Below are 57671 nucleotides of genomic sequence, written 5' to 3' on the forward strand. Positions count from 1 at the left end.
ACCAGGCCCGGGGGGCGCTCCGGCGGCTGCGCGGTGAGCTCACCGCGCTGGCCGACGCGCAGGTGCCGGCGTGATCTCCCGGCACGCCGCGACCGGTGGGGTGCCGGGGTGAGCGAGTCGACGGGTCTGGACGACCTGTTCCGCTTCGAGGAGGACGCCCCGGCCCGTCCCGGGGCCGCCCGGGGCGGACGCGTCCGCTGGCTGTTCCGGCTGCTGCTGACGGCCGCCGGGGTGACCGCCGTGATCCTGGTCGGCCTGCGGGCGGTCGGCCTGCAACTGTCCCTCGGGATCGTGGTGGCCGGGGTGCTGGCGGTGCTCGCCGTCCGTCGGGTGACCGCCGCGCTGGCCCCGCCGCCCCCGCCGCGCAGCGGCGCCCGGACCCCCTCCGGTGAGGAACCGGGGGCCTACAACTGGGCCGCCCGGGACGCGCTGCGGGCCGCCATCAACGGCTGGGAGCGTCCGCTGGACTGGGCCGCGGGCGACCCGGACCGCTTCGCCAACCGGATCCTGCCCCGGCTCGGCGAACTGGCCGACGAGCGGTTGCGCCAACGCCACGGCCTGACCCGGGAAGCCGATCCGGCCCGGGCCCGCGCCCTGCTCGGGGAGCCGCTGTGGAGTTTCCTCGACGCCCCGTCCCGCCGTACCCCGTCGCCGCGCGACCTCGCGGTGATCGTCGCCGAACTGGAGAAGATCTGATGAACGACGTGGACCGCAGCATTCCCGCCACGGAGGTCGGCCACCTGGCCCGGGCGGTGCTGGACGCGGTCGGCACGGTCGTGGTCGGCAAGCGGGAGGCCCTGGAACTGGTGCTCGCCGGCATCCTGGCCGGCGGGCACGTGCTGCTGGAGGACCTGCCGGGGTTGGGCAAGACGCTGACCGCGCGGTCCTTCGCCCAGGCTCTCGGGCTGGACTTCCGCCGGCTCCAGTTCACCCCCGACCTGCTCCCCGCCGACGTCACCGGTTCGTTCCTCTACGACCAGCGCAGCGGCGACTTCTCCTTCCGGGCCGGCCCGCTCTTCACCAACCTGCTGCTGGCCGACGAGATCAACCGGACGCCGCCGAAGACCCAGTCGGCGCTGCTGGAGGCGATGCAGGAGAAGCAGGTCTCCGTCGAGGGCGTCACCTACCGGCTGGACGCGCCGTTCCACGTGCTGGCCACCGCCAACCCGATCGAGTACGAGGGGACGTACCCGCTGCCCGAGGCGCAGCTCGACCGGTTCCTGCTGCGGGTGTCGTTCGGCTACCCGCAGCGTGACGAGGAGTGGGAGGTGCTGCGCCGACGGATGGACCGTCGCCGCGAGGAGGCGCAGATCGAGCCGGTGGTCGACGCCGCCACCCTGCTGGCCATGCAGGCCGCGTTGGAGGACGTGGTGGTGGAGGACTCCGTCGGCAAGTACATCGTGGACCTCACCGCGGCCACCCGGGAGCACCCGTCGGTGCTGGTCGGGGCGTCTCCCCGCGGATCACTGGCGCTGCTGCTGCTGGCCCGGGTCCGGGCCGTCTTCGCCGGCCGCGACTACGTGGTGCCGGAGGACGTCAAGGAGGTGGCCGCCCCCGCGCTGGCCCACCGGGTCACCCTACGCCCGGAGATGTGGCTGCGCCGGGTGGACCCGTCGTTCGTGGTCGGCGAGGTGTTGGAGCAGACCCCGGCCCCGGCCAGTGGCGCGCTGCCCAGCTACGCGGCCGGCCGGGCCGGGCGCTGATCGTCGTGCCTGACCGTCAGGAGGCGACGGTGGGCTGGTCGCCCACCTGGGCGCTCGGCCGGGCGGTGCTGCTCACCGGGCTGCTGCTGATCGCCGCCGTGCTGCTCGGCCGGGTCGACCTCGTGGTGCTGGCGACCCCGTTCGCGCTCGGCACCGCGTACGCGTTGCGCCGCCGGCCGGTCGCCGCCCCGGAGCTGGAGATCACCGCTGCGGACGGCCAACTGGTCGAGGGGGGCGAGCTGGCCGGCGCGGTGGCGGTGGGCAACCCGGACGTGGTGTCGTACGACGTGGTGGTGGTCCGGACCCGGATCTCGCCGTGGTTGCGGGTGCGGCGGGCCGGCTTCGGCGGCCTCGGGCTGGACGTCAGCCGGTCCGGCGGCGCGGACCGGCCCTTCGTCACCACGCTGGCCACCGGCACCGCCGTCGACCTGGAGCTGTCCGGCACCGCGCTGCGCTGGGGCCGGCATCCGATCGGTCCGGCGGGCGCCCGGGCCGCCGCCGCCGACGGGCTGCTGGTGTCCCGGGCGGTGCTCACCGACCCGCTACGGATGCGGGTGTACCCGAAGACCGAGCCGTTCGAGGCGGTGGAGGCGATGCCCCGGGCCGCCGGGCTGGTCGGCGCGCACCGTTCGCGGCGGCCGGGGGAGGGCGGTGAGCTGGCCGGGGTGCGGGTCTTCGGGCCGGGGGACCGGCTGCGCCGGATCGACTGGCGGGTGTCGCTGCGCACCCGGCAGCTGCACGTGGCGTCGACCCTGTCCGACCGGGACGCCGAGGTGGTCGTCCTGCTCGACGTGCTGGCCGAGGCGGGCCGCTCCGGCGGGGTGGACGGCGCGGCGTCGGTGCTGGACACCACGGTCCGGGCGGCCGCCGCGATCGCCGAGCACTACCTGCACCGGGGCGACCGGGTGGCCCTGCTGGAGTACGGTCCGGCGGCCCGCCGGCTGCGTCCGGCCACCGGCCGCCGGCAGTACCTGACCGTCCTGGAGTGGCTGCTCGACGTGCACGCCGAGTCGTCCCCGCACGATTCGTACGACCAGGTCTTCGGCCCGCAGGTGCTCTCCGCCGACGCGCTGGTGGTGGTGCTCACCCCGCTGCTCGACGAGCGGTCCGCGCAGATGTTGGCCCGGTTGGCCCGGGGTGGTCGCTTCGTGGTGGCGGTGGACACCCTGCCGACCGACCTGGCCCCGCCCGGGGACCGGGGTTGGGCGCCGGTGGCGTACCGGTTGTGGCGGCTGGACCGGGACACGATGATCGCCCAGCTCCGGGAGCACGGCGTGCCGGTGGTGGGGTGGGCCGGGGCCGGCAGCCTGGACCAGGTGCTGCGGGACGTCGCCCGGTTGGCGACCGCCCCCCGGGTCGGTGGCCGGTGAACCCGGTGGCGGCGGCGCGGGAGCGGGTCCGGGCGGCGCGCACGGTGGCCCGCCGGGTGGCGTTGCTGCCGTTGCTGGTCCGCGGTGCCGTCTTCCTGGTCGGGCTCGCCGGCCTGCTCCTGGCGTACCCGGTGGAGTTGTTCAACGCCCGGTCGGTGCTGGCGCTGACGGTGGTGGCGGTGCTGCCGGCGGTAGCGCCGCGTCGGGTGTGGCCGACCTTCGCCGCGCTGGTCACGGTGGCCGGCTGGGTGTTCGCCTCGGCCGGCTACGACCGGCCGATCGCGCTGTGGCGGTTGTTGGCGGTGACGGCCCTGCTCTACCTCGGGCACACCCTCTGCGCCCTGGTGGCCGTGCTGCCGTACGACGGGTCGATCGACCCGAACGTCGTGCTGCGCTGGCTCGGCCGGGCCGGCGCGGTGGTGCTGGCCTCCGCGGTGGTCGGGGTGCTGCTGGCCGGGTCGGGTCAGCTCGGCCCGGACGACGGTTTCCAGGCCGTCACGGTGGTCGGGTTGCTGGTGGCGGTGGGTACGAGCGGGCTGCTGGGCTGGTTGCTGCGCCGTCGGTAGCGGGACGTCACGCAGCTCACAGGTGTTGTGCTCCGTCACAGAAGGGGGTCTCGAACGGTATTTCCGCCGCCGCCCGGGGAAAGATGGATGACGTGAATCCGAAGCGGATCCTTGTCGTGGGTGCCGGGCACGTGGGCCTGTACGCCGCTCTGCGCCTGTCCAAGAAGCTGAGCTCCCGTGAGGCCGAGGTCGTCGTGGTCGACCCGCAGCCGCACATGACGTACCAGCCGTTCCTCCCGGAGGCGGCGGCCGGCAACATCTCGCCCCGGCACTCCGTGGTGCCGCTGCGACGGGAGTTGCGCAAGTGCAAGATCGTCGCCGGCGCGGTGACCCGGATCGACCACAGCCGCAAGACCGCGGTGGTGCAGCCGATCGTCGGCCCGACCCGGGAGATCCCGTACGACCACGTGGTGGTCGCCCCCGGCTCGGTGTCCCGCACCCTGCCGATCCCGGGCCTGCACGAGCACGGGATCGGTTTCAAGACCATCGGTGAGGCCATCTACCTGCGCAACCACGTGCTGGACCGGCTCGACGTGGCCGCCGCCACGCCGGACCCCGACGTCCGCCGCTCCGCGCTGACCTTCACCTTCGTCGGCGGCGGCTACGCCGGCATCGAGGCGCTGGCCGAGATGGAGGACATGGCCCGGGACGCGCTGCGCTACTACCCGGAGCTGGAGCCGGGCGACATGCGCTGGGTGCTGGTCGAGGCGACCCAGCGGGTGCTGCCCGAGGTCGACCGGGACATGGGCGCCTACACGGTGCAGCAGCTGCTCAAGCGGAACATGGACATCCGGCTGGACACCCGGCTGGAGTCCTGCGTCGACGGGGTGGTGAAGCTCTCCGACGGCGACAGCTTCCGCTCCGACACCATCGTCTGGACGGCCGGGGTCAAGCCGTCGCCGATGCTGGACCGGACGGACTTCCCGCGCGACGAGCGGCGGCGGATCACCTGCCTGCCCACCCTCCAGGTCGTCGACGGTGACCGGGCGGTCGAGGGCGCGTGGAGCGCCGGTGACTGCGCCGCGGTGCCGGACCTGACCAAGGAGCCGGGCAACTACTGCTCGCCCAGCGCCCAGCACGCGGTGCGCCAGGCCGCCCGGATGGCCGACAACATCGCGCTGGTGGTGCGGGGCCGGGAGCCGGTCGACTACAAGCACAAGCACGCCGGCAGCGTGGCCAGCCTCGGCCTGCACAAGGGCGTGGCCCAGGTGTACGGCATCAAGATGAAGGGCTGGCCGGCCTGGTTCATGCACCGGACGTACCACATGAGCCGGATCCCGTCGTTCAACCGCAAGGTCCGGGTCGTGGTCGACTGGTCGTTGGCCTTCTTCCTCAAGCGTGAGGTGGTCGCCCTCGGGCAGCTGCACGACCCGCGTGAGGAGTTCGCGGAGGCGTCGCAGCCGATCCCGGTGACCAGCCGGGCCGCCTGACCGTCGGGTACGCCCCCACGCCCCTCCCGGTCGCGGGCAGGGGCGTGCGGGCGTCGTCGCGGTGCCCCCGGGGGTACGCCGGGCCGGCGCGGAACCGTTACCGTGACACTGCACCGTCGCGCGTCGGCGTGGCCCCGCCCGGGTGGTGGAACGGCAGACACGGCCGCCTTAAAAGCGGCTGCCGCAAGGCGTGCGGGTTCGAGACCCGCCCCGGGCACCACACTCTCAGCTTTCCCACAGCGTCCCGGCGGGCGTGCCGGGGTACCGGCCGTTTACCCTGGGAGTGCACGTTTGCGTGCGACTGACCCCCTGAGGGAGGCCTGAGACAGTGAAGACCTCGAACCCGGTGCTCGCCCGGCTCGGCCAGGCGGCCGAGCGGGAGCGGTCCGCCGGGTACGCCCAACCCGGGCCGTACGGTTACGGACAGCCCGGCATTCCCCAGCAGTACCCGGGTCAACCGGGCTCCCCGGTCGCCCCGAAGGTGTCCGGCACGATGACCCTTGACGACGTCGTCGTCAAGACCGTCACCCTCCTGGCCATCCTCGGCGTCGCCGCCGCGGCGGCCTGGATCATGGTGCCGGATTCGTTGCTCGGTGTCGCCTGGATCGGGGCGGCGATGGTCGGCCTGGTGCTCGGCCTGATCATCTCGTTCTCCCGGGTGGCCAACCCGGCGCTGGTCGTCGCGTACGCCGTCGTCGAGGGCGCGTTCGTCGGCCTGGTCAGCAAGTTCTACGAGACGGCCTACGAGGGCATCGTGCTCCAGGCCGTGGTCGCCACCTTCGGCGTCTTCTTCGTGATGACCATGCTCTACAAGGCGCGCGTCATCCGGGCCACCCCGAAGTTCGTCAAGGGCATGATCGCCGTGATGGCGGGCCTCTTCGCCGTCATGCTGATCAACTTCGTGCTGGCCCTGTTCGGTGTCAACACCGGCCTGCGCGACGGCAGCCCGCTGGCCATCGGGTTCAGCCTGGTCTGCATCGTGGTCGCCTCGCTGAGCTTCGTGCTCAGCTTCAAGGAGGTCGAGGACGGCGTCCGGATGGGGCTGCCGGCCCGCTACTCCTGGACGGCCGCGTTCGGCATCGTGGTCAGCCTGGTCTGGCTCTACCTGGAGATGCTGCGCCTGATCAGCTATTTCCAGGGCGACGACTGACGGTTCCGCACCCGACGCCCGCCACCGCGATCCCTGCGGTGGCGGGCGTCGTCGTCGGCGCGACCGGTCCGGTGTCCGTCGGCGTTGCGTAGACTCGCCGACGATGAGCGCAGTGGAGTTGGACCGGGCGGTGGCGCTGCTGGTCCGTCAGGTGGGGCACTGGGAGCAGCCGCGCTGGGCGGCGGTCGCCGGGGGCGGCGACGTCACCCGGGCCGATCTGGTGCACAGGCTGGTGCAGGACGTCGCCGACCTGGCCGCCGACGCGGAGGGCGGGCCGCGTCGGGAGGTACCCCGGTTGGCGCAGCCGATGGCCCTGCCCGACCAGCTCCGGGTGGTCGCGGCGGACCTGGTCGCCGCCGGCCCGCCGGAGGAGGTGCTGGCCGGGGCCGCCGCCACGGTGACGGCGACCCGCGACGCGCTGTAGGGCTCAGCTCAGCCGTTCGAGCACCATCGCCATGCCCTGACCGCCGCCGACGCACATGGTCTCCAGGCCGATGGTCCGGTCGTGCCACTGGAGGGCGTTGAGCAGGGTACCGGTGATCCGGGCGCCGGTCATCCCGAACGGGTGGCCGACGGCGATCGCCCCGCCCATCACGTTGACCTTCTCCTCCGGGATGCCGAGCTGCCGGTAGGACGGGATCACCTGGGCGGCGAACGCCTCGTTGATCTCGACCAGGTCCACGTCGTCGACGGTCATCCCGGCCCGGCGCAGCGCCTGCCGGGACGCCTCGACCGGGCCGAGGCCCATGATCTCCGGCGACAGGGCGGTGACGCCCGTGGAGACGATCCGGGCCAGCGGGGTGAGCCCCAGGTCGGCGGCCCGCTGGGCGCTCATCACCACGACGGCGGCGGCGCCGTCGTTGAGCGGGCAGCAGTTGCCGGCGGTGATCCGGCCGTCCGGGCGGAAGACCGGCTTCAGTCCGGCCACCGCCTCCGGGGTGACCCCGGCGCGCGGGCCGTCGTCGGTGTCGACCACGCTGCCGTCCGGGGTGGTCACCGGGGTGATCTCGCGGGCCCAGAAGCCATCGGCGATGGCCTTCTCGGCGAGGTTCTGGCTGCGGACGCCGAACGCGTCCATGTCCTCCCGGGTGATGTCGTGCACCTGGGCCAGGTTCTCGGCCGTCTGCCCCATGGCGAGGTAGACGTCGGGCAGTTGGCCGGCGTCGCGGGGGTCGGTCCACACCTCGGCGCCGCCCTGGGCGCGGGCCACCGACCGCTGCCGGGCCGCGGCGAAGCGTGGGTTCTCCCAGCCGCCGCCGACCAGCGCCTTGGCCTCGGGGGGCAGGGTGTCGGAGTTGCCCCGGGCGTACCGGGAGACCATCTCGACCCCCGCGGAGACGAAGACGTCGCCCTCACCGGCCCGGATCGCGTGCATCGCCATCCGGGTGGTCTGCAACGACGACGCGCAGTAGCGGGTCACCGTGGCCCCGGGCAGGCCGTCCAGACCCATCAGGGTGGCGACCACCCGGGCCAGGTTGAAGCCCTGCTCGCCGCCGGGCAGCCCGCAGCCGACGTAGAGGTCGTCGATGGTGGTGGGGTCGAGGCCGGGGACCTTGTCCAGCGCGGCCTGGACGATGGTGGCGGCGAGGTCGTCCGGGCGGACGTCGCGCAGCGAACCCTTGAAGGCGCGGCCGATGGGGGACCGGGCGGTGGCGACGATGACGGCGTCGCGGGACGACTCAGTCGGCATGAACCAACGTTAACGTGACGGTAATCTGACGCGGAAGCAGCTCCACCGGCGGGAAATGTCACCCCGGGAATTGTCCCGGCGCGGTAGACCCCACCGGGACGGTGACCGGAGTCAGGCCCGGTCAGTGCCGGGACGCGACGTTGGCGGCCGCCACCACCGCCGGCAACAGGGCGTGCGCCCACACCCGGTATCCGTCGGCGGACGGGTGGAAACCGTCGTGGCACAGCGTCCCCGCGTCGGCCCGGAACACCGGCCCGGTCTCCGTGCCGAGGTCGACGACCGTGCCCCCGGCGTCGAGCACGGCGGTGGTCTGGGCGCGGGCCACCCGCCGGCCCGACCAGCCGATCACCTGCCGCAGCGGCGGGGACACCGCCCGCACCGCGCCCAGGTCCGGGCAGGTCCCGACGACGACCTCGACCCCGGCCTCCCGCAGCCGGCGCACGGTCGAGGCGAGATGCGCCCCGGCCTCGACCGGGCTGCGCATGGCCGTGGCGTCATTCGCCCCGATCAACACCACCGCGACGTCCGGCCGGTCGCCGAGCAGCGCCCGTGCCACCTGGGTCGCCAGGTCGGTGGAGCGGGATCCGGAGACCCCCACGCTGGACAGGTGCACCCGGCGACCGGTCGGTCCCTCGGCGAGCAGATGGGCGAGCTGACCGCCGACCGTGTCGTCGAACCGGGCCACCCCGACGCCGAGCGCCGAGGAGTCGCCGAGCAGCACCAACCGCAGCGGCGGGGCACCGGCCCGGCCGACGGTCGCCCGCAGCGCCAGGCCCAGCTCGGGCTGGGCGTAGTCGCGGTTACGGGCCGCCACCGCCTGACCGGCGAGCACCGCCGCCCCGCCGATCGTCCCGGCGATCAGGGAGACCGCCGCGGCCTTGCCGAGCCGTACGGCCAACTCGCCGCCGAGGGACCGGCCGGTCACCGTGTCACCGCCCGGAGGGTGGCCCCGGCGGTGACCGGCCCGGTGTGACCTGCGGTGGTCCGCTCGCTGTGCTCGCTCATGCCAGTCCCTCCAGTTGGGGTGAGTCGGCGGTGACGCCGGACTGTGGCGTCGGTGCGACACCGAAGAAGGCCCGCCGCCGTAGCTGCGCCCAGCGCCCGGCCGGGCCGTGGTCCCGGCCCCGGACCTGGGCGCCGCTGACCTCCGTGCCGGCGTGCCGGGCCGCCTCGTGGGCGGCCCGGGGCAGCGACCGCACGCCCTCGCCCATGGCCAGCACCGGCTGACGCTCCCCGCCCCCGAGGGCCGACAGCACGGTCGGCAGGAGCGCGGCGGCGGCCATCGCGTACCCCTCGGCGGAGGGATGGAACCGGTCCCAGGCGAACATCCGGGTGGGCTCGGCGGCGAACCGGGGACCGAGCAGGTCGCCGAGGGAGACCGTCCAGCCGCCCGCCTCGACCACCGCCACCGTCTGGGCGGTGGCGAGCTGCCGGCTCCACCGCCGGGCGAGCCAGCGCAGCGGGGGCTGGATCGGCTGGATCGCCCCCAGGTCGGGGCAGGTGCCGACGACCACCTCGCAGCCGGCGGAGCGCAGCGCCCGGACCGCGTCGACCAGGTGGCGGACCGCCACGGAGTACGGCGTGCGGTTGGTGACGTCGTTACCGCCGACCAGGATCACCGCGACGTCCGGCGTGCAGTCCATGGCCGCCTCGACCTGCGGTCGCAGCCCGGAGGAGAGGGCGCCGACCACGGCGAAGCGGTGCACCCGCACCGCCCGGTGCAGCCGCCGGGACAGCCCGGTGGCCAGCAGCGAACCCAGGGTCTCCCGCCGCCGCAGCACGCCGTAGCTGGCGGCGGAGGAGTCGCCGAGGATCACCATGGTCAGCGGCGGTCCGGGGAGCTTGACGCCGTAGACACCGTCGCAGCGCGGCGGCGGGGCCTCCGCCATCGGGATGGTGCGCCGGGCCTGCCGGGCCTGACCGAGCAGCACCCCGCCGGTCGCGGCGACGGCAGCCACCGCGGCACCCGTGCCGATCGCGGCCAGCCGGACCACCTGCCAGGCGCGGTGCCAGCGCGGATCCACCGTCACGACGGAACCAGCCACCCCCATACAGCGACATTATCGCGCCGCAACGGCACCCCGCCCCCGTCAGGACGGGTGGTTCAGGGCTGAGCGACGCCGGTTCTGGGTACCTGATCCGGTGGCGGGCACCGGCGGACGGCCGTCCCGCCGCAGGTGACGCCGGGTTGCGCCGGGCAGTCACGCTGGTCGGTGGAGAGGGGCTGGATGAGATGGGTAGGACATTGAAGCGGACCGCGGCCTTCACCGCACTGGCCCGGTCACTGGCGGCCGGGGCACGGGGCGGCCCGTCGCTGGGCACCCGGCTGGCGGCGCTGCCCCGGATGATCCGGGCCACCACCCGGGGCGACTACGACGGAGGGCTCCGGCTGGCCCTGATGACGGCGGCGGCGGTCTACGTGGTGTCGCCGGTCGACGTGGTGCCGGAGCTGTTCCTGACCGTCCTCGGCCTGGTCGACGACGCCGTGATGGTCACCTGGCTGGCCGGCAGCGTGCTGTCGGAGACCGAGCGCTTCCTGGAGTGGGAGGCGCGTCAGGGCGTGGTCATCCCCGGTCACGTGACCCTCTGACAACCCGTACCCTGACCGACGAAGGACCGTCTGCCAGGCCGCCGTTCCCGGCGCCGCAACGAAGGGCACAACGAGGTGCAGTACTACGACAACGTCGTCGACATGATCGGTAACACCCCGCTGGTGCGGCTGCGCAACGTCACCGAGGGTATCCGGGCGACCGTGCTGGCGAAGGTGGAGTACCTCAACCCGGGCGGTTCGGTGAAGGACCGGATCGCGCTGCGGATGGTGGAGGACGCCGAGGCCGCCGGAATCCTCCGGCCCGGGGGGACGATCGTCGAGCCGACCAGCGGCAACACCGGTGTCGGGCTGGCCCTGGTGGCGCAGCTCAAGGGCTACCACTGCGTCTTCGTCTGCCCCGACAAGGTCAGCCAGGACAAGCAGGACGTGCTGCGTGCGTACGGCGCCGAGGTGGTGGTCTGCCCGACCGCCGTCGCCCCGGAGGACCCGCGTTCCTACTACAACGTCTCCGACCGGCTGGCCCGGGAGATCCCCGGCGCGTGGAAGCCCGACCAGTACAGCAACCCGGCCAACCCGCGTTCGCACTACGAGACCACCGGTCCGGAGCTGTGGAAGCAGACCGAGGGTGGGCTCACCCACTTCGTCACCGGGGTCGGCACCGGCGGCACCATCTCCGGCATCGGGCGCTACCTCAAGGAGGCCTCCGAGGGGCGGGTGCAGGTGATCGGGGCGGACCCGGAGGGCTCGGTCTACTCCGGCGGCACCGGTCGGCCGTACCTGGTCGAGGGGGTCGGCGAGGACTTCTGGCCCGAGACGTACGACCGGGACATCGCCGACCAGATCGTCGAGGTCTCCGACAAGGCGTCCTTCGAGATGACCCGGCGGCTGGCCCGGGAGGAGGGTCTGCTGGTCGGCGGCTCCTGCGGGATGGCCGTGGTGGCGGCGCTGGAGGTGGCCCGGGCCGCCGGCCCGGACGACGTGATCGTGGTGCTGCTGCCGGACAGCGGCAAGGGCTACCTGTCCAAGATCTTCAATGACCGTTGGATGGCCCGGTACGGCTTCCTGGACCACTCGGGCACCGAGCCGACCGTCGCCGACGCGCTGGCGGGCAAGCCGGGCGGGCTGCCCGAGCTGGTGCACGTCCACCCGACCGAGACGGTCCGCGACGCCATCGACTACATGCGCGAGTACGGCGTCTCCCAGCTCCCGGTGCTCAAGGCCGAGCCGCCGGTGGTGACCGGTGAGGTGGCCGGCTCGATCGCCGAACGGGACCTGCTGGACGCCCTGTTCACCGGTCAGGCGCACCTGCACGACACCATCGAGCGGCACATGGGTGACCCGCTGCCGATGATCGGCGGCGGTCAGCCGGTCAGCGAGGCGGTGGGCATGCTGGAGAAGTCCGACGCGGCGCTGGTGCTGGTCGACGGCAAGCCCAAGGGCGTACTGACCCGTCAGGACCTGCTCGCCCACCTCGGCGCGCACTGACCCGACGCACCTGCGGGGCGTCTCCGGACGGAGGCGCCCCGCCGGCACGTCCGGGCGGGTCGACATTCACAGCAGGCGGACAGCAGCGGCACAGAGGACGCCCGTGCCGCCTCCCTACCGTCGGGACCAGCCGAGAGGCACCGACCCACGGGAGGAACGACATGCGTCACGACCTTGACCACCACGAGGGGCAGCGGGTCAGCCGTCGCCGGCTGATCGCGGGAGTCGGCTCGATCGGGCTGGCCGGTCTGCTCGCCGCCTGCGGCCGGGACGGCGGCACGGTCACCACGTCGACCGGGGAGACGGTGTCCCCACAGGCCACCACCGGCACGTCCGCCGACCTGACCGCGCTCTTCGGCGCGGCGAACACCTGCACGCTGACCGCGAGCACCACCCAGGGCCCGTACTACTTCGACGCCGACAAGATCCGCAGCGACATCCGGGAGGACCGGGAGGGCACCCGGCTGCGGGTGGCGATCCGGGTCCAGGACAGCGAGCAGTGCGGGCCGCTGGCCGACGCCGTCGTGGAGATCTGGCACTGTGACGCGGCGGGCCTCTACTCGGGGGCCGAGGCCCAGTCCTCCGGCGCGTCCGGTGGCGGCGCCCCGCCCGGTGGCGCACCCTCCGGCAACCCGCCGGGCGGCGCACCCTCCGGTAACCCGCCGGGCGGCGCGACCGGCGGCGGCCCGGCCGGCGGTGCCGAGGGGGCTTCGGCGGACCTGACGCCGACCGACGACAAGCGGTACCTGCGCGGGGCGCAGGTCACCAACGCCGACGGGATCGTCGAGTTCACCACCGTCTGGCCGGGCTGGTACCGGGGCCGCACCACGCACATCCACGCGATGGTGCACGTGGGCGACAACCGGGTGCTCACCACCCAGATGATGTTCGACGAGGCCCTCAACAGCAGGGTGTACGCCGCAGCGCCGTACGCCGCGCACACCGGGCGGGACACGTTCAACGACAACGACACCATCTACGCCGAGACGATGTTGATGAAGGTCGTCGAGGACGGCGACGGCTACCTCTCAGTGATCAACTTCTCGGTCGACGCGGACCGGGACGGCACCTGACGTCAGCGGCCCGGTAGCTGCCGGGCGTAGCGGAGCTGCGGGGTGGGGATGCGCCCGATCCGCTCGTCCCGGGTCTGGCCGGTCCAGGTCCAGCCGCCGTGCTCGTAGAAGCCCCGGGCACCGGTGTTGCGCTCCAGCACCCAGAGCGCCGCCCGACGCCAGCCCCGGCCGCGCATGGTGTCCAGCGCGTCGGCCATCAGCGCCCGCCCGGTGCCCCGGCCCCGCTCGGCCGGATCGAGGTGGATGGCGTTGAGCAGGCCGGTGGCCGGGTCACCCGCGTCGTCCGGGCCGAGGTAGCTGAACCCGACCAGCCGGCAGTCCCGCTCGGCCACGGTCATCAGGTGCTCGTCGCGCTCCCACGTCCACCGCTCGACCCAGTAGGTGCCCATCGCCTCGGGCGTCGGGTCGGCCAACGCCGCAGGCGGCAGGAACGACGAGTAGGTGGCGACCCGGGACCGCTGGTGCAGGGCGCCCACCGGCATCAGATCGTCGGCGACGGCGGGGCGGAGCGTGACGGTCACCCCGGCGAGGCTACCCGCCGGGGCGGCACCGGCACGACGGTCAGGTCCTCGGCGACGACCAGCTCCCCGGCGAAGTGTTCGCGGGCCTCGTCGTGGAAGCGGCGCGGGTCGGCGTACCGCTGGGAGAAGTGGGTGAGCACCAGCGTGCGTACCCCCGACTCGGTGGCGACCCGGGCGGCCTGGCCGGCGGTCAGGTGGCCGACCTCGGCGGCGAGCGCGGCCTCCGACGCCAGGAACGTCGACTCGATGACCAGCAGGTCGGCGTGTTCGGCGAGGGCGTACACCCCGTCGCAGAGGCCGGTGTCCATCACGAAGGCGAACCGCTGCCCCGGCCGGGCCACGCTCACCTCGTCCCGGGTGACGCGGCGTCCGCCGACGTCCAGGTGGCCGACGCGGAGCAGCTCACCGACGGCCGGCCCCCCGATGCCGTACGCGGACAGCCGTTCCGGGAGCATCCGGCAGCCGTCCGGCTCGACCAGCCGGTACCCGTACGTCTCGATCGGGTGCCGGAGCCGGCGGGCCTCGAGCGTGCCGACGCCCAGGGTGATCCGCTGCCCGTCGGCGGTGATCGGCTCGACGGCCAGCTCGGCGGTCTCGTGGAAGCTGCTGGCGTGCCGCAGCCGGGCGAAGTACTCCGCGCCACCGGCCGGGAAGTGCACCGCCACCGGGCGCGGCACCCGGTCCAGGGAGAGCCGCTGGATGGTGCCGGGCAGGCCGAGGCAGTGGTCGCCGTGGAAGTGGGTGACGCAGATCCGGGTCAGGTCGGTGGCGGTGACCCCGGTGTGCAGGAGTTGCCGCTGGCTGCCCTCGCCGGGGTCGAAGAGGATCACCTCGTCGTCCCAGCGCAGCACGTAGCCGTTGTGGTTGCGCAGCCGGGTGGGGGTCTGGCTGGCCGTGCCGAGGACCACCAACTCGCGCATGGACACGGCGGCCTCCCCGACCTGGACTGTCGGCCCGGTCGTGCCGCCCGCCGGGCCGGGAACGGAGCGACCCCCGGGGCTTCCGCGCTGCGCGCGGGCCGACTGGACTGGGTCGGCACCCCGGGGGTCGGGTGGCTGTCGTGGTTTCGCCGCACCGCTGCCACACGGTCTCGACGATCGAGCTGGTGTTTCACTGTCGAGGACAGCGGCTAGCGGACAGCCACCTCACGAGTCCGATTGCTATACAAGTCTGGACCACCTCCTTTCCCGTGTACCGCCACGCTACCCACCCGACGCCCGGTGCCGGTAGTGATTTTCGGCGAACTTTCGCGGGGGGCCGGGACGGGCCGGGACCGCTGCCGTCCGCGCCACCCGGGCCGACTTTTGTCCAACCGATCGAAAGTTCGTGCTCATCTGGCCTATCTTTCGCCCGAAGTGAGCATTACTCTCTGCCCCACGACAGCCACCGCAGTCGATCCCGAGCAGCGCATCTCGCCACCACCCGTCCGAGCCGTCCCCTCGGTCGACCCCTTCGTGAGGTGAACCGTGCCCGTTCCGTCCCCCACCCCCACCCGCCGGTCGCTGATGGCGTTCGGCCTGGCCGGCGTCCTCGCCGTCGCCGCCGGTCCGGCCGCCCCGGCGGCCGCGGCCGAGGCGGCCGCTCCCCGGCCGTCCACCGCCACCGGTGAGCGGGTGGCGAACCCGGTGGTCGCCGGGCCGATCGCCCGGACCACCCCGGTCGGCGACCCCCGCCACGGCTACCCGTTCCTCGCCACCGACGTCGACCTCGCCGCCGCCGGCTACGTCGAGGAGGAGTTCTTCCTCTTCGGCACCGCCACCCGGTACGCGGTGCAGGGCACCCAGAATGCCACGACCATCGCCACCGACCAGCCGTACGGCACCCGGCTGGTGGTCCGGCGGCCGGCCAACACCAAGAAGTTCAACGGCGTCGTGATCGCCGAGTGGAACAACGTCAGCAACCAGTGGGACCAGGAGGTCGACTGGTTCCAGTCACACGAGCACCTGATCCGCTCCGGGTATGCCTGGGTCGGGGTGTCCGCCCAGCGGGCCGGGCTGCACTCGGCCACCGGCCTCAAGACGTGGAGCCCGGGCCGGTACGGCGCGCTGGACGTCACCGTCGGCGGCGCGGTCACCGACGACAGCCTCTCGTACGACATCTTCAGCCAGGCGGTGAAGGCGGTCCGCAACCCGACCGGGGTCGACCCGCTGGGCAAGCTGCCCGCCCCGCAGTACGTGATCGCCACCGGCCACTCGCAGTCGGCCGGCCGGCTCGCCAACTACTACAACGGCGTCCAGCAGTCGGCGAACGTGCTCGACGCGGTCGTCCTGCACGGTGGCGGCGGCGTGCTCCGCACCGACCTGGCGACGCCGGTGTTCCGGATCAACTCCGAGGGGGACGTGGCCAGCGGCATCCTGCCCGCGGCGGCCCGCGCCCAGGCCGACTCGCCCGTCCTGCGCTCCTGGGAGGTCGCCGGCGCCTCGCACGGCGACTGGAAGCTGATCACCGACTACGGTCCGCTGCGCAAGCGCGACATTGGCAGCTACCCGGGCGGCTACCCGGGTGAGCCGCAGACCTGCACGCTGCCCTCGCTGTCGCGGATCCCGCAGCACATGGTGCAGAACGCGGTGTACGACCACACCGTCGCCTGGGTCGCCCAGGGGGTGGCCCCGCCGACCGCACCGCTGATCCAGACGACCACCACGACACCACCGGCCATCGCCCGCGACGAGCTGGGACTCGCCCTCGGCGGCATCCGGCTCGCCCAGCACCAGGTGCCGCTGCGGGTCAACAGCGGCAGCAACGCCGGACCCGGCTTCTGCTTCCTCGACGGCAGTTCGGTGCCGCTGACCGACGCGCAACTCGCCACCCGCTACCCGACCGTCGGGTCGTACGTGGACGCCAGCGTCGCGGCCACCCTCGCCGCCGCCGGGGCCGGCTACCTGCCCGCGTCGTTCACCCGCGACCCCGCCTGGTACTCCGACCTGCGTGACCTCATCACCGAGTACGTCGCCGCCGGCCGGATCACCGAGTACGTGGCGGCCCGGCTGACCGACCGGCTCCAGCGGGCCGAGCAGGCCGGCACCGCCGGCAACGCGGCCCGGGCCAGCGAGCTGCTGACGCAGTTGGCCGACCGGGCGGAGCAGCGGATCACCCGCGACCCGGCGGCCCGGGACGCGGTGCTCCGGATGACCGAGGCGTTGATCGCGCTCCTCGACGCGGCGGCCGACCGCGACCGGTGACCCGCACCGGGGGCCGGCACGACGGTGCCGGCTCCCCGGAGGGGAGCAACCGACCCGGCCGGTGGGCGGCGGGTCCGACGCCCGGCGTCGGACCCGCCGCCCACCGGCGACGTGACCGCTGCCCCGGGCCGCTGGGCACGGGGCCGTGCGGTGCCGGTCAGTCGATGCCGATCGGACCCTCGCGTGGGCCGTCCCCGCCGGCCGGCTGAACCGCCAGGGACGGGAAGTCCGCCAGGTCGCCCGCCGGTTCGGCGTCCCACTCGGGGAAGACCAGGTCGCTCTGGAGATAGAGGCACAGCAACTGGGCCAGGTGACGCAGCCCCTCCAGGTGGGTGCGCTCGTGGCCGTGGGTGGCGTCCACCCCGAAGCCGAGCAGCGCGACCCGGGCGTGCGCGCCCGCCTCGACCGCCGCCGCCACGTCCGAGCGGTAGTAGTCGAAGACGTCGCGGACCAGGTCGACGCCGTGTTCCCGGGCGATCGTGGCGAGGTTGCGGGTCAGGTGGTAGTCGAACGGGCCGACCCCGTCGCCCATCGCCAGGGTCGCCGCGTCCTCCCGGGACTGCTGGCCCGGCGCGACCACCGCCGCGTCCACCGAGACGATCTCGGCGACGTCCGGATCCAGGCCGTGGCTGGCCCCGTGGCCGATCTCCTCGGTGACGGTGACCAGCAGGTGGGCGGTGACCGTGGGGGTGATACCGGCGTCCACCACCGCCTTGAACGCGGTCAGCACCGCCGCCACCCCGGCCTTGTCGTCCAGGTGCCGGGACTTGACGAAACCCGAGGGGGTGATCATCGGGTTCGGCAGGAACGCCACGAAGTCGCCCGCGTCGACACCGAGCGCCCGGAGGCCGGCGATGTCCTCGACCGGCTCGTCGACCCGGACCTCGACGTGCTCCCAGCCGACGCCCTGCAGGTCGACGTCGTCGTTGTAGCGGTGCCCGCTGGCCTTCAGCGGCAGCACCTGGCCGGTGATCACCCGGTCCAGGTCGTCGGTGAAGATCCGCACGTGCGCGCCCTCGGCGAACCGGGCCGAGTGGGTGCCGATGGTCTTCAGCTCCAGCCGGCCGTTCTCCTTGAGCCGCTTGACCATCCCGCCGATGGTGTCGGTGTGCACCACGATCGCCCGGTCGGCGCCGGTCTGCCGGGGGCCGGGCAGGCAGGCGCTGAGCGCCCCCCGCCGGGTCAGCGTGGACGGGATGCCCAGCGCGGAGAGCCGTTCGCCGACGTACTGCTGCACGTGGTCGGTACGCCCCGACGGGCTCGGGATGTCGAGCAGTTCCAGCAACACCTGGCGCAGGTAGTCCAGATCGATCTCCAGGGGCTTGAGGCTCACGCGACCCCTCCGGGCCCGGCCGGGCTCCAGAGGCGCTGCGGTGCCCGGGTGCCCGGGAAGAGCAGGTCCACGAAGCGCTCGGCGGTCGGCTGGGGCTCGTGGTTGGCCAGCCCTGGCCGCTCGTTCGCCTCGATGAACACGTGCTCGGGCTGGTCGGGGGCGGGGACCAGCAGGTCCAGCCCGGTCACCGGGATGTCCAGGGCCCGGCTCGCCGCCACACAGGCGGTGGCGATCGTCGGGTGCAGTTCGGCCGTCACGTCGTGGATTGTGCCACCGGTGTGGAGGTTCGCCGTCCGACGCACCGCCAGCACCTGCCCCTCGGGCAGCACGTCGTGCATCCGGTGCCCGGCCTCGGCCACCACCTCGCGGGTCATCTCGTCGACCGGGATGCGGGACTCGCCGCCGGTGGCGGCGGCCCGCCGTCGGCTCTGCCGTGCGATCAGCTCGGTGATGTCGTGCACGCCGTCCCCGGTGATCTGCGCCGGTCGGCGTACCGCGGCGGCCACCACCTCGTGGTCGATGACGATCACCCGCAGGTCCTCGCCCGCGCGCAGCTCCTCGATCAGCACGTCGGGGCAGAACCGGCGGGCCAGCTCGACGGCGGCGGTCAGCGCCTCGGCGGTGCGCACCCCGACGGTGATGCCGTTGCCCTGTTCGCCACGGGCCGGCTTGACCACCACCGGCCCGAAGTCGGCGAGGAAGGCCACGTCGTCGGGGTCGCCGGTGGCGGTCCGGCCGCGCGGCACCGACAGGCCCGCTTCGGTGAGGATGCGCCGGGTGACCCGCTTGTCGTCGCAGCGGCTCATCGCCACCGCCGAGGTCAGCTCGGACAGCGACTCGCGGGTGACGATCGTCCGGCCGCCGTTGGTCAGCCGCAGCTCACCCCAGTGCGCGTCGGTGACCTCCACCCGGATGCCGCGCCGCATCGCCTCGTCGGCGACGATCTTCGCGTACGGGTTCAGCTCGTCGTAGCCCGCCGGGGCGGACGGCAGGAAGAGCCGTTCGTTGATCGGGTTCTTCCGTTTCACGCAGAGTGTGCCGGTGCGGTGGAAGCCCAACCGCTCGTACAGCCGGATCGCGCCGGAGTTCTCGGCCAGCACCGACAGGTCGACGAAGGCGCGTCCGCGGTCGTCCAGCCGGTCGGCCAGCTCGGTGAGCAGGGCCTGGCCGGTGCCGGGCGGGGCGGTGTTGAAGTCCACGGTCAGGCACCACAGGCTCGCGCCGTTCTCCCGGTCGCCGAAGACCGCCACGTGGTCCACGCCGGTGATGGTGCCGACGACCTCCCCGGTGCTCGCCTCGGCCACCAGATGCAGGAACCGGTCGGTGCCGGCGTTGTCGACCAGCACCTCCACCGGCGCGGTGACCATGCCGTTGCGGGCGTAGATCCGGTTCACCGCGTCGGCGTCGTCGGCGTCCCGCAGCGGCCGGACGACCAGCCCCGGGATCTCCATCCGTCCGGTGGCCTCCGGGCGGCGCTCGCCCAGCGGCAGCCGGTAGGTCAGCGACGGGTCGATGAACAACTCGTCGGGCAGCCGGGACACCAGCACGTGCGGATCCCGCAGGTAGATGCAGATGTCCCGGGAGCCGGCCGCCTCGGACCGCAGCACATGGGCCACCGCGACCTGCTCGTGGAAGGTCTGGCCGAAGACCAGCCGTCCCCAGCCGCAGTCGAGGACCACGTCGGACGGCCCGGCCGGCTCCCGGCGCGGCTGCTCCCCGACGGTGCCCGGCGCGACCGGATCGCCGCCGGGGCCGGTCCGTTCCCGGCGGCGGCCGAGCACCCGCTCCCGGTCGGTCCGGGCCGTGCCGGTGGCGAGGGTCTCGTTCACGGTCAGTCGATTCCGTGGCTCTGGAGCCACATTTCCAGAAGTCCCAGTTGCCACAGTTTGTTTCCGTTCAACGGGGTCAGTTCGGCGTTCGGTTCGGCGAGCAGCGCAGTGACGTAGTCGGCACGGAACAGGTCGCGGCGACGGGCCTGCGGCGCGGTGAGCGCGTCGCGGACCCGGTCGAGGAGCTTGCCCTCCAGGTGGGTCAGGCCCGGCACCGGGAAGTAGCCCTTGGGGCGGTCGATCACCTCGTGCGGCAGGACCCGGCGGCCGATCTCCTTGAGCACGCCCTTGCCGCCCTGGGCCAGCTTCAGCTCGGGCGGGCAGCTCGCCGCCAGCTCCACGAACTCGTGGTCGAGGAACGGCACCCGGGCCTCCAGCCCGTGCGCCATGGTCATGTTGTCCACCCGCTTCACCGGGTCGTCGGTGAGCATGATCTGGGTGTCGATCCGTAGGCCGGCGTCGACGGCGGTCTGCGCCCCGGCCCGGCCCAGGTGGGCGGCCACGAACTCGCGTGCCGGGTCGCCGTCGGCCAGCCACGCCGGGTTGAGCACCCGGGCCAGCCCGGCCGCGTCCCGGTCGAAGAACGCCTGCGCGTACGTGTCGAGGGCCTGCTCCCGGTCGACGCCGGCCAGCGGCGGGTACCAGTGGTAGCCGCCGAGGATCTCGTCCGCGCCCTGGCCGGACTGGACCACCTTGACGTGCCGGGACACCTCCTGGCTGAGCAGGTAGAAGGCGACGCAGTCGTGGCTGACCATCGGCTCGCTCATCGCGGCCACCGCCGCCTCCAGCGGTGGCACCAGGTCACCGGCGGCCACCTTGAGCTGGTGGTGGTCGGTGCCGAAGGTCTTCGCCACCAGGTCGGAGTAGACGAACTCGTCGCCCTCCCGTCCGCCGACGGCGTCGAAGCCGATCGAGAAGGTGGACAGCCCGGAGCGGGTCTGCCCCTCGCCGGCCAGCAGCGCCACCACCAGGCTGGAGTCCAGGCCGCCGGAGAGCAGCACGCCCACCGGCACGTCGGCGACCATCCGTCGGCGGACCGCGGTGGTCAGCGACGCCAGCAGGGCGTCCTCCCAGTCCCGCGCCGACCAGTCGGCGTGCGACGCGTCCCGGGTGAACGACGGATCCCAGTAGACCCGCTCATGGGTGCGGCCGTCGGGCTCGTAGACCCGCACGGTGGCCGGGGGGAGCTTGGCGACCCCGCGCAGGATGGTGCGCGGCGGCGGCACGATGCTGTGGAAGCTCAGATAGTGGGCCAGCGCCACCGGGTCGATGGTGGTGTCGACCCCACCGCCGGCCAGCAGGGCGGGCAGGGTGCTGGCGAAGCGCACCACCCCCGGCGTCTCGGCCAGGTAGAGCGGCTTGATGCCGAGCCGGTCGCGGGCCAGCACCAGGCGGCCGGTGTCCCGCTCGGTGATCGCGACGGCGAACATCCCGATCAGGTGGTCGACGAAGTCGAGCCCCCACTCGGCGTACGCCTTGACCACCACCTCGCTGTCGCCGGAGGAGAAGAAACGGTGCCCCCTGTCCTGCAACTCCTGGCGCAGCTCGCGGTAGTTGTAGACGCAGCCGTTGAACACGCCGGTGAGCCCGGCGGCCGGGTCGACGATCGGTTGCCCGCTGGCGGCGGAAAGGTCGATGATCTTCAGTCGGCGGTGCCCGAGGGCGGTCGCGCCCTGGGACCAGACCCCACTGTCGTCGGGCCCCCGGTCACTCATCGTGGCCGCCATGCGCTCCACCGCCGACACGTCGGCGCGTGAGCCGTCACGGCGGAACTCTCCCGCAAGTCCGCACATGCCAGCCAATGCTGCCAGAGCTTGTTGCCGTTCGCCTGTTGAGCTGATGTCGGCCCTGTTACGGAATTGCTAGGATGTGCGCCACTCAGCGTGACGGCCCCGCGTGGGCCGACGTTCCTCCCCGGGGCCGGCGGGTGCCCGATTCGCCCCGGGCACCTGATGTGACAAACACCGCAGACCCGCAAAACGGCCGTCGGGCGGATCGCCCGGCGGCCGGTGGGTGTCCGGCCCGGTCAGCCGGCGGTACGGGCCACCCCGACCGGGCAGCTCAGTCCGTTCGGGTTCTTGATCCCCTGGCGGACGATGCCCATCTGGTTCCCGCCTCCTGTCACCGCGACCGGTAAGCGTCGGCCCGGTGTTCGACTGCCGTCACGGTCACGACGCGGTCGTCCTCGTCGATCTCGTAGAGGACGCGGTACATGCCGCGCCTGGCCGACCAGGTGCCTTCGAACGGCGGCAGAAGGAGTCGTTTGCCGACACGATGCGGATTGTCGAGGAGGGCGGTGGTGATGAACTCGTAGACGGCCGCGGATATCTTCTCTGGCAGCCGTCCGGCCAGGGCACGTGCGGCCGGGCCGGTGACCTGGAGCCGGTAGCGGCCGGGGTCCGGACCGGTCACCTCGCCCGCTTCGATCGCTTCGCCATCAGTGCTGCGAGTTCGTCGGCGTCGAGGACGTCACCGGCTTCGACGGCGGCCTTGGATTCGCCGAGTTGCCGCATGGCCTCGGCGCTGGAGAGAACCTCCAGGGTCTCTTCCAGGATGGCGAGGTCGTCGGCGGAGATGAGCACCGCGGCGGCGTGGCCGTGCCTGGTGATCTCTATCCGCTCATGGGTCGAGGCCACCTCGTCGATGAGTTCCGAGAGGCGGTTGCGGGCATCAGTGAACGGCACCACGGTCATGCTCGAAGTATAGGCAGATTCTGGCGTGAAGTCTGCACCAATTCCAGCCGAGGGCCACCGGGCCGTAAGCCCGGTGGCCTGCGGTTCTAGGCCGTCCTGGCCACCCCGACCGGGCAGCTCAGCCCGTTCGGGCCATGGTTGCAGTAGCCGTTCGGGTTCTTCGTCGGGGCCAGGTACTGCTGGTGGTAGTCCTCCGCGAAGAAGTAGTCGCCCAGCGGGGCGATCTCGGTGGTGATCTCACCCTTGCCGGCCCGCGCCACGATCGGCGCGAACGCGTCCCGGGACGCCTGTGCGGTGGCCAGCTGCGCGTCCGAGGTGGTGTAGATCGTCGAGCGGTACTGGCTGCCGACGTCGTTGCCCTGCCGCATGCCCTGGGTCGGGTCGTGGTTCTCCCAGAACACCTTGAGCAGGTCCTCATAGCTGATCACGGTCGGGTCGTAGACCACCTGGACCACCTCGGCGTGCCCCGTCATCCCCGAACACACCTCCTCGTACGTCGGGTTGGTGGTGTAGCCGCCCGCGTAGCCGGCCGACGTGGTGAGCACCCCCGGAAGCGTCCAGAACAGTCGCTCGGCACCCCAGAAACAGCCCATCCCGAACACGGCGACCTGCGAGCCCTCCGGGAACGGACCCTTCAGCGACGACGGCAGCACCTCGTGCCGGTCCCCGACCGGCATCGCGATCGGGCGGCCGGGCAGGGCCTGGTCGGGACTGATCATCTCGGCCTTCATGCGGCGAAGGAACACGGTGGAACTCCTCTCGTACCTCTCCCCGCGTGCAACGCCGGCGGGCACCGCTTCCTTACCCGCTGGACGGCGCCTCTCGCCCGACCCGACCGCGGAATGTCGGCTCAGGGCAGGGCTGCGGTGACCCGGCCGGCGTACGAGGCGGCCTCGGTGTCGTCGGCGTAGCGGGTCCGCGGCCAGAAGAAGCCGCGCAGGCCGTCGCCCTTCGTCCTCGGCACCACGTGGGTGTGCAGGTGGGCCACCGACTGGGACACCCGGTTGTTCATCGCCACGAACGTCCCGCCGGCCCCCAGACCGGACTCCACCGCCACCGCCAGGCGCTGCACCAGTCCGAAGTAGCCGGACAGCTCGGCCGCCGGCAGGTCGGTCAGGGTGACCAGGTGGGTGCGGGGCACCACCAGGACGTGCCCCTTGAAGACCGGCCGGGTGTCCAGGAAGGCCACCCCGTCCGGCTCGTCGGCCACCCGGAACGCCGGCACCTCGCCGGCCACGATCTGACAGAACACACACCCGGCCACCCGCGCAGCCTAGCCCTGACCCCCGACGTCGACAGGTGTCGGAAGGCGGGCGGGCCGGGGTGCGTGCCCGGGCGTGGGGTGAGCGGGCGCGGGTTCCGTCCGGCGGGTGGGCACGGCGGACTAACGTCTGCGGGATGAGTCACGGTTTCGAGACACTCGCCATCCACGCCGGGCAGGATCCGGAGGCCCGGACCGGCGCGGTGATCCCACCGATCTACCAGACCAGCACGTACGCCCAGGACGCCGTCGGTGCGCCCCGGCAGGGCTACGAGTACAGCCGCTCCGGCAACCCGACCCGCGACGCGCTCCAGGAGTGCCTGGCCGCGCTGGAGGGCGGCCGGGTCGGGCTCGCCTTCGCCAGCGGCCTGGCCGCCGAGGACACCCTGTTGCGGACCGTCTGCCGCCCCGGCGACCACGTGGTGATCCCGGACGACGCGTACGGCGGCACCTACCGGCTCTTCGCCCGGGTGGCCGAGCGCTGGGGGCTGACGTACACCCCGGCGAAGGTCTCCGACGTCGACGCGGTGCGGGCCGCGATCCGCCCCACCACGAAGATCGTCTGGGTCGAGACGCCGACGAACCCGCTGCTCGGCATCGCCGACATCGCCGCCCTGGCCGGGGTCGCGCACGACGCAGGTGCGCTGCTGGCGGTCGACAACACCTTCGCCTCGCCGTACCTCCAGCAGCCGCTCGCGCACGGCGCGGACGTCGTGGTGCACTCCACCACCAAGTACGTCGGCGGGCACTCCGACGTGGTCGGTGGCGCGCTGGTCGTCACCGACCCGGCGCTCGGCGACGAGCTGCGCTACCACCAGAACGCGATGGGTGCGGTCAACGGCCCGTTCGACGCCTGGCTCACCCTGCGCGGCATCAAGACCCTCGGGGTACGGATGGACCGGCACTGCGACAACGCCGAGCGGATCGCCGCTTTCCTGGACAACCACGCGAAGGTCGCCCAGGTCATCTACCCGGGCCTGCCGGCGCACCCCGGGCACGAGGTGGCCGCCAAGCAGATGCGCCGGTTCGGCGGGATGATCTCCTTCCGGGCCGCCGGGGGCGAGGAGCACGCCGTGCGGGTCTGCAACCGGGCACGGCTGTTCGTCCTCGCCGAGTCGCTCGGCGGAGTGGAGTCGCTGATCGAGCATCCGGGCCGGATGACACACGCAAGTGCTGCCGGCTCGCCGCTTGAAGTTCCCGGCGATCTCGTGCGACTGTCTGTCGGCATCGAGACGGTCGACGACCTGCTCGCCGATCTGGAGCAGGCACTGGGCTGACCGTGGGCTGGGAAGAGGTGGCCGTGCAGGACATCATGCCGACCTGGGTGGGGGCGACCGCCAGGCAGATCGCCCGGGGCGTACGTCGGGGCGACGTCTCCGCCACCCAGGTCGTCGCCGACCACCTCGACCACATCGACCGGGTCGACCACGGCCTCGCCGCGTTCCGCGCGGTCCGCGCCGGTGAGGCGATCACCGAGGCGGAGAAGGTCGACGAGCAGGAGGAGCTGGCGAACCTTCCGCTGGCCGGGGTGCCGGTCGCGGTCAAGGAGAACACCCCGGTCGCCGGGCTGCCCACCTGGAACGGCTCGCTGGCCGCCCGTACCCCGGTGGCGGAGGCCGACCACGAGGTGGTGCGCCGGTTGCGCGGGGCGGGCGCGGTGATCCTCGGGGTGACCCGGATGCCGGAGCTGGGCCTGTGGGCGATCACCGACGACGCGACCGCCGTCACCCGCAACCCGTGGGACGTCCGGTTCACCCCGGGGGGCTCCTCGGGCGGGGCCGCCGCCGCCGTCGCGGCCGGGCTGGTGCCGATCGCGCACGGCAACGACGGACTCGGTTCGATCCGCATCCCGGCGGCCTGCTGCGGCCTGGTCGGCCTCAAGCCCGGCCGGGGGGTGGTGCCGTGCCAGCTCGGCGCGGAGGACTGGTTCGGGCTGACCGAGCACGGCGTGCTGACCACCACCGTGGCCGATGCCGCCGTCGGTTTCCAGGTGCTCGCCGGGCGGCGTCCGGACAAGCTGGTGCCACCGCCCCGACTCCGGGTCGGCGTGTCGCTGCGCTCGCCGGTACGCGGCGTGTCACCGGACGCGCCCAACCGGGACGCGGTGGCCGCCGCCGGCCGGCTGCTGGCCGCCGCCGGCCACGACACGGTGCCCGCGGATCCGGTCTACCCGACCGCGCTCGGCCTCCAGGGGATCGCCACCTGGCTCGCCGCCGCCGCGGCCGACGTGCGGGCCGCCGGCATCGACCGACGGGGCCTGCAACGGCGTAGCCGCCGGCACGTCGCGCTGGGGGAGTGGGCGCAGCGCCGCGGGTACGTGCGCGAGGCCGACCGGGCCGCCTGGCGGGAGCGGTCCATCGGCTTCTTCGCCGACCACGCGGTCGACCTGCTGCTCACCCCGGCGCTGGCCGGGCCGCCGCCCGAGGCCACCGGCTGGTCCGGCCGGTCCTGGTTGGCGAACATGAGGACCAACATCAGGTACGCCCCGTTCGCCGCCCCGTGGAACGTCGCCGGCCTGCCGTCGATCGTGGTGCCGGTGGGCCGCCGGCCGGACGGCCTGCCGGTCGCCGCGCAGCTGATCGGCCCGCCCGGCTCGGAGCTGCTGCTGCTCGGGGTCGCCGGGCAGTTCGAGATGCTGGCCCCGTGGACCCGGCACGCCCCCGGCTACCCCCGGGTCGACACGGGCTCCCCCGCCGTCGCCTGACGGTCGCACGGGCTCCCCCGCCGTCGCCTGACGGTCGCACGGGCTCCCCCGCCGTCGCCTGACGGTCGCACGGGCTCCCCCGCCGTCGCCTGACGGTCGCACGGGCTCCCCCGCCGTCGCCTGACGGTCGCACGGGCTCCCCCGCCGTCGCCTGACGGTCGCACGGGCTCCCCCGCCGTCGCCTGACGGTCGCACGGGCTCCCCCGCCGTCGCCTGACGGTCGCACGGGCTCCCCCGCCGTCGCCTGACGATTGCACGGGCTCCCTGGCCGTCGTCTGACGCGCGAACGTCGCGTGCCCGGTCCCGGGCGGCGGCGGACCACACCGTGAGCGGATCGTCGCCGCTGGTGGCGGGTGGTGTCGCCGCCGGTGCGGCCGGGGGCGGGTGGCACGATCGGGGCATGACGGAACTGGTCGACCTCGCCGACGTCCGGGCCGCCCGGGAGTTGCTCGCCGGGGTCACCCGGACCACCCCGCTGGAGCCCTCCCGGCCGTTGAGCGCGGCGCTGGCCGGGCCGGTGTGGCTCAAGTGCGAGAACCTGCAACGTGCCGGGTCGTACAAGGTGCGCGGCGCGTACGTGCGGATAGCCCGGCTGCCGGCGGCCGACCGGGACCGGGGGGTGGTCGCGGCCAGCGCCGGCAACCACGCCCAGGGGGTGGCGCTCGCCGCCGGCCTGGTCGGCACCCACGCCACCGTCTTCATGCCGGTCAACGCCCCGCTGCCGAAGGTGGCCGCCACCAAGGGGTACGGCGCGCGGATCGAACTCGTCGGCAACACCGTCGACGAGTCGCTGGTGGCCGCGCAGACCTTCGCCGAGCGGACCGGCGCGGTGTTCATCCACCCGTTCGACCACCCGGACGTCATCGCCGGCCAGGGCACCGTCGCCCTGGAGATCCTCGAACAGTGCCCCGACGTCCAGACGATCATCACGGGGGTCGGCGGCGGCGGCCTAGTCTCCGGGATGGCGGTGGCCGCGAAGGCGCTGCGGCCCGATGTCCGGATCGTCGGCGTGCAGGCGGCCAGCGCCGCCGCGTTCCCGCCCTCGCTGGCCGCCGGGGAACCGGTCCGGTTGCCGGCGTTCGCCACGATCGCCGACGGCATCGCGGTCGGCCGACCGGGCGAGATCACCTTCAGCCACGTCCGCAAGCTGGTCGACGAGATGGTCACCGTCACCGAGGAGGACATCTCCCGGGCGTTGCTGATGCTGCTGGAACGGGGTAAGCAGGTGGTCGAGCCGGCCGGCGCGGTCGGGGTGGCCGCGCTGCTCGCCGGTGCCGTGCGGGTGCGGACCCCGACGGTGGCGGTGCTCTCCGGAGGCAACATCGACCCGCTGCTGATGATGCGGGTGATCGAGCACGGCCTCGCCGCCGCCGGTCGTTACCTGCGGGTCACCGTGCGCTGCTCGGACCGGCCCGGCCAGCTCGCCTCGCTGCTCACCGAGATCGCCGGGCACCGGGCGAACGTGGTCGACGTGGAGCACCAGCGGGCCACCCCGCACCTGCGTCTCGGTGAGGTGGAGGTGGCGCTGTCGGTGGAGACCCGGGGTGTCGAACACTCCGACACGCTGATCAGCGCCCTGCGGGCCAGTGGTTACCAGGTGGTCCTCACGCCCGGGACGTGACACCCGTGGCTGCCCCGCTGCGGGCGTACGCGGGCAGGTGCCGCCGGGTCGCGCACGGACCCGGCGGCGTGCCGGCTCAGCCGGTGAAGGGCTCGAAGCTGACGATGGTCACCTTGATGTCCGCGCCGCTGGGGGCGGTGTAGGTGCAGGCCTGACCGGGACGGCCGCCGAGGATGGCCTGGCCGAGCGCCGCCTCCGGGCTGTAGACCGTCAGCTCGGTGGTGGCCGCGATCTCCCGCGAGCCGAGCAGGAACGTCTCGGTGTCGTTCTCGTCGTCGTCGAAGTAGATCGTCACGACCATGCCCGGTGCCACCACGTCGGCGGTCGGCGCCTCGCCGACCTGGGCGGTACGCAGCAACTCCTTGAGGTAGAGGATCCGGCCCTCGGCCTTGCCCTGCTCCTCGCGGGCCGCGTGGTAGCCGCCGTTCTCCCGCAGGTCGCCCTCTTCCCGCCGGGCGTTGATCTCGGCGGCGATGACCGCGCGGTTGGCGATCAGCTCGTCGAGCTCGGCCTGGAGGCGGTCGTGCGCGTCCTGGGACAGCCAGGTGGCGGGCGCCTTGTTGTCATTGATGGACACAGGCGTACTCCTCGGATGTGCGGACTGGCTGACAGGTGACTTACCAACCTACCAGTGGAGCGCACCCACCGGGCGTGGTCGATCATCCGGCCGGGGGACCGGAGTGCCCGGCCGGTGGCTCAGCCCGCCGGCCGGCAGCGGACCACCTCGCCGATGAACGGGCGTCCGGTGGTGGTGAGCCGGTGCCGGGTGGTGACGTGCCGCTGGCCGGGGGCCGCGGTCACCGTGACCTCCTCGTGGCCCACCTCGGCCCCGTCGTGGGAGCGGGCCCGCACCAGGCACACCGCCGAGCCGCCGGGCGGCACGGTCACCCGGAAGTCGACCTGCACCCCGGTGTCGCTGATCCCGGTGTAGGTGATCACCTCGGGCTTGTACTCCGGGTCGCCGTACCGCTGGTAGAGCTGCGTCGCGGCCAGCACCAGCCCGGTGATCAGCACGGCCACCAGCAGCCAGCGCAGCAGCGGCCGACGGCGCTCGGGCTCCCGCCGACGTCCGTACCGGCCGGGCGGGAAGACCGGCGCGGCCGTGGGAATTGTGGCGTGCGTCTCGGTCACCGGCGGGTATCTCCTGGCGTTGTTGTCGGCGGCATCGGCAAGAATGTCAGGGTCCATCTTCCCAGTCCGTGACCGAGCCCGGTGTGGCAGGTCGGCAGCCGTGCCGGCAGGTCACCGCGGCAGGTCAGGCGAGCGACCCGGACCGGGCCGCCGACGGGCACAGACGAGGAGCGCCCACGTTGGCAGAGAAGCTGCGTCTCATGGCCGTGCACGCACACCCGGACGACGAGTCCAGCAAGGGTGCCGCCACCATGGCGAAGTACGTCGCCGAGGGGGTGGACGTGCTGGTCGTGACGTGCACCGGGGGCGAACGGGGCAGCGTGCTCAACCCCAAGCTGGACCGCCCCGACGTGTGGGCGAACATCGGCGAGATCCGCCGGGCCGAGATGGACGCCGCACGGGCGATCCTCGGTGTCGAGCAGGCCTGGCTGGGCTTCGTCGACTCGGGCCTGCCCGAGGGCGACCCGCTGCCACCGCTGCCCGAGGGATGCTTCGCCCTCCAGGACGTCGACGTGGCGGCCGGGCCGCTGGTCAAGCTGATGCGGGAGTTCCGCCCGCACGTGGTCACCACCTACGACGAGGAGGGTGGCTACCCGCACCCCGACCACATCATGTGCCACAAGATCAGCGTGGCCGCGTTCGAGGCGGCCGGCGACCCGGCCCGCTACCCGGAGCTGGGCACCCCCTGGCAGCCGCTGAAGCTCTACTACGACATCGGCTTCTCCCGGGGCAAGTTCCTGGCCCTGCACGAGGGCGTGCTCGCGGCGGGGCTGCCCTCGCCGTACGAGGACATGCTCAAGCGCTGGGACGAGCGGCCGGACAAGGGCGCGCGGATCACCACCCGGGTGGAGTGCGCGGAATACTTCCCGGTCCGCGACGACGCGCTGCGTGCGCACGCCACCCAGGTCGACCCGGACGGCTTCTGGTTCCAGATGCCGATGGAGCTCCAGCAGCACGCCTGGCCGACCGAGGACTTCCAACTGGCCCGCTCGATGGTCGAGTCCCCGCTGCCGGAATCCGACCTGTTCGCCGGGGTGCGGGAGGCCGCCCATGCCGGGTGACCGGCGCCCGGGGCTAGGCTGAGACTCCACCGCACATCGGAGACATACCATGCTGAACGCTGTCCAGGTGCTCGCCGAGAACAACTTCGGCGACACCCGCACGGGCGGCCTGGCCGGGCCGATGGGCCTCTTCCTCATCGTGCTGCTCGGCACCGCCACCGTCCTGTTGATCCGCAACATGAACTCCCGGCTGCGCCGGCTGCCCGACCGCTTCCCCGAGCCGGGCGGTCCAGTCGGGACCGATCGGACCGATTCGTCGGTCCCCGGTCCGCCGGACGGGACACCCGGGCAGGAATCACGTCCGAACCCGTCCAGTGGTCACCAGCAGCCCTGACCGAGGTGGCTGGCGCGTGAATCACGCCGATCCGGGTCGTCGCCCCCTGTTGCGGTCAACCGGATTGGCTTAGCCTTCCGCCGGGGGACGTAAGTCCCTGAAGCCGTGCGCGGGAGGGGGTGCCATGACCGTCGCAGCCGCGTTCCTCCGTCGCACCGCCGACGGCCCCGCGGACGGAGCCGGGCGGTGACCTCCGGCAGGGCTGGCGCGTCCGGCGACGGTCCGGAGCCTGCGGACACCCCCTGGCGGGTGCGCCTGCTGACCGTCGCCGTCGCGGTGACCGCGCTGGTGGCGGTCGTGCTCGGCCTGCGCCTGCCGGTCGAGCTGCCACCCGACGACCCGCTCCCGGGGGCGGCCCGCTTCGGCATCGCCGTCGTCGTGTTCGCGGTGGCCCAGCTCGCCCGGCTGAGGTTCCGCACCGCCACCGGCATGGTGAGCCTCACCTGGGGCGAGGCGGCGCTGATCGTCTGTCTCCACCTCACCCCGGCCGGCTGGTTGCCGGCCGCCGCGCTGCTCGGCACCGGGGCGGCCTGGACGGCGATGTCGCTGGCCGCCGACCGGCGCTCCCCGCTGGAGCTCGTGCGGATCGCCGCCTCGCTGACGGCGGCGACCGCGCTCGCCGTGGCCGTCGCCACCGCCCTCGGTGCGCCACTGCTGGCCGGGCCCACCCCGGCGCTCGTCCCCGCCCTGGTCGTCGGCGCGGTCGGCTACCTGCTCACCACCGCCGGGCTGGGCGGGGCCGCCCTGGCTCTGCGGCACGGTACGGCGGTCGGCCCGCCGCTGCTCGCCGCGGTGCGCGGCAAGTTGCTGATGTTCGTCGGCAACGTGGCGGTCGGCCTGGTCGTGGTGGCGCTGCTGGAGATCGACCCCCGCTGGCTGCTGGTGCTGCCCCCGCTGCTGTGGCTGCTCCAGCAGACCTACCGGCACCGGCTCCGCGCCGACCAGGAACAACGCACCTGGCGCGCGTTCGCCGAGGCGACCGCCGCCCTCAACCAGCTCGACGAGCGGGGAGTGGCCACCGCCGCGGTGACCGGCGCACTGGCCCTGTTCGGCGCCGAGCTGGTGGACGTGGACGTGGCCCGGGGCGACGGCCGGTGGCGGCGCTACCGGGGCGACGCCTCCGGTCAGGTGCGGGACCGGGAGACGGGGCCACCCGGCGGGGCCGCCCCGGACGCCTGCGAACTGGTCCGCGCGCTGGTCGTCGGCGACGTCCAGGTCGGACAGTTGCGGGTCCGGTTCCCCGCCTCCGGGCCGCCCGGCGACCGGGAACGGGACGCGCTGGCCGCCTACTCCGACGCGTTGGCCGCCGCCCTGCACGACGCGGCGACCCACCGGGAGCTGCGGCTGGTCAGCGCCCGCTCGTCGTACGACGCGGTGCACGACGCGCTGACCGGACTGGTCAACCGGACGGCCCTGCTGAGCAAGGGTGACCAGGCGCTGCGGCAGCTCGCCCACGACCACCCGGTGGCCCTGCTGCTGCTCGACATCGACCAGTTCAAAGAGGTCAACGACACGCTCGGGCACGCCGCCGGTGACCGGCTGCTCCAGCTCACCGGCAACCGGTTGGGCGACCTGGCCCGTTCCGGTGACCTGCTCGCCCGGCTCGGTGGCGACGAGTTCGCCCTGCTGCTGACGTCGGTCCCGGTGCTCGGCGACCGGGCCGCCCCGATGGCGTACGCGCTGCGGCAGGCCCGGGAGATCGCCGAGCGGCTGGCCGCGCCGACCGAGGTGGCCGGGGTGCGGATGTCGGTCGAGGTGTCGGTGGGGGTGGTGGTCGCCGGGGCGGGCACCGCCGACCTGACCGAGCTGCTGCGCCGGGCCGACATCGCGATGTACCAGGCGAAGGAGGGCGGCGGCAGCGTCGCCGCGTACGACAGCACCCGGGACGCCGCCAGCACCGACCAGCTCGCCCTGCTGGCCGAGCTACGGGAGGCGTTGCAGGCCGATGACCAGCTGGTGCTGGCCCTGCAACCGGCGGTCGACCTGGCCACCGGCGCCCCGACCGGGGTGGAGGCGCTGATCCGCTGGCAGCACCCCCGCCGGGGCTGGCTCAGCCCGGCCGACTTCATCCGTCCGGTGGAACACAGCGAACAGCTCGGCACCTTCACCCGGTACGTGCTGGACAAGGCGCTCTCGGTGGCCGCCGGGTGGGCACGGGACGGGCTGGACGTGCCGATCTCGGTGAACCTCTCGGCGCGCAGCCTGCTCGATCCCCGGCTGCCGGCGGAGATCGCCGACGCGCTGCGCCGGCACCAGGTGCCGCCGCACCGGCTGGTCCTGGAGATCACCGAGACGGTGGTGATGAGCGAGCTGGAGGTGATCGACGAGGTGCTGGCCACCCTGCGCACGATGGGCGTCCAGTTGGCCGTCGACGACTTCGGCACCGGGTTCTCGTCGCTGTCCTTCGTGACCAGGATCGCGGTGGACGAGTTGAAGGTGGACCGCTCCTTCGTGATCCGGATGGCCGACTCGCCGGAGGCGGCGGCGATCGTCCGGGCCACGGTCGGGCTGGCCCACGAGTTGGGGTTACGGGTGGTCGCCGAGGGAGTGGAGACGGCCGAGCAGCGGGCCGCCCTGGTGGCGCTGGGCTGCACCGCCGCCCAGGGTTACCACTTCTTCAAGCCGATGCCGGCCGACAAGATCGGCGCGGTGCTCGGCTCGCTGCGCGACTCCGCCGAGTCGAACGTCTTCCCCCTGCGCGCCGACGGCGCCTCCTGACCCCGCCGCCCCTGTCCGTCCCGTCTCATCCCCGTCCGTCCGCCCGTGCGTCCGTCCGCCCGTGCGTCCGTCCGCCCGTGCGTCCGTGCGTGCGTCCGTGCGTGCGTCCGTGCGTGCGTGCGTCCGCCCGTGCGTGTGTGCGTGCGTCCGCCCGTGCGTCCGCCCGTGCGTCCGCCCGTGCGTCCGCCCGTGCGTCCGCCCGTGCGTGCGTCCGCCCGTGCGTGCGTCCGCCCGTGCGTGCGTCCGCCCGTGCGTGCGTGCGCCCGCCCGTGCGCCCGTCCGTGCGTCTTATCCCCGTCCCGCCCTCCCGCCCGTCCCCGGGGGCGTGGCGACGCCCGTAACGATCCATGATCGTGCTCGATCCACGATGTAGTGGTCTCGGAGGGATTTGAGGCCACTACAACAGGGATCGAGCACGATCTTGGTGCGGGGGTGCGGGGGTGCGGGGGTGCGGGGGTGCGGGGGTGCGGGGGTGCGGGGGTGCGGGGGTGCGGGGGTGCGGGGGTGCGGGGGTGCGGGGGTGCGGGGGTGCGGGGAAGTGGAGTGGTGGCCCGCGTTCCACCGTCGGAACGCGGGCCACCGAGCAGGGGGCGTCAGCCCCGGGAGACTACCTCGCCGACCACCGTCGGCAGTGCCGCCCAGTCGGCGGACGCCACGCTGGCGTGGGCGGCGGCGAGCTGGACGAGCCGGGCCCGGGCGGCCGCCGGGTCGGTGTTGCCGACCGCCGGGGGGACGTTCTGCGCGTCGGTCATCACCAGCAGGTAGTGGTTGGTGTCGTACCAGGACGTGTCGATGCCGCCGGTGACGTACGCGCTGGCGTCGCCGTCGAAGAGCACGAACCACGGGCGCAGGCCGGTGTCGGCGTACCGGCTGCGCGGGTCGCCGGCCTGGGCGCGGTGCACCGCCGGGAACGCCTGTGCCTGGCCGAGGGTGCCGGCCGCCGCCAGGCCGACGAGGTGCTGGGCGTACTCGATGTCGGTCCACAGGGTGTCGGTGGGGTTGCCCTCCTCGACGGTGCCGGGGATCAGCTCCACGATCACCTTTCCGGCGAGCTGCGCCCGGGTGGGCCAGGCGTTCGCGCGGGCGGCGGCGTCCAGGGTGGCGTACCCGCCGCGCAGGTCGGCGGGGCGGAACACCCGGCTGCCGAGCCGGGCGGCGAGCACGGCGTCGAGCTGGACCGGCCCCTGCCCGGTACGGCTGCTGAAGCCGGTCTTCAGCTCCAGCTTGAGTTGCAGCGGGCCGGCGTCGGGATGGGCGTCGAACCAGAGCCGGATGTCGTCCAGGCAGTGCTCCAGGTTCTTGTTGCGGGTGCCGGTGTAGAGCTGCGCGGGGGTGGTGGCGGCGACGCAGTTGTTGTCGTTGCCCAACGGGTTGGAGTGGCTGACCCGCCACTGCTTGGTGATGATGTCCGGCCAGACGTCCAGCTCGATCAGGCCGGGGCGGGCGTCGAGCGCCTGCGCCAGATAGGTGTACGTGCCGCGTTCGTACGCGTTGTGCGTACCGACCACGGTGGTCGCCGAGACCCGGGTGCCGGGGTCCACCGCGGCCGGGGCGGGTCCGGTGGTGCCGAACACCGCCGCGACCACGGCGACCGAGGTGAGCGCCGACAGGAGACGGGAACCGCGCATGGGTACCTCCTCGCAGGGCCGGTGCCGTTCACCGCACCCGAACAGATCAAAGTCGATGAATGTGAACGGGGGAAGGCCCGGTGTCGGCGCAACGGTTGCCCCGGCGGGTGCGCCCGGGGGTGGATAGGGTCGTCGGGTGAACCGACTCGCCCAGGCCACCTCGCCGTACCTGCTCCAGCACGCCGACAACCCGGTCGACTGGTGGCCGTGGTGCGACGAGGCGTTCGCCGAGGCGAAACGGCGGGACGTCCCGGTGCTCGTCTCGGTCGGCTACGCCGCCTGTCACTGGTGCCATGTGATGGCCCACGAGTCGTTCGAGGACGAGACGGTCGGCGCGCTGGTCAACGCCGGCTTCGTGGCGATCAAGGTGGACCGTGAGGAACGCCCCGACGTCGACGCCGTGTACATGACCGCCACCCAGGCGATGACCGGCCAGGGCGGGTGGCCGATGACGGTCTTCGCCACCCCCGACGGCACCCCGTTCTTCTGCGGCACGTACTTCCCGAAGCCCAACTTCGTCCGGCTGCTGGAGTCGGTCGGCACCGCCTGGCGGGAGCAGCGGGAGGCCGTGCTGCGCCAGGGCGCCGCGGTGGTCGAGGCGATCGGCGGCGCCCAGGCCGTCGGCGGCCCCACCGCCCCGCTCACCGCCGACCTGCTCGACGCCGCCGCCAGCCAGCTCGCCAGCGAGTACGACGAGACCAACGGCGGCTTCGGCGGCGCACCGAAGTTCCCGCCGCACATGAACCTGCTGTTCCTGCTGCGGCACCACCGGCGTACCGGCTCGGCGCGCAGCCTGGAGATCGTCCGGCACACCGCCGAGGCGATGGCCCGGGGTGGCCTGCACGACCAGCTCGCCGGGGGGTTCGCCCGCTACTCGGTGGACGCCCACTGGACGGTGCCGCACTTCGAGAAGATGCTCTACGACAACGCCCTGCTGCTGCGGGTCTACACCCAGCTCTGGCGGCTAACCGGCGACCCGCTGGCCCGCCGGGTGGCCCGGGACACCGCCCGGTTCCTCGCCGACGAGCTGCACCGCCCCGGGGACGGCTTCGCCTCCGCCCTGGACGCCGACACCGAGGGGGTGGAGGGCCTCACCTACGCCTGGACCCCGGCCCAGCTCGTCGAGGTGCTCGGCGAGGACGACGGCCGGTGGGCGGCCGACCTGTTCGACGTCACCGAGGCGGGCACCTTCGAGCACGGCACGAGCGTGCTGCGGCTGGCCCGGGACGTCGACGACGCCGACCCGGCGGTCCGGGACCGCTGGCGCGACGTGGTGGGCCGGCTGCTCGCCGCCCGGGACACCCGCCCCCAACCGGCCCGCGACGACAAGGTGGTGGCCGCCTGGAACGGGCTGGCGATCACCGCGCTCGTCGAGTTCGTCCAGGTCGCCGCGCTCCGGGTGGCCCCCGACGACGAGGACGCCAACCTGATGGACGGCGTCACCATCGTCGCCGACGGCGCGCTGCGGGACGCCGCCGAACACCTGGCCGCCGTGCACCTGGTCGACGGCCGGCTGCGCCGCGCCTCCCGGGACCGGACGGTCGGCGAACCGGCCGGGGTGCTGGAGGACCACGGCTGCGTGGCCGAGGCGTTCTGCGCGCTGCACCAGTTCACCGGCGAGGGACGCTGGCTGGAACTGGCCGGCGGGCTGCTGGACGTCGCGCTGGCCCGGTTCGCCGCCCCGGACGGCGGCTTCTACGACACCGCCGACGACGCCGAACGGCTGGTCGCCCGACCGGCCGACCCGACCGACAACGCCACCCCCTCGGGCCGGTCGGCGATCGTGGCGGCGCTGACCGCGTACGCGGCGCTGACCGGGGAGACCCGTTACCGGGAGGCGGCCGAGGCGGCCCTGTCGACCGTCGCGCCGATCGTCGGCCGGCACGCCCGTTTCACCGGGTACGCGGCGGCGGCCGGTGAGGCACTGCTCTCCGGGCCGTACGAGATCGCGGTGGTCACCGACGACCCGGCCGGAGACCCGCTGGTCGCCGCCGCGCACCGGCACGCCCCGCCCGGCGCGGTGGTGGTCGCCGGCCGCCCGGACCAGCCCGGCGTGCCGCTGCTCGCCGGTCGGCCCCGGGTCGACGGGCTGCCCACCGCGTACGTCTGCCGGGGGTTCGTCTGCCAGCGGCCGGTGACCTCGGTCGACGACCTGATGACCCAGCTCGGCTGAGCCGGCCTGCCGCCGCCGGTCCGCCGCCGGCCGCCGGCCGCTGAGCCGGTCCGCCGCCGGTCGCCGGCCGCTGAGCCGGTCCGCCGCCGGTCGCCGGCCTCCGGATCGGCCAGGCGGACGGAGACGGCCGGGCGGACAGGACCAGCCGGGCGGACAGGATCAGCCGGGCGGACAGGATCAGCCGGGCGGACAGGGACGGCCCGGCCGACAGGGACGGCCCGGGCGACGGGGACGGGGGTGGCCCTCGGGTCGGTCGGCGGGGCGGCCCGGATAGGCTGGCCGCGCTATGGACTCCCGTACCGGTCTGCCCGTCGTCGGCATGGTGGGTGGCGGCCAACTGGCCCGGATGACCCACCAGGCCGCCATCGCCCTCGGCCAGTCACTGCGCGTGCTGGCGCTCGCCCCCGACGACGGCGCCGCGCTCGTCGCCGCCGACGTGCAGTACGGCGACCACACCGATCTCGCCGCACTGCGCACCTTCGCCAAGGGCTGCGACGTGGTCACCTTCGACCACGAGCACGTCCCGACGGAGCACATCCGTGCCCTGGCCGCCGAGGGGGTGAAGCTGTTCCCGCCCGCCGACGCGCTGCTGCACGCCCAGGACAAGCGGGCCATGCGGGAACGGCTCGGCGCGCTGGGCGCCCCCAACCCAGCGTGGCGGCCGGTGGCCGACCCGGCGGACCTACTCGCCTTCGGTGCGCAGCAGGGCTGGCCGGTGGTGCTCAAGGCGGCCCGGGGCGGCTACGACGGGCGCGGCGTCTGGCTGGTCGACGATGCCGGACAGGCCGCCGAGCTGGCCGCCACCCTGCTCGCCGGGGGCACCTCGCTGATCGTCGAGGAGCGGGTGGCGCTGCGCCGGGAGTTGGCCGTGCAGGTGGCCCGCTCGCCGTTCGGGCAGGTCGCCGTCTACCCGGTGGTGGAGACGGTGCAGCGGGACGGGATCTGCGTCGAGGTGCTCGCCCCCGCGCCGGGTCTGCCGGAGGAGTTGGCCGTCGCCGCCCAGCAGCTCGCCATCGACCTGGCCACCGCGCTCGGGGTGGTCGGCCTGCTGGCGGTGGAGCTGTTCCAGACCGACGACGGGTTGGTCGTCAACGAACTGGCGATGCGTCCGCACAACTCCGGGCACTGGACCATCGAGGGTGCCCGCACCTCCCAGTTCGAGCAGCACCTGCGGGCGGTGCTCGACTACCCGATGGGGGACACCGCGCTGACCGCCCCGGTGGTGGTGATGGCGAACGTGCTCGGCGGCGAGCCGGGCGGGATCTCCCTCGACGAGCGGCTGCACCACCTCTTCGCCGCCGAACCGGCCGCCCGGGTCCACCTGTACGGCAAGCAGGTCCGACCGGGCCGCAAGATCGGGCACGTCACGGTGCTCGGGAACGATCTGGACGACGTACGGGAGCGGGCGGCGCGGGCCGCCCGTTGGCTGCGGGAGGGACACGCGTGAGCACCGTCGGGCTGATCATGGGCAGCGACTCGGACTGGCCGGTGATGCGGGCCGCCGCCGAGACGCTGGACGAGTTCGGGGTGCCCTACGAGGTGGCGGTGGTCTCCGCGCACCGCACCCCGGTCAAGATGATCGACTACGGCCGGGACGCCGTCGACCGGGGGCTCAAGGTGATCATCGCGGGGGCCGGTGGTGCCGCCGCGCTGCCCGGCATGGTCGCCTCGGTCACCCCGTTGCCGGTGATCGGCGTACCGGTGCCGTTGAAGCACCTGGACGGGATGGACTCGCTGCTGTCCATCGTGCAGATGCCGGCCGGGATCCCGGTGGCCACCGTGTCGATCGGCAACGCCCGCAACGCCGGCCTGCTCGCGGTCCGTATCCTGGCCGCCACCGACCCGGAGCTGCGTACCCGGATGGTCGCCTTCCAGGCCGACCTGGAGGACCTGGTCGCCGAGAAGGACGCCGCCCTCCGCGCCTCCCTCGCCTGACCCCAGCCCCGTGCCCGACCCGACCCCGGCCGGGCCGGGCCGGGCCGCCCACGATAACGTGCCCCGACCCCGGCCGGGCCGCCCCCGTCCACGACCACCCGGCCCACTGAGGCCGACCGGGTCCGACCCCGCCGTGACCCTCCGACTCATCTCATGGCGCGCAGCGCCATCTGCAACCTGTCCTGGGTGCGACGGCGGCGTTCGTTGCTCGCCCCGAGCACCAGCAGCACCAGGCCGACCGGGATGAGCACCAGCCACGGCCCCAGGCTGAACAGGGCGTGCACCGCCGCGATCGCGGTCACCGCCGCGCCGACGATCACCGGGGCCTGCTGCCGGCTGGTCGACCCGAACACCAGCACCGCCACCGCGCCGAGCAGCAGCAGCACCTGGCGCAGCATGCTGGAGTCGGTGGCCAGCACGATCGCCAGGGTCGGCACGAACGCCGCGACCAGCGCCGGGCCGTACGCCACCCAGCTCGACAGGTCCGGGCGGTCGCGCAGCTCCAACAGGCCGACCAGCAGGGCGAGCGCCGCGAACGGCAGGGTGTACGCCTCCGGCAGTGCCACGTCGGCGACCCGCATCAGGATCCACCAGGCGACGATCTCGCAGGCCACCACGGCCCAGAAGAGGATCCGCCGCTCCACCGGTCGGCGTCCCGGCCGGGTGGCGGCCACCCCGAGCACGGCACCCCAGGCGGCGAGCAGGGCGGCGATGTGCCGGGGCGAGTCGAAGGCCAGGGCCAGGGCGACGAGCGCGGCGGCGTAACCGCTCCACTCGACCGTGGTGGCCTCCCGGTACGCCTCGGGCCGGCGCAGCCGGGGCAGCCGCGCGGCGAGGACCTGCAACACCGCGCCCACGGCGAGCACCCCGAATGCCGACCAGACCGCCGGGAACCCGGCCACCAGGCCGACGGTGAGCACGAAGAGCTGCGCCATCAGCGAGGCGAACAGCCAACCGAGGACGCGCGCCCGCCCGGTGGTGCCGAAGAGCGCGGCGACCGCTCCGACGCCGACCGCGCCGCCCAGGGTGAACAGGGTCAGTCCCTCACTGGCGAGGCTGCCGACCAGCCCCGCGCCGCCGCCGGCCAGCCCGATCACGAAGACCAGCACCCGGGCCAGCCGCAGCGACCGCGCCCGCTCGGCCAGCGGGGGCGGCGGGGTCAGCGCCAGCCCCAGCATCGAGATGGTGAACACGGCGAGGGCGGCCAACACGTTCTGCGGCCAGGCCATGCCCAGGGCGATCGGCGTGATCAGCAGGGTGACCGCCAGGCCGGGCAGCACCACCGGCACCGCCCGGGAGCGGCGGCCACCGCTGAGACCGGTGGCGGCCAGCGCGGCGGTGCCGGTGAGCAGCAGCGCGGTGAGCACGTGCGTCGGGTCGACCAGTTCCGCCGGTGGGGTACGCAACTGTGGGGGCGGCCCCTGCCAGACGTGGGCGAGCATCCGGTGCGGCTCGACCAGCGCCACGAAGAGCAGTGGCGCGAGGGAGAACAGCGCCAGCACGGTGGGCACCGCCGCGGCGGCGAGCGCCCCGGCGGCGGGGCTGACCCGCCAGCGGCGCTGTGTGCCGTCGTCCGGCAGCCGGCGCAGCGCGCCGTCGAGCAGGACCGTCCAGCGGCGCGTCGGCTGGGCTGACCCGACCGGCGGCACGGTCGCCGCCCGGACCAGCTCGGCGAGGACACCGAGCAGGGCCGCGGCGGCGGCGAACACCCCGGACGGGAGGTCGACGAAGATGGCGGCCAGGGCGCTGATGGTGGCCCCGCCGGCGATCGCCGCGCTCGCGTACGGCAGATACTGCGGGACCTGCCGGCGGACGGCGGCCACGGCGGCGAGCCCGAAGCTGGACGCGGCCAGCGCGGCGGTCAGCACCACCTGGGCCGAGTGGCCGAACTCGGCGGCCAGGGCGGCCACCGCGCCGGGGAGGGTGAGCAGCGCGGCGGCGGTCGCCAGGCCGCCGATCTGCACCAGGTGCGGTGGCATCCCCTCGGTCTCGACGTCCTCCACCAGCGAGGGGGCGAGCGACCGGGCCACCGCCGCCACGGCCAGGCCGATCAGCGCGATACCCCCCAGGGCGAGCGCGGTGGTCCACGGGCGTACCAGCCCGGCACCGGCGGCGTGCAGCGCGACCACCCCGGCGACGGCGGCCCGGGACACCCCGGCACGCGGGTCGGCGGAGGCGACCGCGGCCATCCCGAAGACGGTGGCGACGGTCAGCCCCACCAGGACGGGCGACCACCAGGGCAGGTCGAAGGCGGCCGGCACGCCGATGGTGGCCAGCACCGCGCCGACCCCCGCCACGTCGTACTTCCAGGGGACCGGGAGCAGGATCGCGGCGGCCAGGGCGAGCAGTGCCAGCGCGAGCGGGGCCTGCCAGGCCGAGCCGCCGGTCGGCGCGGCCGGCCAGCCGGTGAGGTCGCCGGCCCAGATCGGTCCCGGGGTGGCCAGCACGCCCACCCCGCCGCGCAGCGCCGACCAGCCGGCCAGCACCCCGATCAGGGCGGCGCCGACGGCGATGCCGAGCACCGGCCCCCGCCGCCACTCCTCGGGCATGGCCCGGGCGGCGACGGCGACCACCAGCACCAGCACGGCGGCGACCGCGAGCTGCCCGCCGGGCGAGATGACCGCCGTGATCCGGACCAGGGTGGCGATCAGCGCCGTGGTGACGGCGGCGGCGGCCAGGTCGGCACCGTCGAACGCCAGATCCGAGGGGCGACGCGCGTCGATCCGCCCGGCGAAGAGCAGCAGCAGGGTGGCGATCAGCACCAGCCCACCGAGCCAGGCGTCGGCGGCGGTCCGGCCCGGGGCGAAGAAGGCGGCCCCGATCACCGCCAACGCGCCCAGCCCGGTGCCGACGGCGTGCGGCAGGCTCAGGTGCCGCTGGGACACCTGCATCATCGCCGCGTAGCCGAGGGTGACGCAGACGGCCAGGAAGCTCGCCGCCAGGATCGGCACCGTCAGTTCCCGGAGCACCCCGGGGGTGAGCACCGGCCCGGACGGCTCGGTGGCCGCGACGAACGCGGCGACCGCGCCGGGTAGCGCGAACGCCGCCCCGCCGGCCGCCCACCCGGAGACGACGTCGGCGGCGGCCGGGGCGATCCGCACCCGGGGCGCGAGCGCCACCAGCACCCCCGCCAGCATCAGCACCGCCAGCGCGGCGGCGGTCAGCGACGGCCGGCTCAGCGCGGCACCGGCCCCGACGAAGCCGACCGCGGTGGCGGTGGCGGCGTGCACCACGGCCGCCCGTGTCGTGCCGGCGGAGAGCCCGGCGACGCCGATCGCGACCGCCGCCAGCACCATCGGCCAGGGGGCCGCCACCGCGCCCAGACCCAACGAGGCGGGTACGGCCAGCGCGGTCAGCCCCGCGCCGACCACCGCGAACTCGCGGCGGATCTCCGGTGGCAGGGCCAACACCGCCGCGATGGTGAGCAGCAGGGCGCTGGCGGCGAGCTGTCCGGCGGACGGGCCGGCCGCCGCCGCGACCTCGGCGGGGAACCGGGACAGGTCGGCCCGCCAGGCCGGCAGCGCCGCCTGTACCGGTGCCAGCCCGGCCCGCAGCGCGCCGCCGGCCACCACCAGGCCGCTGACGGTCAGCGCGGCGGCGGAGGCGAGCTGCGGCCCACGCCGGGCGGCCTCCGGGACGGCCCGTACGGCCAGCCCGGTCAGGGTGATGACCGCGGCGATCAGCAGCAGCGCCCGGCCCGGGAAGGCCACCGCCGCGATCCGGCCCAGCGCGCCGATCACGGCCAGGGTGAGGATGCCGGCCCCCACGTCCGGCAGCGGCGGGCGGCGCAGCAGCAGGGTGCCGCCCAGGGCCACCAGGGCGGCCAGCAGCAGCGCCGCGCCCGCCCCGGTGGCGGCCGGCACGGTCTGCACCCGCAGCAGGGCGGTGACCGCGTACGCCAGGGCGAGCGCGACCGCCACCCCGTGCAGCAGCCAGGTCGTCTCGGGCAGCCACGGCACCGGCCGGGAGCCGCCGGTCGGGTCGCCCGCCGTGCCGGCCAGCACCTCGGCCGACTCCTCGGGCGCGGCCTCCGGTCGGCCGTCGGGGTCGACCCGCTGCCGGGGCGCGGTGGGGCCGGCGGGCACGGGGTCCGGTGGGGCCGGTCGTTCCCGCATGATGCCGGAGCGGACCAGTCCGAGGTCGAGCACGGCCACCACGGTGAACACCACCGCCCAGCCGGTCGGGCCGTCGACCCACCCGTAGGCGAGCAACGGCACCACGGGCTGGGCGGCCAGCACCGCCGCGAACCGGGGGGCGCGCAGGCCGGTGCCGACGGCGTAGGCGAGGGCGACCCCGGAGGTCAGCGCGAAGATCATCCCGGAGAAGACCGCCCCGGAGGCGCCGATCCGGTCCACCGCCCAGAGCGCGTACCCGGCCAGCGGCACCAGCAGCAGGCCGACCGTGGAGATCGTCTCGGCGGTGGAGGTGAGCCCCCGCTTGGCCAGCACCGGCGGGGCGAGCAGCAGCAGGACGGTGGCGACCAGCAGGATGCCGAGCCGGGCCAGGGCGTCCATCGAGCTGGTCGCGACGGCGGCGAAGACCACCGCGGCGACCGCCAGCACCAGCGCGCCCAACCCCAGCGGGATGTTCTGCACCTCCCGGGAGGACGCCTCCGCCGGGTGTTCCGGGTTGTCCGCGCCCAGCCAGGTGGCCGTCCGGTACGGCGGCGGCAGCGGCGGGTCGTCCGGGCCGACGGGGGTGCCCTGCCGGGGCACCTTCGGCGGCGCTCCGGTGGCGGCGGTCGGTGGTCGGCGGCCCGGCTTGCGGCGGAGCACCCGGCGCGGCCGGGTGGCCTGCTTGACGCGTTCCTCACCGGCGTGGGCGAGGATGTCCCGCTGGAAGAGGGCGGCCTGCATCTTGGCGGCGATCTGCCGTTGCTCCCGGGCGATCTCCGCGTCGCGGGCCTTCATCTCCGCGATGGAGCGTTCGATCTCGGCCAGGTGCTCACGCCATTGCGGCTGCTCGGCCCCGCATTCGGGGCAGCGGGCCGCCGGCTTGATCTGCCGCCCGCACGAGGAGCACTGGAAGTTCTCCACGACATCCCTCCACCCGGCCGGCCGCACTGTGGACGCCGTCCCTCACGCAGCATGCCCTGAGCGGGCGCGGATTTCGACACCTGCCACTCCGTTGGGGGCACAAAAACGCGCCGGTGCGGGGAGCGTCACCCCGTACCGGCGCGTCGTGACCGACGTCAGGGGCGGCCCATCCCCCGGTACTCCCAGCCGGCCTGGGTCCACAGTGTCGCGTCGAGGCAGTTGCGGCCGTCGACGACCTTGCGGCCGGCGGCCAGTTCACCGAGGACGACCGGGTCGGCGTTGCGGAAGTCGGCCCACTCGGTGAGCACGCAGACCAGGTCGGCACCGGACACCGCGTCGTTGATGCTGGGCTCGTAGCACAGCTCGGGGGCGATCCGGCGGGCGTTCTCGGTGCCCTGCGGGTCGTACACGTGCACGTCCGCGCCGGCCTTGGCGAGCAGCGCGGCGACCGCGAGCGCCGGGGCGTCGCGGACGTCGTCGGTGTTCGGTTTGAAGGTCGCGCCGAGCACCGCGATCCGGGTGCCGGAGAAGTCCGGGCCGGCCGGGCCGGAGCGGCGGCCGAGCAGGTCGGCGGCGAGCTGGAGGACCCGGGTCCGACGGCGCAGGTTGATCAGGTCCACCTCGTGCAGGAACCGCAGCGCCTCGCCGGCACCCAGTTCCTGGGCGCGGGCCTGGAAGGCACGGATGTCCTTGGGCAGGCAGGCGCCACCGAAGCCGAGACCGGCCTGGAGGAACCGGTTGCCGATCCGCGGGTCGTAGCCGATGGCACGGGCGAGCTGGGTGACGTCGCCGCCGCTGGCCTCGCAGACCTCGGCCATCGCGTTGATGAACGAGATCTTGGTGGCCAGGAAGGCGTTCGCGGCGACCTTGACCAGCTCGGCGGTGGCGAAGTCGGTGACCACCAGCGGGACCTCCCGGTCCTCGGTGGCGGCCAGGTCGAAGACGCCCTTGTGGGCGGCGTAGAGCATGGCGTTGGCCCACTCGCTCTTGACGCCGACCACGATCCGGTTGGGGCGCAGCACGTCGTCGACGGCGAAGCCCTCCTGGAGGAACTCGGGGCTCCAGGCCACCTCGACGCCCAGGTCGTCCGGGGTGTGCTTGCCGACGAGCTGCTCCACCCACTCGGCGGTGCCGACCGGCACGGTGGACTTGCCGACGATCAGCGCCTTGCGGGTGAGCTGCTGGGCCAGGGCGGTCACCGAGGCTTCGACGTACGACAGGTCGGCGCCCATGCCGTCGGCCCGCTGCGGGGTGCCGACGCAGATGAAGTGCACGTCGCCGAAGGCGGCGGTCTCGGCGATGTCGGTCGAGAACCGCAGCCGGCCGGCGGCCAGGTTGCGCCGGAGCAGCTCGTCGAGGCCCGGCTCGTGGATCGGCACCTCGCCCGCGTTCAGCTTGGCGATCTTGTCGGCGTCGACGTCGAAGCCGAGGACCTCGTACCCCAGCTCGGCGTAGCAGATGGCGTACGTCGCGCCGAGGTAGCCGGTGCCGAGGAAGGTGACCCGGGGGCGCGGCGCACCCGACGGGGGCGTCACGGGGGAGACTGTCGGCGCCGGCTGGATGGTGGGGTAGGGGATCGTCACGCCTGTCTTCTCCGCTCGCACTGGCGGCGCTTCACTGCGTCGCAATCGGCTGCGGCGCCTGGCCGGGCACCGATGGAAAACCTGTCGTCCTGTCAGCGTAGTTGTGCGCTGTCGAGGCCCGCCCGGCGGTGATACTACCCGTCGGTAACGTGGACAGGGGTCACGAGGCTATCCTTCATCCTGCGGCAGTCGGCGGCCTCCGGACGTCACAGACTGCGCATGATAGCCGTGAAAGGGGAGGGCCGACATGGCCGCAGAACAGACGTTCGACGTCTACCGGTTGCCCGAGGAGCACGACGCGGTCCGCGAGGCGGTTCGTGAGGTCTGTGCCGCGAAGGTGGCCCCGTACGCGGCCGAGGCCGACGAGACCGGTGAGTTCCCCCAGGGGTCGTACGACGCGCTGCGGGCCGCTGACTTCCACGCCCCGCACATCCCCGAGGAGTACGGCGGTGCGGGTGCGGACGCCCTGGCCACGGCGATCGTGATCGAGGAGGTGGCCCGCGCCTGCGCCTCGTCGTCGCTGATCCCGGCGGTGAACAAACTGGGCACGATGCCGCTGATCCTGGCGGGCTCGGAGGAGCTGAAGCGGCGGTACCTGCCGCCGGTGGCGGCCGGGGAGGCGATGTTCTCGTACTGCCTGTCGGAGCCGGAGGCCGGCAGTGACGCGGCGTCGATGACGACCCGGGCGGTGCGTGACGGTGATCACTGGGTGCTCAACGGCGTCAAGCGGTGGATCACCAACGCCGGGGTGTCGGAGTTCTACACCGTGTTCGCCGTCACCGACCCCACCGCCCGGTCGCGGGGGATCTCGGCGTTCGTGGTGGAGAAGTCCGATCCGGGGGTCAGCTTCGGTGCCCCGGAGAAGAAGCTCGGCATCAAGGGCTCCCCGACCCGGGAGGTCTACCTCGACAACGTACGCATTCCCGCCGACCGGATCATCGGTGAGCCGGGGACCGGTTTCGGCACCGCGATGCGGACCCTGGACCACACCCGGGTCACCATCGCCGCGCAGGCCGTCGGGATCGCCCAGGGCGCCCTGGACTACGCCAAGGGGTACGTGCGGGAGCGTCAGCAGTTCGGCAAGGCGGTGGCGGAGTTCCAGGGCATCCAGTTCATGCTCGCCGACATGGGCATGAAGTTGGAGGCGGCCCGCCAGTTGACCTACACCGCCGCCGGGAAGTCCGAGCGCGGCGATGCCGACCTGACCTACTTCGGGGCGGCGGCGAAGTGCTTCGCCTCCGACGCGGCGATGGAAATCACCACCGACGCCGTGCAGCTCCTCGGCGGCTACGGCTACACCCGTGACTACCCGGTCGAACGGATGATGCGCGACGCCAAGATCACCCAGATCTACGAGGGCACCAACCAGGTCCAGCGGATCGTGATGGCGAGGCAGCTCCTCAAGGACTGACCCGTAGCCCGCCCGTTCTTGACACCTACTTCGGACCCGACAGGGAGCGTGCGAAGTAGGTGTCAAGCTTCGGGAGTAGCCATCGACCTCGGTCTGCGGCTGCCGGCGGGCGGCGGGACGGCGGCAGCCGTCGCGCGTCCGGGAGCGGACGTCCGGGAGAGCCGTCGGCACGGCGGGTCTGATTCACTCGTAGTGGTAGCGGCACTGCGCTATCTGCACCGTGTCTTCCACGATCCGATACACCAGGCGGTGTTCCTGGTCGATGCGCCTCGACCAGAACCCCGACCAGTTGCCCCGGAGCTGCTCCGGCTTGCCGATTCCCTGGTGGCCGTTGCGTCGAATGTCCTCGATCAGGGTATTCACCCGGTTGAGCATCGGGCGGTCCTGCTGCCAGGCCAGGTAGTCCTCCCACCCCCGGCCGGCGAACTGGACCTTCACGCTGCCGATGCCTCGTCCGGGCCGGCTTCGGGGTCGATCAGGTCGTGGATCTCCCCACCCCCGTTGCGCAACTCTTCGACGGCCTCGTTCAGCCGGCGCGCGTTGGCGGGGCTGGCCATCAGGTATGCGGTTTCCTTCAGCGACTCGTACTCACGCAGCGAGATGATCACGGCGGCCTCACGTCCGGAGCGGGTGACCACCACTTCCTCCGCGTCGTCCACGACGTGGTCGAGCATCTTGGCCAGGTTCTGCCGGACTTCCGAGTAGGTGACGGTACGCATGAGCCCTCCCGAGCATGGCGTACAAGAAATTGTACAACCAGACCTTGGTTCGTGTCGGTCATCCCGCGCGGCGGTAGGAAGCCACCGGCCGGTCAGCGGGTGAGGCCGATGGTGGCGGCGAGGCGGGCCACCCCGGCGGCCGGCGGGCCGCTGCGGGCGATCTCGGCGACCAGGGTACGCGCGACAGGGCGGCAACGGACCTCGGCGGGCGCGATGGTGTCGGCGTCCACCAGCGTACGGCCGGCGGCGGCGAGGTCACCGGCGTCGAGGTAGCTGCGGGTCGCGTCGACGAGATGCGCGGCCCGGTGTTCGACGGGCAGCCGACGCCAGTCGTCGCGCCCGACGGCCTTCTCGTGGTGGTACACGGCCTCGGCCGGATCGCCGAGGCGTTGGGCGGTGAGGGAGCGGGCCAGCAGCACGGCGACGGGACCGAACGCCGTGTGGTGCGGGTCGTCGTCGCCGGTGAGGCGGTCGGCCAGGGCGGCGGCGTGGTCGATCAGGTCGTCGGCGCGGCGGCCGTCACCGCAGCCGGCGGCGGCCAGCGCGGCCTGGACGAGCAGCGTCCCCCGTACCCTGTCGTCGGCGGCGGTGCCGATGGCGGCGACGGCGGCGGTGAGGGCGAGCCGGTCGCGGCCGAGGGCGCGCAGCGCCTGGGCGACGACGATGGTGGCGGTGCCGGCGCGGACGGGATCGTCCACGGCGGCGGCGACGGCCCGGTCGGCGGCGAGCCAACCGAGGTCGGCTTCACCGAGCTTGACCAGCGCCGACGCGGTGATCCGGTAGGCGGCCACCAGTGGCCCCGGCCGGGCGTGGGCGGCATCCAGCAGGGTGGGCAGCGCCCGGAGAAGCTGGCTGTAGTGGGCGTGCTGGTAGCTGAGCCAGGCGTGCCCGACGTGCCGGTGCACCTCGTCGGGCGGCACCGTGCGGGCGGGCCGCTGGTGGTAGCGGGCCAGTGTGGCGCGGACCGCGTCCACCCCGTCGAGACCGGCGTTCGCCGTCGGGAGCGGCCTGCGGGGGTCGAGCAGGACGGCCGGGTCGAGGCGCAGCACCTCGGCGATCTCCTGGACGGTCGAGTAGCGGTCCAGGCTGCGTACGCCGCGTTCCACCTTGTCCACCCAGCTCTTCGACTTGCCGAGCCGGTCGGCGAGCACCTGCTGGGTCATCCGGCGGCGCACCCGCCACCGGGCCACCCGCCGGCCGATCGGCAGCTCGTCGGCATCGGGCGGGACCGGCCGGGTCACCGGTGGCGTCCCTGCGGCGGGTGGACGGCCGTGGTGGTGGACTCCCCGCAACGCGGACACCACCTCGACTTGACCCGGAACGCCAGCAGCCCCACCAGGAAGCCCGGCACCAGGCCACCGAACACCATCGTCACGACTCCGGGAACCACGAGCACCCTCACTTCCGTTGCGACATGCGGACCGGACGTTGCCGCCGGGTCTGAACCCGGCGGATATGCCCCTGTCGAGGTGTTCAGTGGACTCCGTTCGCGACGCGGAGAGAGCCGGTGCGCTCGGTGCGTATCGGTGCGGGCGCGTGCCGGGGCCAACCAATGTCAGACAGGTTCGCTACTTTGCGTACGGCAGTCACTACCCTCGGGGAGGAGTTGAAGGGTGGCATCTAGCGGAGCGGCGCTGACCCGGCTGTTGGCCGAGGTGGGCTGGCAGCCGGAGCAGCTCGCCCGACGCCTCAACGAGTGCGCCGAACGACACGGGCGCGCAGAACGCCTGCACCTCAAGACGCCGTACAAGTGGAAGAGAGGCGACGTTCCCCGCAGTCCGTGGCCGTCGCTGACCACGGCGTTGCTGTCCGAGCAGTTGCAGCGGACGATCAGCCTCGATGATCTGGGTTGGCCTGAGGACGGGTTCGAGACTGCTCCCGCCTCTGCCGGCCTTGACCTGCCCTGGTCCTCAAGCGGGGCCTTGCGGGCGGCAGATGTGGTGAACGACCCTGAGGGAATGATGCACCGACGGATGTTCCTCACTCTGCTCGGTTCCGCCCTGACGTCACCGGCACACGAGTGGATGATCGCTCAGCCGCCACAGGACATCGCATCAACCACCGGCCGTCCCCTGTCCGGCGACGTCGTGGACCACCTGGACGCGGTGACGGCGAGTCTGCGCCGGATGGACGACCATCTCGGCAGCGGCCAGACCCTGGGACTGGTCCGCCAGCACCTGAGGACCGTGGTGGGTGCGCTGCGAGAACGCAGCTACCCCGATGCGGTCGGGCGACGCCTCCACGGCACGGCCGGCGAGCTGCTGCGCCTCGCTGGTTGGCTCTCCTTCGACGACGGCCACCACACGCAGGCGCAGCGGTTCTTCATCGCCGGCCTCTACCAGGCCAACGCGGCCGGCGATCGTGGGCTCGGCGCGAACATCCTCGGCTTCATGTCCTGCCAGGCCAAGGACCTCGGGCAGCTCCGCCAGGCCGTGACTCTCGCGGAGACTGCGCGTGCCAGCTACCCGGCCACCAGCCCCAAGGTCGGGACGATCCTCGACCTGCGGGCTGCGGAGGCGTATGCGAACAACGGGTCGGTGAGCGATACCCGGCGTGCGCTCGACAGGGCGTTCGACAGGTTCACCGACAGTCCGGCGGAACACGGCGACCCGGACTGGTCCTACTGGATCAACGAGGCGCAGGCCCATGCCCAGGCCGGCTACTGCTTCGTCAAACTCGAAGACTGGCCACGCGCCCGCGATCATCTGCGGGCGGCGCTGCGGTTGCAGAACAACGACTACACCCGGGAGGGCGCGCTTCGTCATGCGCTGCTCGCGACCACCTACGTGCAGCAGGAACAGCCCGAGTTGGACAAGGCGCTGGCCCTCGGGGGCCAGGCTGTGCAGACCCTGACCGGGCAGGTCACCTCCGCCCGGTGCATCAAGCACGTCCGCAACCTGGTCGGCGCGTTGACCCCGTACCGGCGTACGCCTGCCGTCCGACGGTTCTGCCAGGACGCCCGGGATCTTGTCGCCTCCTGACCGGGTGATGGCGGTGGCGGGATCGTCGAGGCGTCGGATGATCTGAGTTCCTGCTGATCAGGTACGGGTGGGCCGGTGGTGCCGGCCCACCCGACGGTGGTCAGCGGTTGTCGGTGCTGTTCTCCGGCTTGGCCCCGTAGCGCGGCGGAGCCGACCACGGCGACTCGGTGCCGGTCCGCCGGGGCAGCGGCTCGGTGGGGGTGTCCAGGTCGGGGTAGCCGAGGGTGAGCGGCGCGGTGTCCGGCTCGCTGCGGGCGGGCGGACCGGGCGGCGGCCAGTCGCTCGTGGCGTAGCTGGGTGGCGGCGGGGCGTCGTCGTCGGCCGGGGGCGGTTCCACCCCGGTCACCGGCTGCGGCCAGCGCCGCCACCGCCGCACGCTGAACACGGCCATCAGCAGCATCACGCCGATCAGGAACAGGGTGCCGTTCTGCACCGGCTCGCGCAGCGGCAGCGGGTCGCCGAGCACCTTCCAGTCGCTCGGGATCCGGTCGAGCACGGTGAACGGGGCGATGAACATCCCGACGTACGGGGTGACCAGCAGCAGTCCGGCGACGAGCGGGCCGAGCGGCGAGGTGCGCAGCGTGCCGACCAGGCCCAGCAGGATGCCGGCGACGCCGAGGTAGACAGCCGGCTCGATCAGGTTCGCCGTGTTGTACGTGCCGATCTCCACCCAGCGGTCCACGGTGCGGCCCGACCCGTCCTGCCCGAGGGTGAGCAGTACCCAGGTGATGGGCGCCACCACCAACCCGGCGAGGAAGCTCCAGAGATGTCGCATTGGCGCACCGTACCGTTTCCGGCATGACCGAGCACCCCGCCACCCCTCCCGGCAAGCCGACGTCGTACTCCCGGGTCACGCTGAGTCGCATCATGACCGCTGTCGATGTCAATCTGTACGGAACCGTGCACGGCGGGGTGTTGATGAAGTTCGTCGACGACGTGGCCGGCGCGGCGGCGGCCCGGCACAGCGGCGGTACGGCGGTGACCGCCTCCATCGACGAGATCGTCTTCTCCGAACCGGTCCGGGTGGGTGACCTGGTGCACGCCCACGCCCAGGTCAACTGGACCGGCAACACCTCCATGGAGGTGGGGGTGAAGGTGGTCGCCGAGCGGTGGGACTCGGCCGAGGACGAACCGGTCCGGGTGGCCACCGCCTACCTCGTCTTCGTCGGGGTGGACGTGGGCGGTGCGCCCCGGCCGGTCCGCCCCGTCCTCCCGGAGACCGTCGACGACCACCGCCGCTACAAGGAGGCGGAGATCCGCCGCGCCCACCGCCTGGCCAGGCGCCGCGCCATCCAGGCCCACCGGGCGGGATGAGCCGTGCCGGTGACCCGGATTGTGTGCGCCCGGCACGTTTCGCCCCGGGCCCCCGGTGTGGATGATGGCGCTGCCAGGTAGGCAAGATGGCGGTATGGCCGGGCACAGTGCCGTGTGGGCCTCAGGGAGGGTGGAGCGGTGGGTGACGTGCTGTGGACGCCGCCGGCGGACGTACGCGAGCGGTCCCGGATCGGGGCTTACCTGCGGTGGCTGCGGGAGCACCGGGGGCTGGACTTCGCTGACTACGACGCGCTGTGGCAGTGGTCGGTCACCGACCTGGACGCCTTCTGGCGCTCGATCTGGGACCACTTCGAGGTGGTGGCGCACACCCCGCCGACGGCGACCCTGGGCGACGCGGCGATGCCCGGTGCCCGGTGGTTCCCCGGCGCGACGCTCAACTACGCCGAGAACGTGCTCCGGATGCCCGGTCGGGCCGACGACGACCCGGTGGTGGTCGCCCACTCCCAGACCCGTCCGCCGGTCACCCTGACCGCCGCCGAGCTGCGCGAGCAGGTCCGCCGGGTGGCGGCCGGGCTGCGTCGGCTCGGCGTGGTCGCCGGGGACCGGGTGGCCGCGTACGCGCCGAACATCCCCGAGACGTACGTGCTGCTGCTGGCGACCAGCAGTCTCGGGGCGATCTTCTCGTCCTGCGCGCCGGAGTTCGGCACCCGTAGCGTCGTCGACCGGTGGCAGCAGATCGCGCCGAAGGTGCTGGTGGCCGTGGACGGCTACCGGTACGGCGACAAGCCGGTGGACCGGCGGGCCGAGGTGGCCGCGATCCGGGCCGCCCTGCCGTCGCTGACCCACACCGTCACCATCGCCTACCTGCACCCGACCGCCCCCGACGGCGTACCGGAGGGCAGCCTGAGCTGGGCCGAGCTGGCGGCGGAGACGACCGAGCGGCTGACCTTCACGCCGGTGCCGTTCGACCACCCGCTCTACGTGCTCTACTCCTCCGGCACCACCGGCCTGCCGAAGCCGATCGTGCACGGGCACGGCGGCATCCTGCTGGAACACCTCAAGATGCTGGCCCTGCACCACGATCTCGGCCCGGCCGACCGCTTCTTCTGGTTCACCACCACCGGCTGGATGATGTGGAACTTCCTGGTCTCCGGGCCGGCCGTCGGGGCGACGATCGTGCTGTTCGACGGCAACCCCGGCCACCCCGACCTGGGTGCGCTGTGGCGGCTGGCCGAGGAGACCGGCACCACGTACTTCGGCACGTCCGCGCCGTTCCTGCTGGCCTGCCGCAAGGCCGGTCTGGTCCCGAAGGACGTCGCCGACCTGTCCGCGCTGCGCGGGGTCGGCTCCACCGGTGCGCCGCTGCCCGCCGAGGGCTTCACCTGGGTGTACGAGACGGTCGGCACCGACCTCCAGCTCCAGTCGCTGTCCGGCGGTACGGACGTCTGCACCGGTTTCGTCGGCGGGGTGCCGCTGCTGCCGGTGTACGCCGGTGAGATCACCTGCCGGGCGCTCGGGGCGAAGGTGGAGGCCCGCTCGTCCGACGGCACCCCGGTCCTCGGGGAGCTGGGCGAACTGGTGATCACCGCGCCGATGCCGAGCATGCCGGTGGGCTTCTGGAACGACCCGGACGGCCGCCGCTACGCCGAGGCGTACTTCGACGTCTATCCCGGGGTGTGGCGGCACGGCGACTGGATCACCATCAACGAGCGGGGCGGCTGCGTGATCACCGGTCGTTCCGACGCCACCCTCAACCGGGGCGGCGTACGGCTCGGCACGGCCGAGTTCTACTCGGTGGTGGAGGGCCTCGACGAGGTGGTCGACTCGGTGGTGGTGCACCTGGAGGACGACGAGGGCGGGGCCGGGGAACTGCTGCTGTTCGTGGTGCTCGCCGAGGGCCTGGAACTCGACGACACGCTGCGGAAGAAGATCGCCCGCGAGCTGCGTACCGCGTTGTCCCCCCGGCACATCCCCGACGAGATCCACCAGGTCAGGGCGGTGCCCCGCACCCTGTCGTCCAAGAAACTGGAGGTCCCGGTCAAGAAGATCCTCACCGGCACCCCGGTCGAGTCGGCCGCTGCCCAGGGTGCCCTGGCCAACCCCGAGTCCCTCACCGCCTTCGCCACCTTCGCCCAATCCCGCCCCACCACCCCCTAACCCACCCGCCCCGCCCGGCCCCGCCCCGCCCCGCCCCGCCCCGCCCCGCCCCGCCCCGCCCCGCCCCGCCCCGCCCGTCGATCATGGAGTTGTGGTGCCCCGCGAAAGGGGCGAAAGGCTATTTTTCTCCCACCATTACTCCATGATCGACGCCGTGGGGTGGGTGGGGTGGGGGAGCGAGGGGGGTGGGGTTAGTGCGGGGGGTTAGAGGAGGGGGTGGGTGGTGCGTTCGGTGTGGGCTCGGGCGGGGAGGCGGGAGCGGTCGGCGTTGCCGGTCAGCACGATCGTCGCGTGGCGGAGCAGGGGGGCGAGCAGCCAGTCGCGCGGGTCGGGGTGGACCGCCGCGTCGACGAGCAGGCGGTCGCCGGGGGAGATGCCGAGGTCCGTCGCGCGGGCGTCCGCCTCGGCCAGCAGGGTCGCGTCGGCCGGACCGCCCCGGGTGGACGGGGTGAAGTGGTCACCCTGGGTGCGTACCTCGACGACGTAGTCGGCGAACCCGGCGGGCACCTCGCGCAGCGGGGCGGCGAACGGGGCGAGCGCCAACGCGTACCGGTCGTCCGCCGGCCAGGCGTCGGCCTCGGCCACCCGGTCGGCGGCGGCGAAGAGAACCTCCACGTCGCCCGGTTCGTCACGCACCGTCACACCGACCGACCAGCAGCCGAGCAGCACCGCGGCGGTCTGCCAGTGGGGTGGCAGCAGCACCCCGGCCCGGTCCCCGGGGCTCAGCGCCAGTTCGTCGACGAGCAGGTTGGCGGTCTTGGCCACCCAGTTGGCCAGGGTCGCGCCGGAGAGTTCGGTGCGCTCACCGGTGGCGTCGTCGTACCAGGTCAGCAGGGGGCGGGCGGGGTCGGCCGCGATCGCGGCGGCGAACACCCGGGCAATGTTGTCGGCCATCGGCGCGAACGATACGCCCCCGCCGTCCGTATCCGATGGCGATGACAAGTCGGCGTACGGTCGGGTCGCAGTCAGCGTCCGCACCGGGCTCCGGCGTAGGCTTGCCCGGAGTGTTGTTCCCCACAGACCCGCCACTGCAAGGAGTCGCCCCGTGACCGCCGGTCGCCCGCCCCGCGTGCTCATCGACGCCACGAGTGTCCCCGCCGACCGTGGCGGCGTCGGTAGATACGTCGATGGCCTGCTCGGAGCCCTCGGGATGGTCTGCGGGGAGACGGTCGACCTGGTCGTGGTCAGCCTCCGCACCGACCTGGAGCGGTACACCCGGATGCTGCCGGGCGCCGAGGTGATCCCCGCCCCGGCCGCCGTCGCCCACCGCCCGGCGCGGCTCGCCTGGGAGCAGACCGGCCTGCCGCTGCTCGCCCAGCAGGTGGGTGCCGAGGTGCTGCACTCGCCGTTCTACACCTGCCCGCTGCGGGCCGGCTGTCCGGTCACGGTGACCGTCCACGACGCGACCTTCTTCACCGAGCCGGAGCACTACGACAAGTCCCGCCGGACGTTCTTCCGCAGCGCGATCAAGACGTCGCTGCGTCGGGCCAGCCGGGTGATCGTGCCCAGCAAGGCCACCCGCGACGAGCTGATCCGGTTGCTCGACGCCGACCCGACCCGGATCGACGTGGCGTACCACGGGGTCGACCAGCAGGCGTTCCACGCCCCGGGTGACGAGGAGAAGGCCCGGGTGCGCGCCCGGCTCGGGCTCGGTGGCAGCAGCTACATCGCGTTCCTCGGGGCCAAGGAGCCGCGCAAGAACGTACCCAATCTGATCCGGGGCTGGGCACGGGCGGTGGCCGACCGGGAGAACCCGCCGGCCCTGGTGGTCGCCGGTGGTCAGGGCCATGACGACGACATCGACCGCGCGGTGGCCGAGGTCCCCTCCCACCTGCGGCTGCTGCGCCCCGGCTACCTGCGCTACGCCGACCTGCCCGGTTTCCTCGGCGGGGCGCTGGTCGCCGCCTACCCGTCGTACGGCGAGGGGTTCGGCCTGCCGATCCTGGAGGCGATGGCCTGCGCCGCGCCGGTGCTCACCACGCCCCGGCTCTCGCTGCCCGAGGTGGGCGGTGACGCGGTGGCCTACACCAGCGAGGACCCGGACCAGATCGCCACCGACCTGGCCGCCCTGCTCGACGACGAGCAGCGCCGGTTGTCGCTGGCCAAGGCGGGCGTCGACCGGGCGAAGGAGTTCACCTGGGCGTCGAGCGCCGAGGTGCACATCGCCGCGTGGAGCCGCGCCCGTTCCTGAGTGGTCGCTGACCGTCCGGCCGAGCCGGCATCTGTTCTGGGACGGTTCGGGCATGATGTGCTGATGCTCTACGCCGTCATCCCGGCGGGTGGCAGCGGCACGAGGTTGTGGCCGCTGTCCCGCGCGGGGCACCCCAAGTTCCTCCACCCGCTCACCGGCACCGACGCGTCGCTGCTCCAGGCGACCGTCGACCGGCTGGCGCCGCTGACCACACCGGAGCGCACCCTGGTGGTCACCGGGGCCGCCCACGCGGCGGCGGTGGCCCGGCAGCTACGCAGGGTGCCCGAGGAGAACATCCTGGTGGAACCGTCGCCCCGGGACTCCTGCGCGGCCATCGCCCTGGCGGCGGCGGTGATCGCACAGCGGGACCGGACGGCGGTGATGGGCTCCTTCGCCGCCGACCACCTGATCCGCGATCCGGCCTCCTGGGTGCGGACCGTCCAGGCGGCCGTCCAGGGTGCCGAACAGGGCCTGCTGATGACGGTGGGGATCACCCCGACCCGGGCCGAGACCGGCTACGGCTACCTGGAGACCGGTGAGCCGGGCGGTGACGGCCTGCTGCGTCCGGTGCTCGAGTTCAAGGAGAAGCCGGCCGCGCCGGTCGCCGAGGCGTACCTGCGTTCCGGCCGGCACCTCTGGAACGCCAGCATGTTCGTCTGGCGGGTGGACGTCTTCCTCGCCGAACTCGCCCGCCAGCAGCCGGCCCTGCACACCGGGGTCACCGCGATCGCGGCGGCCTGGGGCACCCCGGAGCAGGACGAGGTCCTCGGTGCCGTCTGGCCGACCCTGCCGAAGATCTCCGTCGACTACGCGGTGATGGAGGGTGCGGCCACCGCCGGCCGCGTCGCCACCGTGCCGGGTGACTTCGGGTGGAACGACGTGGGCGACTTCCACACCCTCGGCGAGGTGTTGCCCGCCGACCCGGCCGGCAACGTGGTGCTGACCGTCGACGCCAAGCCCGGGGTCCTGCTGCACGACGCCCACGACCTGGTGGTGGTGCCGCAGTCGGGTCGGCTGGTGGCCGTCCTCGGGGTCCGCGACCTGATCGTGGTGGACACCCCGGACGCGGTGCTGGTCTGCCCCCGCGACCGGGCACAGGACGTCAAGACGCTGGTCGACGAACTGAAGTCCCGGGGTGAGGACGGGCTGGTCTGACAGCCGGCCGCCCCGGCCGGT

Annotated in this window: 50 protein-coding genes and 1 tRNA gene (1 of these 51 running past the window's edge); 28 read left to right on the plus strand and 23 right to left on the minus strand. The window is 73.5% G+C overall.

The genetic code is table 11. The features are described 5' to 3' along the window. The 9 genes from O7612_RS05625 to O7612_RS05665 form a co-directional block, all read left to right on the plus strand. A protein-coding gene (locus O7612_RS05625) for a DUF4129 domain-containing protein (RefSeq protein WP_282273814.1) crosses the window boundary here: on the plus strand, positions 1–74 show its 3' portion. It extends 664 nt beyond the left edge of the window; the window shows 74 of its 738 coding nt (coding positions 665–738); its start codon lies off the left edge, out of view; its stop codon occupies positions 72–74. A gap of 34 nt (positions 75–108) precedes the next feature. Further along, a complete protein-coding gene (locus tag O7612_RS05630) occupies positions 109–696 on the plus strand; it encodes a hypothetical protein (protein WP_282271077.1) in 588 nt (195 codons plus the stop codon). After that, a complete protein-coding gene (locus tag O7612_RS05635; protein ID WP_282271079.1) occupies positions 696–1703 on the plus strand; it encodes a MoxR family ATPase in 1008 nt (335 codons plus the stop codon). Before O7612_RS05630 ends, O7612_RS05635 begins: the two co-directional genes overlap by 1 nt. A 5-nt stretch (positions 1704–1708) precedes the next feature. Further along, positions 1709–3073 carry a DUF58 domain-containing protein gene (locus O7612_RS05640; RefSeq protein ID WP_282271081.1) on the plus strand — a complete coding sequence of 455 codons (1365 nt, stop codon included), beginning with the start codon at positions 1709–1711 and terminating at the stop codon, positions 3071–3073. A gap of 5 nt (positions 3074–3078) precedes the next feature. After that, positions 3079–3639 carry a hypothetical protein gene (locus O7612_RS05645; protein WP_282273815.1) on the plus strand — a complete coding sequence of 187 codons (561 nt, stop codon included), beginning with the start codon at positions 3079–3081 and terminating at the stop codon, positions 3637–3639. A 92-nt stretch (positions 3640–3731) separates the two neighbouring features. Then, positions 3732–5069: an NAD(P)/FAD-dependent oxidoreductase gene (locus O7612_RS05650; RefSeq protein ID WP_282271083.1), complete on the plus strand. Its 1338-nt coding sequence runs from the start codon at positions 3732–3734 to the stop codon at positions 5067–5069. Between the two features lie 136 nt (positions 5070–5205). Beyond that, positions 5206–5289: transfer RNA gene (locus O7612_RS05655), tRNA-Leu, on the plus strand. A 108-nt stretch (positions 5290–5397) separates the two neighbouring features. Then, positions 5398–6219: a Bax inhibitor-1/YccA family protein gene (locus tag O7612_RS05660; protein ID WP_282271084.1), complete on the plus strand. Its 822-nt coding sequence runs from the start codon at positions 5398–5400 to the stop codon at positions 6217–6219. 103 nt (positions 6220–6322) lie between these two features. Continuing rightward, positions 6323–6643 carry a hypothetical protein gene (locus tag O7612_RS05665; protein WP_282271085.1) on the plus strand — a complete coding sequence of 107 codons (321 nt, stop codon included), beginning with the start codon at positions 6323–6325 and terminating at the stop codon, positions 6641–6643. 3 nt (positions 6644–6646) lie between these two features. Here the strand turns inward: O7612_RS05665 and O7612_RS05670 are convergent, their stop codons facing one another. From O7612_RS05670 to O7612_RS05680, 3 genes are all read right to left on the minus strand, one after another. After that, positions 6647–7909 (minus strand): acetyl-CoA C-acetyltransferase, encoded by a 1263-nt coding sequence (locus O7612_RS05670; RefSeq protein WP_282271086.1) that lies wholly within the window; start codon positions 7907–7909, stop codon positions 6647–6649. Positions 7910–8030: 121 nt separating this feature from the next. Continuing rightward, positions 8031–8834, minus strand: coding sequence for an SGNH/GDSL hydrolase family protein (locus O7612_RS05675; protein ID WP_282271087.1), 804 nt, complete (start codon positions 8832–8834; stop codon positions 8031–8033). Between the two features lie 76 nt (positions 8835–8910). Next, entirely contained in the window at positions 8911–9960 is a 1050-nt protein-coding gene (locus O7612_RS05680) for an SGNH/GDSL hydrolase family protein (RefSeq protein WP_282271089.1), read from the minus strand. Between the two features lie 182 nt (positions 9961–10142). Between O7612_RS05680 and O7612_RS05685 the strand changes: the two genes are divergently transcribed. The 3 genes from O7612_RS05685 to O7612_RS05695 all read left to right on the plus strand — a co-directional run bounded on the left by O7612_RS05685 (position 10143) and on the right by O7612_RS05695 (position 13018). Further along, entirely contained in the window at positions 10143–10499 is a 357-nt protein-coding gene (locus tag O7612_RS05685) for a DUF1232 domain-containing protein (protein WP_282271090.1), read from the plus strand. Positions 10500–10574: 75 nt separating this feature from the next. Beyond that, positions 10575–11945 carry a cystathionine beta-synthase gene (locus O7612_RS05690; protein WP_282271092.1) on the plus strand — a complete coding sequence of 457 codons (1371 nt, stop codon included), beginning with the start codon at positions 10575–10577 and terminating at the stop codon, positions 11943–11945. A 161-nt stretch (positions 11946–12106) separates the two neighbouring features. Further along, entirely contained in the window at positions 12107–13018 is a 912-nt protein-coding gene (locus O7612_RS05695) for a hypothetical protein (RefSeq protein WP_282271094.1), read from the plus strand. A gap of 2 nt (positions 13019–13020) precedes the next feature. On the opposite strand, the gene O7612_RS05700 is transcribed toward O7612_RS05695, so the two are convergent. After that, positions 13021–13539, minus strand: a complete 519-nt coding sequence (locus O7612_RS05700) for a GNAT family N-acetyltransferase (protein WP_282271096.1) — start codon at positions 13537–13539, stop codon at positions 13021–13023. Next, positions 13536–14465: a ribonuclease Z gene (locus tag O7612_RS05705; protein WP_282271098.1), complete on the minus strand. Its 930-nt coding sequence runs from the start codon at positions 14463–14465 to the stop codon at positions 13536–13538. Before O7612_RS05705 ends, O7612_RS05700 begins: the two co-directional genes overlap by 4 nt. 540 nt (positions 14466–15005) lie before the next feature. On the opposite strand from O7612_RS05705, the gene O7612_RS05710 reads away from it, so the two are divergent. Continuing rightward, positions 15006–16721, plus strand: coding sequence for an alpha/beta hydrolase domain-containing protein (locus O7612_RS05710; RefSeq protein ID WP_282271100.1), 1716 nt, complete (start codon positions 15006–15008; stop codon positions 16719–16721). Between the two features lie 157 nt (positions 16722–16878). Here the strand turns inward: O7612_RS05710 and O7612_RS05715 are convergent, their stop codons facing one another. From O7612_RS05715 to O7612_RS05745, 7 genes are all read right to left on the minus strand, one after another. Continuing rightward, a complete protein-coding gene (locus O7612_RS05715; RefSeq protein WP_067307602.1) occupies positions 16879–18054 on the minus strand; it encodes an osmoprotectant NAGGN system M42 family peptidase in 1176 nt (391 codons plus the stop codon). Then, a complete protein-coding gene (ngg, locus tag O7612_RS05720) occupies positions 18051–19883 on the minus strand; it encodes an N-acetylglutaminylglutamine synthetase (protein ID WP_282271104.1) in 1833 nt (610 codons plus the stop codon). Before ngg ends, O7612_RS05715 begins: the two co-directional genes overlap by 4 nt. Positions 19884–19885: 2 nt before the next feature. Beyond that, positions 19886–21676: an N-acetylglutaminylglutamine amidotransferase gene (locus O7612_RS05725; protein WP_282271106.1), complete on the minus strand. Its 1791-nt coding sequence runs from the start codon at positions 21674–21676 to the stop codon at positions 19886–19888. Between the two features lie 328 nt (positions 21677–22004). After that, positions 22005–22295, minus strand: a complete 291-nt coding sequence (locus tag O7612_RS05730) for a type II toxin-antitoxin system RelE/ParE family toxin (RefSeq protein WP_282271108.1) — start codon at positions 22293–22295, stop codon at positions 22005–22007. Continuing rightward, positions 22292–22576, minus strand: coding sequence for a type II toxin-antitoxin system Phd/YefM family antitoxin (locus tag O7612_RS05735; RefSeq protein WP_282271110.1), 285 nt, complete (start codon positions 22574–22576; stop codon positions 22292–22294). Before O7612_RS05735 ends, O7612_RS05730 begins: the two co-directional genes overlap by 4 nt. An 86-nt stretch (positions 22577–22662) precedes the next feature. Further along, positions 22663–23322, minus strand: a complete 660-nt coding sequence (gene msrA, locus O7612_RS05740; RefSeq protein ID WP_282271112.1) for a peptide-methionine (S)-S-oxide reductase MsrA — start codon at positions 23320–23322, stop codon at positions 22663–22665. 104 nt (positions 23323–23426) lie between these two features. Next, positions 23427–23840, minus strand: a complete 414-nt coding sequence (locus O7612_RS05745) for an HIT family protein (protein ID WP_282271114.1) — start codon at positions 23838–23840, stop codon at positions 23427–23429. Positions 23841–23974: 134 nt separating this feature from the next. Here O7612_RS05745 and O7612_RS05750 point away from each other — a divergent pair, with 134 nt between their 5' ends. The 3 genes from O7612_RS05750 (at position 23975) to ilvA (ending at position 28162) form a co-directional block, all read left to right on the plus strand. After that, positions 23975–25114, plus strand: a complete 1140-nt coding sequence (locus O7612_RS05750) for a cystathionine gamma-synthase (RefSeq protein WP_282271115.1) — start codon at positions 23975–23977, stop codon at positions 25112–25114. A 17-nt stretch (positions 25115–25131) separates the two neighbouring features. Then, on the plus strand, positions 25132–26541 hold the full coding sequence (locus O7612_RS05755; protein ID WP_282271116.1) for an amidase family protein: 1410 nt from the start codon (positions 25132–25134) through the stop codon (positions 26539–26541). 400 nt (positions 26542–26941) lie between these two features. Next, a complete protein-coding gene (gene ilvA, locus O7612_RS05760; protein WP_282271117.1) occupies positions 26942–28162 on the plus strand; it encodes a threonine ammonia-lyase in 1221 nt (406 codons plus the stop codon). A gap of 76 nt (positions 28163–28238) precedes the next feature. Here ilvA and greA read toward each other — a convergent pair whose 3' ends face one another. Further along, on the minus strand, positions 28239–28739 hold the full coding sequence (gene greA, locus O7612_RS05765) for a transcription elongation factor GreA (protein WP_282271118.1): 501 nt from the start codon (positions 28737–28739) through the stop codon (positions 28239–28241). 119 nt (positions 28740–28858) lie between these two features. Continuing rightward, positions 28859–29293 (minus strand): DUF4307 domain-containing protein, encoded by a 435-nt coding sequence (locus tag O7612_RS05770; RefSeq protein ID WP_282273816.1) that lies wholly within the window; start codon positions 29291–29293, stop codon positions 28859–28861. Positions 29294–29472: 179 nt separating this feature from the next. Here O7612_RS05770 and mca point away from each other — a divergent pair, with 179 nt between their 5' ends. The 3 genes from mca (at position 29473) to O7612_RS05785 (ending at position 33406) form a co-directional block, all read left to right on the plus strand. Then, entirely contained in the window at positions 29473–30354 is an 882-nt protein-coding gene (gene mca / locus O7612_RS05775; RefSeq protein WP_282271120.1) for a mycothiol conjugate amidase Mca, read from the plus strand. A gap of 49 nt (positions 30355–30403) precedes the next feature. After that, positions 30404–30688 carry a hypothetical protein gene (locus O7612_RS05780; RefSeq protein WP_067314016.1) on the plus strand — a complete coding sequence of 95 codons (285 nt, stop codon included), beginning with the start codon at positions 30404–30406 and terminating at the stop codon, positions 30686–30688. 186 nt (positions 30689–30874) lie between these two features. Then, a complete protein-coding gene (locus tag O7612_RS05785; RefSeq protein WP_282271123.1) occupies positions 30875–33406 on the plus strand; it encodes a bifunctional diguanylate cyclase/phosphodiesterase in 2532 nt (843 codons plus the stop codon). A gap of 593 nt (positions 33407–33999) precedes the next feature. On the opposite strand, the gene O7612_RS05790 is transcribed toward O7612_RS05785, so the two are convergent. Beyond that, positions 34000–35034, minus strand: coding sequence for a phosphatidylinositol-specific phospholipase C domain-containing protein (locus O7612_RS05790; protein ID WP_282271125.1), 1035 nt, complete (start codon positions 35032–35034; stop codon positions 34000–34002). 136 nt (positions 35035–35170) lie between these two features. Between O7612_RS05790 and O7612_RS05795 the strand changes: the two genes are divergently transcribed. The 3 genes from O7612_RS05795 to purE all read left to right on the plus strand — a co-directional run bounded on the left by O7612_RS05795 (position 35171) and on the right by purE (position 39142). After that, a complete protein-coding gene (locus O7612_RS05795) occupies positions 35171–37207 on the plus strand; it encodes a thioredoxin domain-containing protein (RefSeq protein WP_282271127.1) in 2037 nt (678 codons plus the stop codon). A gap of 286 nt (positions 37208–37493) precedes the next feature. Continuing rightward, a complete protein-coding gene (locus O7612_RS05800; RefSeq protein WP_282271129.1) occupies positions 37494–38654 on the plus strand; it encodes a 5-(carboxyamino)imidazole ribonucleotide synthase in 1161 nt (386 codons plus the stop codon). Continuing rightward, positions 38651–39142 carry a 5-(carboxyamino)imidazole ribonucleotide mutase gene (gene purE, locus O7612_RS05805; RefSeq protein ID WP_282271131.1) on the plus strand — a complete coding sequence of 164 codons (492 nt, stop codon included), beginning with the start codon at positions 38651–38653 and terminating at the stop codon, positions 39140–39142. The genes O7612_RS05800 and purE overlap by 4 nt, the downstream gene beginning before the upstream one ends. A 146-nt stretch (positions 39143–39288) precedes the next feature. Here the strand turns inward: purE and O7612_RS05810 are convergent, their stop codons facing one another. Further along, a complete protein-coding gene (locus tag O7612_RS05810) occupies positions 39289–44178 on the minus strand; it encodes a permease (protein ID WP_282271133.1) in 4890 nt (1629 codons plus the stop codon). Between the two features lie 155 nt (positions 44179–44333). Then, entirely contained in the window at positions 44334–45761 is a 1428-nt protein-coding gene (locus O7612_RS05815; RefSeq protein ID WP_282271135.1) for a UDP-glucose/GDP-mannose dehydrogenase family protein, read from the minus strand. Between the two features lie 247 nt (positions 45762–46008). Between O7612_RS05815 and O7612_RS05820 the strand changes: the two genes are divergently transcribed. Beyond that, positions 46009–47172 (plus strand): acyl-CoA dehydrogenase family protein, encoded by a 1164-nt coding sequence (locus tag O7612_RS05820; RefSeq protein WP_282271137.1) that lies wholly within the window; start codon positions 46009–46011, stop codon positions 47170–47172. 183 nt (positions 47173–47355) lie between these two features. Here O7612_RS05820 and O7612_RS05825 read toward each other — a convergent pair whose 3' ends face one another. The 4 genes from O7612_RS05825 to O7612_RS05840 all read right to left on the minus strand — a co-directional run bounded on the left by O7612_RS05825 (position 47356) and on the right by O7612_RS05840 (position 49266). Beyond that, positions 47356–47610 carry a Txe/YoeB family addiction module toxin gene (locus O7612_RS05825; protein WP_282271138.1) on the minus strand — a complete coding sequence of 85 codons (255 nt, stop codon included), beginning with the start codon at positions 47608–47610 and terminating at the stop codon, positions 47356–47358. Beyond that, positions 47607–47891, minus strand: a complete 285-nt coding sequence (locus tag O7612_RS05830) for a type II toxin-antitoxin system prevent-host-death family antitoxin (RefSeq protein ID WP_282271140.1) — start codon at positions 47889–47891, stop codon at positions 47607–47609. The genes O7612_RS05825 and O7612_RS05830 overlap by 4 nt, the downstream gene beginning before the upstream one ends. Positions 47892–47983: 92 nt before the next feature. Next, entirely contained in the window at positions 47984–49132 is a 1149-nt protein-coding gene (locus O7612_RS05835; protein WP_282271142.1) for a helix-turn-helix transcriptional regulator, read from the minus strand. Beyond that, positions 49129–49266: a hypothetical protein gene (locus O7612_RS05840; RefSeq protein ID WP_282271144.1), complete on the minus strand. Its 138-nt coding sequence runs from the start codon at positions 49264–49266 to the stop codon at positions 49129–49131. Before O7612_RS05840 ends, O7612_RS05835 begins: the two co-directional genes overlap by 4 nt. A 238-nt stretch (positions 49267–49504) precedes the next feature. Between O7612_RS05840 and O7612_RS05845 the strand changes: the two genes are divergently transcribed. Next, positions 49505–50872: a hypothetical protein gene (locus O7612_RS05845; protein ID WP_282271146.1), complete on the plus strand. Its 1368-nt coding sequence runs from the start codon at positions 49505–49507 to the stop codon at positions 50870–50872. A gap of 100 nt (positions 50873–50972) precedes the next feature. Here the strand turns inward: O7612_RS05845 and O7612_RS05850 are convergent, their stop codons facing one another. Further along, positions 50973–51647 carry a hypothetical protein gene (locus tag O7612_RS05850; protein WP_282271147.1) on the minus strand — a complete coding sequence of 225 codons (675 nt, stop codon included), beginning with the start codon at positions 51645–51647 and terminating at the stop codon, positions 50973–50975. Positions 51648–51670: 23 nt separating this feature from the next. Between O7612_RS05850 and O7612_RS05855 the strand changes: the two genes are divergently transcribed. Both O7612_RS05855 and O7612_RS05860 read left to right on the plus strand, forming a co-directional pair. Then, the gene (locus O7612_RS05855) at positions 51671–52186 is read left to right on the plus strand and encodes a hotdog domain-containing protein (protein WP_282271149.1); all 516 of its coding nucleotides are present in this window, start codon (positions 51671–51673) and stop codon (positions 52184–52186) included. Between the two features lie 138 nt (positions 52187–52324). Then, positions 52325–54304, plus strand: coding sequence for an acetoacetate--CoA ligase (locus O7612_RS05860; protein WP_282271151.1), 1980 nt, complete (start codon positions 52325–52327; stop codon positions 54302–54304). 204 nt (positions 54305–54508) lie between these two features. Here the strand turns inward: O7612_RS05860 and O7612_RS05865 are convergent, their stop codons facing one another. Next, entirely contained in the window at positions 54509–55198 is a 690-nt protein-coding gene (locus O7612_RS05865; RefSeq protein WP_282271153.1) for a TIGR03089 family protein, read from the minus strand. Positions 55199–55349: 151 nt separating this feature from the next. Here O7612_RS05865 and O7612_RS05870 point away from each other — a divergent pair, with 151 nt between their 5' ends. Then, complete coding sequence (locus tag O7612_RS05870; RefSeq protein WP_282271154.1) at positions 55350–56495, plus strand: glycosyltransferase family 1 protein; 1146 nt, start codon at positions 55350–55352, stop codon at positions 56493–56495. Positions 56496–56558: 63 nt separating this feature from the next. Beyond that, positions 56559–57650, plus strand: a complete 1092-nt coding sequence (locus O7612_RS05875; protein ID WP_282271156.1) for a sugar phosphate nucleotidyltransferase — start codon at positions 56559–56561, stop codon at positions 57648–57650. Positions 57651–57671: the final 21 nt, after the last annotated feature.

It is taken from the genome of Micromonospora sp. WMMD987 (assembly GCF_029581435.1).
GTDB lineage: Bacteria > Actinomycetota > Actinomycetes > Mycobacteriales > Micromonosporaceae > Micromonospora > Micromonospora rifamycinica.

Coding starts and splice junctions, on each gene's coding strand:
- O7612_RS05790 (WP_282271125.1), bottom strand. CDS start 35,034: ATGCGCGGTTCCCGTCTCCTGTCGGCGCTCACCTCGGTCGCCGTGGTC.
- O7612_RS05685 (WP_282271090.1), top strand. CDS start 10,143: ATGGGTAGGACATTGAAGCGGACCGCGGCCTTCACCGCACTGGCCCGG.
- O7612_RS05750 (WP_282271115.1), top strand. CDS start 23,975: ATGAGTCACGGTTTCGAGACACTCGCCATCCACGCCGGGCAGGATCCG.
- O7612_RS05680 (WP_282271089.1), bottom strand. CDS start 9,960: ATGGGGGTGGCTGGTTCCGTCGTGACGGTGGATCCGCGCTGGCACCGC.
- O7612_RS05735 (WP_282271110.1), bottom strand. CDS start 22,576: ATGACCGTGGTGCCGTTCACTGATGCCCGCAACCGCCTCTCGGAACTC.
- O7612_RS05665 (WP_282271085.1), top strand. CDS start 6,323: ATGAGCGCAGTGGAGTTGGACCGGGCGGTGGCGCTGCTGGTCCGTCAG.
- O7612_RS05875 (WP_282271156.1), top strand. CDS start 56,559: ATGCTCTACGCCGTCATCCCGGCGGGTGGCAGCGGCACGAGGTTGTGG.
- O7612_RS05820 (WP_282271137.1), top strand. CDS start 46,009: ATGGCCGCAGAACAGACGTTCGACGTCTACCGGTTGCCCGAGGAGCAC.
- O7612_RS05800 (WP_282271129.1), top strand. CDS start 37,494: ATGGACTCCCGTACCGGTCTGCCCGTCGTCGGCATGGTGGGTGGCGGC.
- O7612_RS05670 (WP_282271086.1), bottom strand. CDS start 7,909: ATGCCGACTGAGTCGTCCCGCGACGCCGTCATCGTCGCCACCGCCCGG.
- O7612_RS05635 (WP_282271079.1), top strand. CDS start 696: ATGAACGACGTGGACCGCAGCATTCCCGCCACGGAGGTCGGCCACCTG.
- O7612_RS05725 (WP_282271106.1), bottom strand. CDS start 21,676: ATGTGCGGACTTGCGGGAGAGTTCCGCCGTGACGGCTCACGCGCCGAC.
- ilvA (WP_282271117.1), top strand. CDS start 26,942: ATGACGGAACTGGTCGACCTCGCCGACGTCCGGGCCGCCCGGGAGTTG.
- O7612_RS05865 (WP_282271153.1), bottom strand. CDS start 55,198: ATGGCCGACAACATTGCCCGGGTGTTCGCCGCCGCGATCGCGGCCGAC.
- O7612_RS05855 (WP_282271149.1), top strand. CDS start 51,671: ATGACCGAGCACCCCGCCACCCCTCCCGGCAAGCCGACGTCGTACTCC.
- O7612_RS05850 (WP_282271147.1), bottom strand. CDS start 51,647: ATGCGACATCTCTGGAGCTTCCTCGCCGGGTTGGTGGTGGCGCCCATC.
- O7612_RS05695 (WP_282271094.1), top strand. CDS start 12,107: ATGCGTCACGACCTTGACCACCACGAGGGGCAGCGGGTCAGCCGTCGC.
- O7612_RS05780 (WP_067314016.1), top strand. CDS start 30,404: ATGCTGAACGCTGTCCAGGTGCTCGCCGAGAACAACTTCGGCGACACC.
- O7612_RS05830 (WP_282271140.1), bottom strand. CDS start 47,891: ATGCGTACCGTCACCTACTCGGAAGTCCGGCAGAACCTGGCCAAGATG.